This window comes from Pseudoalteromonas sp. R86517, assembly GCF_042466295.1.
Taxonomy (GTDB): domain Bacteria; phylum Pseudomonadota; class Gammaproteobacteria; order Enterobacterales; family Alteromonadaceae; genus Pseudoalteromonas; species Pseudoalteromonas atlantica.
The window spans coordinates 2,754,923-2,812,593 of sequence record NZ_JAXHCB010000001.1 but is presented as its reverse complement, the minus strand read 5'-3'; the positions used below and the strand labels follow the sequence as shown (position 1 = coordinate 2,812,593).

Genomic DNA, 57,671 nt, shown 5'->3' with positions numbered 1-57,671 from the left:
GTAGTTCAATGCTAATTGCAACGCTAAACTTTTATTAACTAAGTAGCGTAACGAGCTAGAAAGTATCAATAGGTTATCGCTTCGCTCTTGAAGAAATAGCGGGTGCTCATCCTGATATTCAATCCATTGATACCCTGTTTGTGCAGAGACTTGCCATTGTTGGCTAAGTAATGCATTTATTTGGTAATAAATTCCGCTAATGCTTCTTGCATTAAACTCACCTTCGTCAATGTTAGCGCTTTCATTTTTAAAGTTTGCGCTAACGCTTTGGTACCACTTTTGAGATAGATAACTTGCACCTATATTAAGAGTGTAAAAGGAGTTATCTAGTTTCTCGTCAAATGTATTATTCATAAGTCCAATTGATAGCGCTCCAAATACACTTAATTGTTTATTAAATTGGTAACTAGCTCCACTTGTTAATGATGTCTCGGTTCTGTATAGCTCGCCATCTAACAGTAAAGGCGTAATACCAGCTTGCAAATACCACAGGGTGTTATCATTTAACTTTTGTTGGTATCGACCTGATATATTGGTATTAATACGGTCGTATTCAGATAGCTCATTAAATTTATACCAATCGGTATTTAGACCTAAAGCAAAAGAGCTTCGCTGGTCAATGGGGTGAAAGTACCGCCCTTTATAATTTAGCTTTATATAATTATCGTCGGTGCTTTTACTTTCTGGTGATAGTAAAAACTCACCCAAATTAGGGATTAAAATTGTATCCTCAGAGGTGCCTGCATTAACGTTACCATCTACACCATATGCAAGCTCAATGCTCTGATCATATGTACGCTCTGTTAAGCGCTGCTTGTGCTGTGATGTTGCTAATAAAGAACGAGCTGCTTTTTTTACACCCTCTGGGGAAGTATCAGTATTAATTAATAAAGTCGCTTGAGCGTTAGCTGCAGGTAAATTATTGGCAGCAATATAAGATTTTACTAAATATAAACGTGCCTCATACCACTGTGGTTTTGCTTCTATTACTCGCTCAAAAGCAAATACCGCCGGAGCAGAAAGACCAGAATTTAGTGCTGAAACCCCAAGCAAGTAGTCAAAATCAGGTTCGCCCAAATATTTATAGTGTTTTTGACTGCTTTTGTATGCTTCATCAAATTGCTTTTGCGAAATTAAATATTGCAGTTCACCAAGTAGCTTTACATAGGAAATATTATTTTGGGCTTTTGCATTCAAACTAGCAAAAGAAAGGTAACCAAGTAATAAAATAAAAATAGCGTGTTTGATCATGCTCGTTAGAATATCCTAAGAAGAAGTGGTGGTTTGCTAATACTAAATGCTATTAAACGATAATAAGGTAGCACTTTCTGTTTATATGTAAAGTATATTGGTGCATTATTGTGCGATTGTAAACAGCAAACTAATTTAGTATCTGATCAAGTAAGGTATTAGGTAAAGTAGGATAGATGAGCAAATTTAAATTTAAAAAACGAACGGGGGATAAAACAGGAACAAAAGGAAAAGAATGGGGCGATTGACGGGGCTTGAACCCGCGACAACCGGAATCACAATCCGGGGCTCTACCAACTGAGCTACAACCGCCACTACACACCTCGTTTGGTGTGGCGCGCATAATACATAATATTATAAATGTTGTGAAGCCTAAAATTAAAAAAAATCAAAAAAAATAAATATTTCATAAAATTGCCTACTATCAGTAAAGGTTCATAAAGAGTGTGTAGCGTAATAGCGCTGACAATAAAAACTATTTTGTAGTTATAATTTACTGTTTAATGAGAATAAAATGTAAATTAATGTATACTCACTTGCGGGAAATTGCTTAATAAAAACTATTTGGAGTTACTATGGATTCAATACTTACTTGGCTAAACGAAAACTCAGGCCTAATTTTACACTACGGTATTCAAGCAGTTATTGCGCTTGTTATCTTTTTACTTGGTAGCCGTATTGCCAAGTTTTGTGCAGGTTTAACAGAAAAAACATTCGATAAAAAGAAAGTTGATAAAGCTGTAGGCTCATTTGTATCGAGTATAGTTTATGCCATCGTATTTGCTGCCACTATTTTAATGGCACTTTCGCAAATCGGTATAGAAACAACCTCGTTTATTGCTATTTTAGGTGCGGCTGGCCTAGCTGTTGGTTTAGCGCTGCAAGGTTCGCTGTCTAACTTTGCATCTGGCGTACTTATTATATTACTTCGTCCATTTAAATCAGGTGAGTTTGTTGAAGCTGGCGGTAAAATGGGCACAGTTAAAAAAATTGAAATATTCTCTACAGAGCTTCGCACCCCAGATAACAAAGTAATTATCGTACCAAATTCACAAATTATGTCTGGTGCTATTACTAACTTCTCGCGTGAGTCTACTCGCCGTATCGATTTAGTAATTGGTGTAGGCTACGATGCTGACTTACGTAAAACAAAAGATGTATTACAGTCAGTACTTGACGCAGAGACTCGTTTACTTAAAGATCCAGCATACACTGTTGCAGTTTCTGAACTTGCAGACTCAAGCGTAAACTTTATTGTGCGTCCTTGGGTAAACTCTGGTGATTACTGGCCAACGTACTGGGCATTATTAGAGAACATTAAAATTGCATTAGATGATGCAGACATTACAATCCCATTTCCACAAATGGATGTACATTTACACAAGCAAGACTAATACAAATCCGCAATAATACTTAATCATTTTGCGGGGTTAAACGTGTCGCTATCTGCGTTAAAAAATTCTCATTTAGAACAACTAAATAGCGAATTTTTGCCTGGCTATCAGCACGTTTTTCCAGCCTCAAAATAGATTACTTAATTAAGCGAATTAGTATAATTTTTAGGATTAAATAGGTTATTTTTAATGAAATTAAAGCTTTTAACACTTTTAGTTGCAGCATCTGCTGCAACTAACGCATTCGCTGAAGACGCAGAGAAAAAAACGTGGGAAGTAACAAGCGAGCTAGGTGCTATTGTCACTAGTGGTAACACTGAAACTACAACGTTAAAAGGCGGTTTAAAGGTATTACACCACCTAGAAAACTGGAATAACGAGTACAAAATCGACGGCATCTATAAAGAAGATGAAGTAGAGGATGACAACGGCGATAAAGACAAACAGCGTACGAACGAAAAGTACTCTGCATCTGCGCAAGGTAATTACAAATTAAATGAAAAGAATTCTCATTTATTCATTTATGGTTCACACGTTTCTGACTACTTTGGCGCGTATAGAACTGAATCTGTAATTTCTGCTGGTTATGGCTTACGTTTAATTGACCAACCAGATATGTGGTTAAATGCAGAGTTTGGTCCGGGTTACAAATTTTTTGAATACTCAGACGACAGCACGCAAGTTGATGATGACGGTAACCTACTTGCAGGGGAAAGCGACAGTGAAGTAATTGCTTTAGGTAAACTTGATTACAACTGGCAGATTTCAGACAGTGCACGTTTTACTCAACTTGTATCAGTTGAGTACGGTGACTCAAACACCAAAACGCGTTCAGAAACTGCATTGCTAGCAAAAATAAATGGCTCGCTGCAAATGAAAGTTGCTTTTAATGTTACCAACAACTCAGATGTTGCTGATGACGAAGAAAGCACAGATACAGAGACGTCATTAACGTTAGTTTACAGTTTTTAACCAAAAACCGTATTTAATGACATTTAAGTGACAAAAGGGACGAAAGTCCCTTTTTTATTTGTTTAGATTTAATGTATTATAGCCACCAATTTTGGTTGTAGACCTAGGGATATACCTACTCGTGAAAGTTTTTACACAATTTTTTAGTGCTTTTATTCTACTTTGTAGTTTTAGTACCATGGCTTTTACGCCAACGGCCTCACAAATTGAGCAATTTAAAAAATTGCCAAAAGCCCAGCAAGAAGCCCTAGCGAAACAATACGGTGTAGATATTTCTACGATCACCGGCGCTAATCAATCAAATGGCGAAAACTCAAATGAGCAGCAGTCAACTATCGGCGAACGCCCAGAAAAAGAACAAGAAGACTTAACTGACGAAGAGCGTTTTAAGCCAAAAACAGAAGAATTAAAGCCTTACGGCTACGAGCTTTTTGCAGGTGAACCCACCACATTTATGCCTAGTGAAAATGCAGCCGTACCTGACACTTATATAGTAGGTCCTGGGGATCAACTAAAAATTAACTTCTACGGTAAAGAAAGCGATAGTTTTGATGTAACTGTTGACCGTGAAGGGCGTATTAGCATTCCCGATTTAAGCCCTGTAGAAGTAGCAGGCTTAACATTTGCCGAAATTAAAGAGCTAATAAAAGTAAAAGTTGAGCAAGAAGTAATCGGTGTAAAAGCCTTTGTATCACTGGGCCAACTGCGTAGTATGCGCATACTTGTATTAGGTGAGGCCTACAAACCAGGCAGCTACAGCGTATCGTCTTTAACAACCGTATCACATGCTTTGTTTGTAAGTGGTGGTGTGTCTGAAATTGCTTCACTGCGTAACATACAAGTAAAACGCGCTGGTAAAACAGTAGCAAATTTCGACCTTTACGATTTACTAATCAATGGAGATAGCAGCAACGATATTGTACTAAAGCCTGGCGATGTTGTTTTTGTACCACCAGTAGGTGCTCAAGTTACTGTGGACGGCTTAGTTAAACGCCCTGCAATATTTGAACTTAAAAAAGGCGAAACGGCTAAGCAGTTACTCACTATGGCAGGGGGCTTAAAGCCGGGTGCTTATGCTAAAAATGCAGTGGTAGAGCGTTTCAATTTTGATCGCAAAGAAGTGCTATCAGTAGACTTTACTAAGCCACAAATTAACTACATCCCGCAAGATGGCGACCGTGTACGCTTTAATTCTGTAAGCTCACAATACCAAAACTCTATTAGCTTAATTGGTGCTGTAGCGCGCCCAGGGAATTATCAATGGTATCAAGGTAAGCGTATTTCTGATGTTTTAAAATCAGTACGTGGTGACTTACTGCCACAAGCCGATTTAAGCTACGGCTTAGTTATTCGCGAAATTAACATAAATGGTGATATAGAAGCGCATCAATTTGATGTAGCACAAGCCATTATTAAAAACCCTGAAAACAATTTAGCATTAAAAGCTAATGACAAAATCATAGTATTTAGCCGCTTTGAAGAAAAAGAAGCTGAAAAATCAGCACTTGCTAATATGGCGTTGAGCCAAGAGCAACAAGAACAACAGCTTAAAGCTGAGCAATGGCATACATATCAGCAAAAAGAGTTTGAAAAATACATCGGTATAAACCAAGAAGAAGAGGAGTTTATTTTTGAAGAAAATAAAGCCCTTACAATAGCCGAAATTTCAAAACGTAAAGCAAAAGAAGAAGCCGAGCTAGAGTTAAAGCCTGAAGATTACGCTTTATTTAGCCGCCATAACCTTTTAGCCCCCATTATTGCCAAATTTAAGCAGCAAGCCTCAGTTGAGCAGGCTATGCAGCTAGTAGAAATTAGCGGCAACGTTACATTCCCTGGTGTTTACCCGTTAATGGTAGGCGGTGATGTACGTGATTTAGTAACCGCTGCAGGTGGCCTGCTAGAATCAGCCTACATAAAACAAGCCGAAATTACGCGTATTGTTGCAAGCGACGCGTCTAAAATAGAACACTTACGTTTAGATCTTGAAAGTGCAATGCGTGGTGATTTACAAAGCAACATTACATTGCAAAGTAAAGACAGCATTAACGTATTCGCTATCCCAAATTGGCAAGAAAACGTAAAAGTAGAGCTTAAAGGTGAACTAAGGTTCCCTGGTACATACACAATACGCCGCGGAGAAACACTCACAGAGCTATTAGAACGTGCAGGCGGCTTCTCTGAGTTTGCTGAACAAAAAGCAGCTGTATTCACCCGTGCCTCAATTAAAGAACAAGAACAACAACAACTAGCTCGCTTATCAACCGAGTTACGTCGTGATATTGCATCAAAAAGCTTTCAAAACTCAGTAAGCAGTAATTCACTTTCTTATGATGAAATGAATAAGTTATTAAATGACCTAGCGAGTATAGAAGCGGTAGGGCGTTTAGTTATCGACTTACCACTTATTGTTGAAAACAAACAAAACTTAGTCCTTCAAGACGGAGATGTTTTATATGTGCCCAGCAAGCGTGACTCGATTAGCGTAATAGGTGAAGTTAATTACTCTACCTCTCATTTATACAAAGCAGGTATAAGTGTTGATGAATACATTGATTTAAGTGGTGGCCTTAAAGATCGCGCTGATGAAGACAGTATTTACATAATTAAAGCAAATGGCTCAGTAAAAATACCAAACACAGGTGGCTGGTTTGCTGCTAATAACTCAGAGCAATTAGAGCCTGGCGATACAATAGTAATACCAATGGATGCAAGCCATATGGACAAACTAACGCTTTGGAGTACTGCAACGCAAATTGTATACCAATTAGGTGTGGCAGTAGCGGCTATAAGCGGTATCTAATATTTATAGAGGCGTCAGGAAGGTTAGGGCTTTATTTACACAGCGCTTTCCCTTCTAGCGCTTCGGTATAGTACTAAGTTTAAAGTAAACCTTCAGACGGTGTATCTGATGTTACTGGTTACGGGCAGCCGGAGAAGTTCTTAACCCTAAAACAATAACTTGACGTGATAATTCATGTTGTACAATTTTGATAGCTGATAGCTGATAGCTGATAGCTGATAGCTGATAGCTGATAGCTGATAGCTGATAGCCTAACTTATGAGATTTAAATGGAAAACGACTCAAATAACCTAAACCTAGCAAGTGGTTCAGTGACTAATAATATTGCCAACGATGAAATAGACCTTCGTGAATTATTTAGCGTTATTTGGCAAGGCAAGTTGACAGTTATTGTTTTAACTACTTTATTCGCTGTGGCATCAGTTTTTTACGCTATTAGCCTTCCGAATGTTTATAAATCTGAAGCATTACTTGCTGCTGCAGAGCAAGAGCAAAGTGGTGGCTTAGGTGCTTTAGCAGGTCAATTCGGTGGTTTAGCTAGCTTAGCTGGAGTTAATTTAGACAGTAGTGGCACTGCTAACAAAACCCAATTAGCGCTTGAGGTTTTAAAGTCTCGCCAATTCACTTTTAACTTTATTAAAAAGCACAATATCTTACCAGACTTAATGGCTGTTAAGTCATGGAATCAAATAGATAATAGTATTGAATACAACGAAGAGATATATAACGAACAAGAAAAAAAATGGTTAAGGGAAGTAAACGCTCCTTTTAAACCAGAGCCATCAATGCAAGAAGCCTTCAAAAAGTTTAGCCAAATTATTACTGCCGATATGAGCAAAGAAAGCGGAATGATAACTATATCAATTGAGCATGTTTCGCCAGTAATTGCGCAGCGGTGGGTTAATTGGTTAATCCAAGATATTAATACTGTAATGAAGTCTAGAGATGTTGAAGAGGCTAATAAAAGCACTAAATTTTTAACTGAACAGTTAGAGCAGACTAAAATTGCAGATATTCGAACTATTTTATATAAATTAATTGAAGAGCAAACAAAAACTATTATGTTTGCAAATGTACGAGACGAATATGTATTTAAAACAATTGATCCAGCATTAGTACCGGAACAAAAGTTTAAGCCGAAGCGTGCATTAATTTGTATATTAGGTTTTCTTTTTGGAGGAATTTTAAGCGTATTAATAGTGCTCGCTAGAAACTTTTTAAAGAAAACGAATGACTGAAAAGCTCTAACTTAATTTATGAATATGCTGCTCTAAGCATTTTGGTATATCAAAGAATAAAGATACATTTTGTATTCGATACATAAAGTATAAAAATATTTAAGGAATTAATATGTTAAACAAAAAAACAGTGTTAATTACAGGTGGCACAGGGTCGTTTGGTAAAAAATTTATAGAAACCATTTTAGCTCGCTACCCTGACGTAAAAAAAATAATCATCTATTCACGTGATGAATTAAAGCAATCGATTATAAAGCAAAAGTATCCTGCTTATGACTACCCACAACTACGCTTTTTTATTGGTGACGTACGCGATAAAGAGCGTTTAACACAGGCGTGTGAAGGGGTTGATGTAATTATCCATGCTGCGGCAATAAAGCAAGTAGATACCGCTGAATACAACCCAACAGAATGTATTCGCACTAATATTGACGGTGCTGAAAATGTAATTCATGCAGCGTTAGCGTGTGGTGTTAAAGATGTTGTTGCCTTATCAACAGATAAAGCGTGTGCACCAATTAATTTATACGGTGCAACAAAACTTGCTTCAGATAAGTTGTTTGCTGCTGCTAACAATATTCGTGGCTCTAAAGATATTAAATTCAGTGTTGTTCGTTACGGCAATGTGATGGGCTCTCGTGGCTCAGTTATTCCTTTCTTTTTAGAAAAACGCAAAGAAGGTGTTTTACCAATAACGCACAATGAAATGACGCGCTTTAATATTTCCCTTCAAGCGGGTGTTGACTTAGTTATGTTTGCACTAGGGCATCACCTAGGTGGTGAGATATTTATTCCTAAAATTCCATCATATAAAATTTTAGACATTGCAGAAGCGGTAGCGCCTGATTGTGAAACACGAGATGTGGGTATTCGCCCGGGTGAAAAACTGCACGAAGAAATGATTACAGATACAGATTCACTCAATACGATTGATTTGGGCCCTTACTACGCTATTTTACCATCGGTTTCATACACATATACTGAAGATGAGTACATTGCACACCACAAAGCTGAAAAAGTACCGTTTGGCTTTAAATATAACTCAGGAACAAATACCGAATGGGAAACAGTAGAAGGGTTGCGTGAACTTATCATTGAGCATGTTGACCCATCATTTGAAGTGCAAGGCTAGTAAAATGATACCGTATGGAAAGCAAGATATAACTCAAGCAGACATTGATTCTGTTGTAAGCGTTTTAAAGTCAAGCTTTTTGACACAGGGGCCACAAGTTCCAGCGTTTGAAAATGCACTTATGAAAGCGACAGGTGCAGACTATGCACTTGCCGTTAATAGCGCTACGTCAGCTTTGCATATTGCTTGCTTAGCGCTTGAGTTGGGGAAAGGTGATATATTATGGACGACACCTATCACGTTTGTAGCTTCAGCTAATTGTGGTTTATATTGTGGTGCCACGGTAGACTTTGTAGATATTGATCCAGCTACTTACAACCTTTGTCCAAAGGCATTAGAGCAAAAATTAGTACAAGCTAAAAAAGAAGGTAAATTACCTAAAGTTTTAGTTGCTGTACATTTATGTGGCCAGCCATGTGATATGAAAGCTATCCATGCGTTATCAATACAGTATGGTTTTAAAATAATTGAAGATGCATCACACGCAATTGGCGGACGCTACTTAGAGCAACCCATAGGCTCATGTGTATACAGTGACATCACCGTGTTTAGCTTTCATCCGGTAAAAATAGTCACCACGGCAGAAGGCGGAGCTGCTTTAACAAATAGTAAAGCGCTTGCTGATAAAATGGCGCTTTATCGCAGCCATGGTATAACACGTGACGAAGCTCTGATGGAAAATGCTTCACATGGTGGTTGGTATTACGAGCAAATTGATTTAGGCTTCAACTACCGCATGACAGAGCTTCAAGCTGCACTTGGTGTTTCGCAGATGAGTCGCTTAGGTGATTTTGTTTCTGCACGCCATCAGTTAGCAAAACGTTATAACGAAAAGCTAGCTGAGCTACCTATAACTTTACCTTATCAATTACCTAATACATATTCAGGCCTACATTTATACGTTATTCGTTTAAACCTAAATGAAATTAGTAAAACGCATAAAGAAGTGTTTGACGCGCTAAGAGAAAATGGTATTGGTGTAAACCTGCATTATATACCAGTACATCTGCAGCCTTATTATCAAAAAATGGGTTTTAAGCAAGGCGACTTCCCTAATGCTGAAAGCTACTATAGTAATGCAATTTCATTACCAATGTTCCACGGTATGACCCAAGAACAACAGGACGAAGTTATTAGTAAACTATCACTCATTTTAGAAGCCTAGTAATGAATATTGCAATAATCCCAGCTCGTGGCGGTAGCAAGCGTATACCTCGAAAAAATATTAAAGCGTTTCATGGTAAACCTATGATTGCTTATTCAATAGAAGCCGCGGTAAATAGTCAGTGCTTTGATAAAATAATTGTCTCTACAGATGACGCCGAAATAGCCGAGGTTGCTATAAAGCATGGAGCTGAAGTGCCTTTTATACGCCCTGACAATATTTCAGACGACTATGCGACGACGCTTGATGTAATTAAGCATGCTATTGAATTTACGGAATCACAAGGCTGGGCCGTTAAAAACGTATGTTGTATTTATGCAACAGCACCCTTTTTAATTCCTGAATTTATTCAAAAAGGGTTGGATGAACTAACATCTGCGAAGATAGATTATGCCTTCAGTGCAACAAGTTTTCCTTTTCCAATTCAAAGGGCTTTAAAGCTTAGTGATGAGCAACGTGTTGAAATGTTTCAGCCAGAACATTTAAATACACGCTCGCAAGATCTCGAAGAGGCATATCATGACGCTGGGCAATTCTACTGGGGTACCAAAAGTGCCTTTTTACAACGCAAACCCTTTTTTTCACCTCAATCGAAAGCTGTTTTGCTACCACGCAAACGCGTTCAAGATATTGATACAAATGAAGATTGGGAGCTAGCAGAGGCACTCTATAAGGCACTTCAATGAGAGTTGTGTTCAGGGTCGACGCATCCCAACATATTGGTAGTGGGCATGTAATGCGTTGCTTAGTTTTAGCTGAGGCTCTTAGGGGTAATGGATATAGTGTTTTATTTGCTACGCGGGCTCAAGTCGCAGACTTAAATGATTTTATCTCAAGCAAGGGGTTTTCGGTAATAGACTTAATGCAACCTAGCTATTGGCAAACACCTACAAGCTCGGCTGATTATGCTGCATGGCTCCAAGTTAGTGAAATAGAAGACTCTCAGGACTTCATATATAAAGTGGAAAATGCGGACCTGGTAATTGTTGACCATTATGGGATTAATATAAAATGGCACAAGCAAGTTAAACAGCATTTATCCTGTACTTTAATGGTTATAGATGACCTTGTAAGGGAGCATGAGGCAGATATTGTGCTTGACCAAACATTGAATCGAGATGCGTTAGAGTATACAAAATTTCGTGATTGCTTAGCACTTACCGGTACCGATTATGCCTTATTAAAACCCGGCTTTAGGTGCTCACGAGAGACTCTACTTCACAAGGGGGAGCCTAATAAACATACTATTTTAATAAGCATGGGGGGAGTTGATCTTCCGAATGCTTCACTAAGCGCATTAGTTGCACTGCAGCACTTAGAAGAGAAGATTCTAACTACGGTTCTACTTAGTAAACGCTCACCAAATTATGAGGTAGTAAAAACCTTTGTTAACACAAATAGTGATTGGGTAAATCACGTCGACTTTGTGGATAATATGCCTGAGTTTATGACTAAGTATAGCATTATGGTAGGGGCGCCAGGGTCAACCTCATGGGAGCGAGCGTGTTTAGGTATACCATCAATAATAGTACCTATTGCCGATAACCAGCAAACTATTGCACTGCAATTAGAATCTGCCAACGCGGTAAAAGTTGTTGAGCTTGAAAATATAAAAAGTGACCTTGTCGCCTCGTTAAAAGAAATACTATCGCAATGGCAAAACTATCGAGCACACAACTTTGCATTGTGTGATGGCTTGGGGTGCGATAGAGCATTAAAGCAATTAAAAAGGTTTATGGAACAATGCTAAAAGTGACTCTACTTTGTTCAGATACAAAACACCCAGTTTTTAAAGCATTGAAGCTGTGGGAAGAAGTTAATCAGCAGCATTACGATATTGAAATACTAACATCAGTAAATGAAATTAAAAGAAACGGTACGCTGCTTTTTTTAATTTCATGCAGCGAAATAGTCAAAAAGCAGCATCGCGATTTTTTTGAGCATACACTGGTACTTCATGCGAGCGACCTACCAAAGGGCAGAGGGTGGAGTCCACATATTTGGGCTATTTTAAATGGCGCTAACGAGCTAACCTTATCGCTACTTGAAGCAGAAGATAAAGTAGATACAGGAGCGATATGGAAAAAGCTACGCATACCACTGGATGGTAATGAGCTCTATGATGAAATTAATGAAAAGCTCTTTGCCGCTGAACTTCAATTAATCACATGGGCGTGTGAAAATGTAGACTCAGTTGCGCCGGTTCTTCAAGATGAGAGCGCAACAAATTATTTGCGCAAGCGCACCCCTGAAGATAGTGAAGTAGATATTAGTCAATCCCTAGAGTCGCAATTTAACTTGCTTAGAGTATGTGATCCTGAGCGATTTCCGGCCTATTTTTATAAAAACGGCTGCAAGTATAAAATTAAAATAGAGAAGTATTAGTATGAATGAGTTTATTACAATTGACGGAAAAAAAATTGGACCTGACTTTACTCCTTATATCATAGCTGAATTATCGGCTAATCATAATGGGGATATAAACAGAGCGTTTGAAATACTAGAGATGGCCAAACGTTGTGGCGCTGATGCTATAAAAATACAGACCTATACTCAAGATACATTAACAATTGATTGTGATAAGCCTGAATTTAAAGTTGAAGGTGGTTTGTGGGATGGTAGAACATTATATGATTTATATACTGAAGCACACATGCCATGGGAGTGGCACAAGCCTCTCTTTGAAAAAGCAAAAGAGTTAGGTATCACAATTTTTAGCTCACCTTTCGACTTTACAGCCGTTGATTTACTTGAAGAGTTAGGCGCACCCGCTTATAAAATAGCATCATTTGAAGCGATTGATTTACCGTTAATTGAATATGTCGCGAAGACAGGTAAACCAATGATTATTTCAACAGGTATGGCAAACGAAGAAGAAATTCGTGAAGCGGTTGAAACTGCAAAAAATGCAGGGTGTAAAGAGCTAGTCGTGCTGCACTGTGTAAGTGGTTACCCTGCACCCGCAAGTGATTACAATTTAGCTACTATACCAGATATGGCAAAACGTTTTGATGTGCTCACAGGCCTTTCAGACCATACAATAGATAATACGACGGCAATTACTTCTGTTGCGCTAGGCGCATGCTTGATTGAAAAGCATGTAACACTTGATAGAAATGGCGGTGGCCCAGATGACAGTTTTTCACTTGAAGAACCAGAGCTAAAGCAGCTATGTGATGATAGTAAAACTGCTTGGGCAGCCACAGGTAAAGTGAATTATGAGCGTAAAGAGAGTGAAAAAGGGAATATGGTATTTAGGCGCTCACTTTATGTAGTAAAAGATGTTGCTGAGGGGGAGTTATTTACGCATGAAAATGTAAGAAGCATTCGTCCAGGTTATGGATTAGCGCCAAAGCATTTATGTGATGTTATAGGCAAAATAGCTAGTTCAAGTATTCCTTCAGGGACAGCTCTTTCGCATGAGCTCGTAAAGTGAAGTATTATTTCTCAGTGTTGTTGAAGTAAAATGAACATAATAAAAACTTTTAAATTGATGAATACTTGTTTAACTAAGGAAGATGAGTGTGTTTTGGCGTATTTTTTTGGAACCAAGCTCGAAAGTTTAGATAGTTATAAAAGGTTGAAGTCTAATCATCCGGGTATAATCCCACAAATATGTTTATATTTTTATTCATTATTAAAATTAGTTCGTTTTAGGAAAGAAAACTTAAATAGTAATCATGAGGTATTAGTATTTGCTGGGACTAATAATCAATATAATAGCCTTTACTCAACCTTAAATGGATTAGATAGGTTGAATATCGCATATAATTTAATTACGTCAAAAGTTGTTAAAGGGAAAAGTAATGACTTATCAATTAATATATTTGATTTTTTAATTAGCGTATGTACTTTTTTTATGAAATCACCGAGGCTTTATTTAAAATTAAAGAAAGCAAATAAAAATTTCGAATTAAATTATTTTTTTTCTGCACTTTGTCAGAGTTATACCTTTTTACCATACTTTATCAGAACGTTAAGTAATCTATCGAGTAAAGGGAATCTAAAGTTAGTCATACTATCTAACGACCATAATAGCGCGAATAGGTGCTTACGCCTTGTATGTGAAATGTTAAATATAAAAACTTTATATATGCAACACGCGTCCGTTTCGAAGTTATTTCCCCCCCTACAGTACGATTATGCCTTACTTGATGGTGAAATAGCTTATGAAACATATAAAATGTGCGCTGATAATCTACCTGGTTTATCTATATTTCCTTCTAACGTTTTTTTAAGTGGCCAAAAAAAGTTAATAAACATAAATAAGGATGTAAATGGTGCTTTTGATTTAGGGATAGCTGTCAACATGTTGGATGATTTCGATTACTTAAAAGTATTGATTGAAAGATTAGTTGACTGCGGAAATAAAATATTAGTAAGAACACACCCATCTCAACCGAGTTCTTTTTTAAAAAAGTTATCGGTTATTATTACTAACACCCAAATTCAGTGGTGCGATCCAACTACAAATAGTTTGAGCTCTTTTTTTAATTCAATAAATTGCTTAGTGTCAGCTAATTCTAGTATTCACCTAGAAGCTGCATTAGCAGGAAAGGCAACCTTATATTATGAATTTTCTTCTGATGCAGATATGTCTGATTATTATGAGTATAAAAAAAACGGCTTAGTATACCCTTTAAATTTAGATAATATTGAACAGTCTATTAAAGAAGGGGTTATTTATTGCTCTTCTAAAAAGCGTAGTCAAGCGGTAAAAAAATATAGCGCAACATATATGACAAAGTGGGAGCATCAAGAGGGAGAGCTTTCTGCTGAGTTAATAAAAAAAATCTTAACCAATGAAAGTTTTAATGATTTGTTCAAACTATCTAAATCAAATTTTTATACACTTTATAACATAAGACAATCATGAGTGGTTTCTTCAAAAGTAGTTCAATCTATGTATTAAGCTCTATAGCAAGTGCCTTGATACCTTTTATATTACTGCCTATTCTAACTCGTTACCTTACACCTGAAGAATACGGCCAAATTGCTATGTTTATCATTTTCACTAGTGCCTTAGCTGCTTTAATTGGTCTAAGTGTACATGGCGCGGCTAATCGCCGTTTCTTTGATGAAAATATTATTCCAGCTGAACTTGCAAGGTTCAATGGTAATTGCTTTTTTATATTATTAGCGAGTACGAGTTTATTTTTAATTGTTTTAGCTTTTATCGATAATTTTTTAGCTGCATATTTAGGCATTCCAACGACTTGGCTTTACTTAGGCATATTAAGTGTTTTTTTTAGTTTTATATTAAATATACGCTTAGGGCAATGGCAAATTAGAGGTAGAGCAAAGTCGTATGGTCTACTTCAAATCACGAATGCACTCGTTGTTTTATTATTTAGTTTATTGTTTGTTATTTTATTTAAATTAGGTTCAGATGGACGTGTTTTCGCAATTGTTATAACAAGTACAATGATTGGCTTTGTATCTTACATAATTCTTCGTAAAGATAAGCTAGTTACATTTGAATATAATATAAATGATATTAAATATGCTTTATCATTTGGTGTGCCACTTATACCGCATGTGCTAGGCGGTTTTTTATTACTCTCTATTGACCGATTAATAATAAATAAAGAGCTAGGTTTGGAGATGACGGGTATTTACATGGTAGCTCTTAGCTTAGGTAATGCTTTAAATATTATTTTCAATAGTATTAACAAAGCTTACTCTCCTTGGTTGTTTGGTCAGCTAAAAGAAAATGACCTTAATAAAAAAATATCGATTGTTAAAAAAACATATATATATTTTGTTTTTTTAATTCTAATGGCGTTACTATCTTTTTTTATTGCTCCTACGATATTGAAACTTATAGTAGGTGAAAAGTTCTACCAAGCTGCTGAAGTATTACCCTTTATTATCGCAGGGCAAATCTTTCTAGGCATGTACTTTATGGTAACGAATTATATCTTTTATATAAAGAAAACCAAATACTTATCATATGTAACTATTTCTTCAGGTGTGATTAATATTGCTTTGTTATTAATTCTAATACCACACTACGGTATAATTGGGGCGGGATTTTCCTTTTTGATTGCAAATGTCTGGCAGTTTATCTGCACATGGATTGTCAGTGCAAAACTATTTCATATGCCATGGGGGCTAAGAGAGTTAAAATGAAAAGTATATTAAACTTAATGCGCAAATTAAAATGCCGTTTCAGAAAAAAATATTACACCAAAAAAGCGCTTAAACAAATTTCTTATTTTAAAGAACTGCCTAATATCAACTATAAAAGCAGCTTCAATGGAAATACATATTTGGGAAGCAATTGTCATTTTAATGGAATGCAAATTTCGGGTGGGGGCAGGGTTACAATAGGTGATAACTTCCACTCGGGGTCGTCGTGCATGATGATAGCTCAAAACCATAATATTAATGGCGGAGCCCTACCTTATGACAATACTTATATTTTAAAGGATATTGAAATAGGCGATAACGTTTGGCTAGGAAACCGAGTTATTATTTTAGGTGGGGTTAAAATTGGTGAAGGGGCTGTAATACAGGCTGGTAGTGTGGTTGTATCTGATATTCCTACACTCGCTATTGCAGGCGGACACCCTGCTGTTGTTTTTAGTCATAGAGATTCTGAGCATTACTTTAGGCTTAAAAACGAAGAGAAGTTTAATTAGAGCATTATTTGGCTTAATTATTTAACCATTGCTAATGAGTATTAAGATATTAAGTATTTTAATAAGCAATACCTTATTATCAAAGGTATATTTGAATTACTAGTCGATTATTCATTATCGTTTTGTAATAAAGCCACGAAATTAATAAAAAGGTATAGATATAGTGTTGGCAGAAATAAGATCATTATGGATCGGTGGATCTTTATCTAGATTAGAGAGAGTGTGTTTAACGTCTTTTTTGCGCGCAGGGCATAAAGTGTACTTGTATACTTATGATGAAGTGCTAAACATACCTGAAGGTGTGGAAGTACTAGACGCTAATTCAATACTCCCTAGAGATAAAATATTCACTTATGGAGCAGTCACTGGCAAGGGAAAGGGAAGTTACGCAGGTTTTGCAAATCACTTTAGATATGAAATGCTTTTAAAGTGTAGCAATACCTATTGGGTTGATATGGACGTTATCTGTTTATCTCCATTTTACATTGAAAACGAGCTCGATTTTGGCTTTGAAAATGATACTTATATAAACAATGCCGTAATTGGAACTCAGGAATCGGGTAATAAGTTATTTTCTAATTTAAGCAACTACTGCAATAATCCATTTCAATTTACAAAATGGGATACTTTTAAGTTCTTAATAAGAAAACTTATAGGAAGGACATGGGGAAGAGGGGATTTTTCATATCTACCATGGGGAATTACCGGCCCAAAAGCACTTACAGGCTTTGTGAAAAAAGGTAGTTTACTTAATTTTGCTGCACCAATCCAAAAATATTATCCAATTCCATCCGCTGATTGGAAGCATATATTTTTTGCTAGTGAAGAGCATATTAACCTGGATGGGGCTCAAGCCGTACATTTATGGAATGAACAATTGAGAAGAGAAGGTTTAGATAAAAATTCAGTTTTTGATAAAGACTCTTTATATGAAAGATTGATCTTAGATTTAAAACTCGATGAATAGTGACTTCTTGTAAATGATTTATATAGTTCTTATTGCTGTTGTTGTTTTGTTTTCATATTCATCTATAGCAAAAAAAGATTATAGTTTTCTAGGGTACTTTCTTGTTCTTGTACTAGCTCTGTTTGCTGGTTTAAGGCATGAGGTTGGTGCGAAGCCTGATTGGGAAGTGTACCATCAGGTGTTTTATGATGCGCCTGAATATCTATCTAACTTATTTAATTACTTTTCAGATAATAGCCGCTTAGAAAAGGGATACTTGACTTATAATTTTATTATTCATTATTTCGTTGAAGACTTTAATTTTTTTCTAGTGGTCACTGCATTATTTACAATTGGATTAACGTACAAAAGTGTATCTATTTATACACCAATGACCATTTTTGCATTACTACTATACATGCGATATGGTTATTTTCAGTTTAATATGATGTTTTTGAGGCAAGGTATTGCTGTAGCAATATTTTTATATTCCATACGGTACATTAAAAGTAGAAACATTTATGGTTACTTTTTATTAAATATAATAGGAATTACATTTCATGTTAGTTTAATTGCTGTATTACCTTTGTACTTTTTTGTACACAAAAAATTTAGTCCCCGCGTATTTTTTTTGATCTTAGCGAGTTCTATATTTTTACAGGCTATCAATATAATTAAATTACTAGCTGACGCCTTGCCAAGTTCGAATATTATTCTTTATGCTTTTAAATCATATGTTTCCTCTGGAGAACCAAAGCCATTTTCTTTCTCATTCATAGAAAAGCCCTTAATGTTCTTTATTTTATTATATTATTACAAAAGGTTAGAAAAAAGGTTTGAATATTACAACTTATTTTTCAATCTGAGTTTTATTGGTCTTATCTTAAGTATTTTGTTTTTACAGTTTGAGGATTTAAGTGATCGATTTGTTATTATTTTCAACATAACGAATATAGTTCTTTTGACTTACTTGATGCGTATATTTAAGGGAGGAGGCAAACTCGTTTATTTGTTTATAGTATCGTTGATTGTTGTTTTTTTTGTTTACAAAATAACAAATGCAGAACAATACATACCTTATAATATATTGGGTAAAATTTATTTTTAATTACAAGGCTTCCATGTTAACAATAGGCATATCAACCGTCGCTTCTTCTTTGAGTGAGTTGATTATATATATACAGGATAATATTAAAAAAATTGATCCTAGTATTGATTTTTTAATTTGTTCTCAAAGAGAACCAGAGAATGTGGCTATAGTTATCTCTGAAAGAATAAAAGTATTAAAAACTAATGAGTCAGGACTAAGCCGCAGTCGAAACACACTACTTAAAGAAAATAAAAATAAATGGTTATGGATTCAAGATGATGACATAAAAATAGAATTTGAAGCTCTACAGAAACTTTTGGAAACTCTTTCAGAATCAAGGAACGATCTTGTTTTTATTAAAGTAAAATCATTAGAAAATAAAAATGAATTTTATAAAAATTATACTTTTCATGAAACTCATCGATTAACCAATTCGTTAAAAATATCTTCAATTGAAATAGTCGTACGGCGAGAATTTGTAAACGATAAAAATATTAAATTTGATACAAATTTGGGCTTGGGTACAGATCTTCCTTGTGGTGAAGAAAATAAGTTTGTATTAAATTTATTTCAGTCCAATGCAAAGGTAAAATATCTAGATTTAGCTACATGTTTTCATACCACAGAACTTGAAGGTAGAGAGATTGATCATAAAGGACGCTTTTCTGCACGCGGTTATTTATTACGTTTTTACCCGTTTTATATTAGCTTCCCTCTAATGATTAGATGGGCTATATACATTCCTGCTGAATTGTCTTTTTATAGAAAGATAATACTAATGTTAAGAACTTATTTTAAAAGGTAATTTTAAGCATTATATAGCCATAATAATTTTTACTAAAGATTATTCCCATGTGTAATTAATCACTTATGTAATTAAGTTCTGGCTTTTATAAAATTAATGTCAAACTTATCAGTACAAATCTATAAACAGGATAACTAATGAAAATCCTATATCTACATCAATACTTTGCTACGCCTGAGTCAAATGCTGGCACGCGATCTTATGAAATGGCCAAGCGACTAGTTAAAAGTGGTCATGATGTTACATTTATTACTAGCTCGGCTTATTTTTCAGAAAACTATAATCTAAACCATGGTTGGAACCTTATAGATATTGAAGGTATAAAACTACACGTTCTACATCTAGCATATTCAAATAAAGATAGTTTTTTTAAGCGAATTTTAAAATTTATTAGGTTTTCAGTAAGCTCAACAGTTAAATCTTTTTCTATCAAAGCCGATGTAGTTTTTGCTACAAGTACACCCTTAACTATTGCAATACCAGGTGTGATTTACTCTAAGTGCAAAAAAAGGCCTCTAGTATTTGAGGTGCGCGATCTTTGGCCTGAATTGCCTGTAGCTGCTGGAGTGATAAAAAATAAATTAATAATAAAATTTGCAACATGGTTAGAAAAATATACCTATAAAAATTCAACCAGGTTGATTGGCCTTTCACCAGGTATGTGTGATGGTATAATAAAGCATGGAATTTCACCTGACAAAGTAACCCTTGCTACAAATAGTTGTGATACTAGTTTGTTTGATGTTAGTGAAGATGTTGGCATCGATTATTTAAAATCTAAGTTAGGTTTTGTTAATGGTAGAAAACTTATTGTATATACGGGTACATTCGGTCTAATTAATAATGTGAGCTATATTGTAGGCTTGGCAAAAGCTGCGCAGAACTCTAATCCAAATTTATGTTTTGTAGCAATTGGTGACGGGATGGAAAAAGGGAAGATAATAAGCGAAGCAAGAGCGCTAGGTGTTTACAATAAAAATCTATACTTTCTTGACCCAGTACCAAAAACAGAAATAGTTCGTTTATTATCTGCCGCAGACTTATCTTTGTCATTATTCGGTCCAGTAAAAGAGATGTGGCATAATTCTGCAAATAAGCTGTTTGATGCACTAGCTTCAAAAACGCCCATCGCAATTAATTACGGTGGTTGGCAAAAAGACTTCATTAAAGAACACAAGTGTGGCTTAGTTTTACAGGCGGATGATTACAAGGCATCCAGTATGCTTATTAGTGAATTTCTTGACAGTAAATCTGATTACGAAGCAGCCGTGAATAGCTGTAAAACACTAGCTTATGAACATTTTTCTAGAGACATTATGGCTACAAGAGTCGAGAAAACGCTACAGGATGCTATTAATGATTAAATATCTTTTTGACTTAACGGTTTCAATAATTGTATTTTTGATTTTACTTCCAGTTATATTACTGGTTGCTGTGTTAATCAGAATCAAATTGGGCTCACCTATTTTGTTTACGCAAGATCGCCCTGGTTTAAACGGTAAAGTGTTTAAAATGATGAAGTTTAGAAGCATGCTCGATGCAAAAGATAAGCACGGTAACTTGCTTCCTGATAACGAAAGAATGACTAAGTTTGGTGCTTTTTTACGTTCTACCAGTTTGGACGAGCTACCTGGCTTGTTTAATGTTATTAAAGGCGACATGAGCCTTGTAGGCCCTAGACCTTTATTAGTTCAGTACTTACCTCTTTATAGTATAGAGCAAGCACGCCGACATAATGTTCGCCCAGGTATAACCGGTTGGGCGCAAGTTAATGGGCGTAATGCAATTAGCTGGGAACAAAAGTTTACACTTGATGTTTGGTATGTTGATAACCAAAGTTTTTGGCTAGATATTAAAATATTACTGTTAACGGTAAAAAAAGTATTTGTGCGTGAAGGAATAAGTGCTGATGGGCACGTAACTATTGAGCCTTTTAAAGGTTCTAGTAATGATTAAGGCAACGGTTAAAACTTTGGCTATTTTAGGGGCTAGTGGCCACGGTAAAGTAATAGCTGATATTGCAGAGCAACTAGGCTTTAGTGTTAGCTTTTATGATGATGCATACCCTAATAAAAAAAACATAGAGCATTGGCCTGTTATAGGTACATTTTCAGATTTACTTAATGTACCTAGCACTAACATAAATGTTGCTGTTGCTATAGGTCACAATAATACGCGAGAAGTAAAAATAAAAACGCTAGCCAAAAATGGCTACATGCTTCCTGTGCTCATTCATCCAACTGCAGTTATAAGTAAATATGCTCAAATAGACTTAGGCTCTGTTATAGCAGCTAACGCTGTTATTAACGCCTTTGCAGTAGTAGGCCGAGGCTGTATAATTAATACTTCAGCTATAATTGAGCATGATTGTAGAATAGGCGACTTCACTCATATTTGTCCGGGCACATCCTTAGCCGGAGGAGTTAGCGTTGGTCGAGCTAGTTGGTTAGGTATTGGCAGTAAAGTAAAACAACTCATCCATATTGGTGATAATACATTAATTGGTGCAGGTAGTTTGGTCGTTAAAGATATATCATCTGATGTAACTGCTTATGGGTCCCCTTGCGTTAAAGTTTCAGAAAACAGTCAAGCCTTTTAAATTTTATAGGAATTCAATGTTAAATACCCCATTTTCTCCATGGCCAAGCTTTACACAAGAAGAGGCTGATGCAGTTAGCCGTGTTATTTTATCTAATAAGGTAAATTATTGGACGGGCACTGAAGGGCGTGAATTTGAGAAAGAATTTGCAACATGGACTGATAGTGAATATGCCATAGCCTTGGGTAACGGCACACTAGCACTCGACATTGCTTTAAAAGCATTAAATGTAGGTGCTGATGATGAAGTAATAACTACTCCGCGTACTTTTTTAGCATCTGCTTCAAGTATTGTTACATCTGGCGCCGCTCCTGTTTTTGCTGATGTTGACTTAAATAGCCAGGCCATTACTGCCGAATCTATAAAAGCAGTGCTTACACCAAAAACAAAAGCAGTTATTGTTGTTCATTTAGCGGGTATGCCAGCCGAAATGGACGAAATAATGGCGCTGAGTAAAAAGCATGGATTTTATGTAATTGAAGACTGTGCACAAGCGCACGGGGCTACGTATAAAGGTCGCTCTGTTGGAAGTATAGGCCACATAGGCGCATGGAGCTTTTGCCAAGATAAAATTATGACCACCGGCGGTGAAGGCGGCATGGTAACGACTAACTCAAAAGAGTTATGGTCAACTATGTGGAGTTATAAAGACCACGGTAAAAGCTTTGATGCTATTTATAACAGAGAGCACCCCCCTGGTTTTAGGTGGCTACATGAGAGTTTTGGCACTAATTGGCGAATGACAGAAATGCAAGCTACTATCGGGCGTATACAATTAAAACGAATGGATAATTGGACTGCTAAACGCCAATCACACGCTGCACAGTTAGACAAAGCAGCAAGTAATTTTAATTGTGTAAGATTAGTTAATATTCCAAAGCACATACAGCACGCTGAATATAAGCATTACATGTTTATAAAACCTGAGTATTTAGCTGATGGTTGGAATCGCGACCGTATAGTAAACGAAATTACTGAACGTGGTGTTCCGTGTTTTCAGGGAAGTTGTTCAGAGGTTTACCTTGAAAAAGCTTTCGATAACACACCTTGGCGGCCGGAAAAGCGCTTACCGAATGCTGTAGAGTTAGGAGAAACGGCTCTTATGTTTCTAGTACATCCAACTTTGTCGAAAAAAGAGATCCAATTAACAGCTAAAGTTATAAAAGAAGTTTTAGAAATCGCCTCACTATAACCAAACTCTCATACACAAATTTACAAAAAGTAACCAAATACATAAAGACTATATAATCTTTTGCATATAGTCTTTAACTATTAAGTGCAATAGTTGTTCATCTTGTAGTAAAATTGTAATCAATAGAATAGCAGTATCACTGCTAGCTTCAGGGAAATGTATTGTGTTTTTAAAATTCTTAGTTAACTTACCTCGCCCCCAAAAAAGAGTTGTATCACTTGTTGTAGATAGCATTTTTATTATTGTTGCTTTTTGGTTAGCCTTTTTACTAAGGTTAGATAGCACGGCTGTTTTAAAAAATATACACACATGGATTCTACTGGCAACAGTATTACCCCTTAGCTTGTTCAGTTTTGTTAAGCTTGGCTTATACCGGGCCGTACTTCGTTATATGAACACCCAAGCTATGTGGGCCATTATTGCAGGTGTTGTACTTTCTACCGTTTACTTAACCGTTTTATCTTTCTTTTTAAGTGCCCCTGTACCACGTACTGTGCCATTTATATACGCAAGCTTTTGTATTTTATTTGTAGGCGGAGCAAGGCTTACCGTTCGAGCAGTTGTTGGGCAAATTACAATGCGCCGTAAAGAAGGGGTCATTATATATGGCGCGGGTTCTGCTGGCCGCCAACTTGCAACTGCCTTAGCTAATGGCCCAGAGTATTCACCTGTTGCCTTTATTGATGATGATCCTAAAAAGCATTTATCGTTAATTCAGGGTATATGTGTGCATGCACCTTCGCAAATAGCCGAACTAGCCAAACAAAAATGTGCCAATAAAATTTTACTTGCCTTGCCAAGCACTTCAAGAAGCCGTCGCAAAGAGGTGCTTAACGCAATAGAAAAGTTCAAGCTACAAGTAATGACCATACCTGGCATGGCTGATATTGTTTCAGGCACGACTAACCTTGACGAAGTTAAAGATGTAGAGATAGACGATTTACTAGGTAGAGACTCTGTACAGCCTCGACAGGATCTAATGTCGGCGAATATAGAAAATAAAGTGGTAATGGTAACAGGGGCGGGTGGCTCAATTGGCTCTGAACTGTGCAGACAAATAGTTAAAAATAAGCCTACAAAAATTGTACTGTTTGAGCTTTCGGAGTTTGCTTTATATGCAATAGAAAAAGAGCTATCGGAGTACTGCAACGCAAATAATTTAAATATAGAAGTGTTGCCAATATTAGGCTCAATACAAAATAAAAAGTTGGTTGAATCAACGTTCTCTACCTTTAACGTGCAAACGGTTTACCATGCAGCCGCCTATAAACATGTGCCATTAGTAGAGCACAACGTAGTTGAAGGTGTTCGCAATAATATTTACGGCACTTACAATGTAGCGACGGCAGCAATAAACGCAAAAGTAGACACGTTTGTTTTAATATCAACCGATAAAGCAGTGCGCCCAACAAATATTATGGGCACTACAAAGCGCATGGCTGAACTTGTGCTGCAAGGGTTGTCTGAGGTTCAAAATACTACACGTTTTACAATGGTACGTTTTGGTAATGTATTAGGGTCATCTGGTTCTGTTGTGCCATTATTCAGAAAACAAATTAAAGCAGGCGGCCCAATAACATTAACTCACCAAGATATTACACGCTACTTTATGACCATACCTGAAGCTGCTCAGCTTGTTATTCAAGCAGGTGCCATGGGTGTAGGCAGTGATGTATTTGTGTTAGACATGGGTGAGCCAGTAAAAATTAAAGATTTAGCAACTAAAATGGTTCACTTATCGGGGCTGGAAGTTAAGCACGAAAAGCGTCCAAATGGTGATATAGAAATAAAATGTACAGGCCTTCGCCCTGGCGAAAAACTTTTTGAAGAGCTATTAATTGGCGACAATGTTACTGGCACCGATCACCCAAGAATCTTAAGTGCACAAGAAATAAAAATGCCGTGGCATGAGCTAGAGCCACTTTTAAGTAAGCTTAAAGCTGCATGTGATGAATCTGATCATATTCAAATACGTAAGCTATTACTTCAAGCGCCTACCGCTTTTTCGCCAACGGATGGTATATGTGACCTAAACTGGCAAGAAAAACAAAATAGCCAAACCAATGTTACCGCTTTACCCAACGTAAGCGGCTCTTAAAATGGCTAGGCTGCAATAGTTTAATAATTTGCAGCCTATTTGTTTGAGCTAACCTAACGCATAAATGTACTTTTACGTTCGGTATATATTTATTGTGTTATAGACACCCTACTTACTGTCATATTAAAAGCACTGCTTTTGCATCATATTAACCAAAATTGCGTGAGCAAGCTTCGCGCCTTGTATCTCTCGTTGATAAATGATTAGCTATCATTTATCACATCGAAGTCAGTGAGCTTGCCTTTGCGCCTAGTATTTAATACTGCTCCGTAGATAAAGCCCTGACTTTCTATTCTCACAAACTGAATGGTATCCAAGCACACTTTTATTTAAGTAGATGCTGTATGTACAAGGGGAGTAAGTAGAGATGATGTTTATCGGCATTGATATTAGTAAAGAGAAAATTGATTTATCGTGGTTGAGAGACCAGCTTACAAACAAGATTAAAACAAAAGTCTTTAAAAACAAGCATCAAGACTTTGTGAAAATAGAAAAATGGCTTTTAAATACAACTAAAAGCGTTGCTAGTGAGCTCGTTATCACCCTCGAACCAACGGGTGTTTATCATGAAGCACTGATGTATTTTTTACATGAGCAAGGCTTTAATATTATTTTAGCGAATACAGGCAAAGCGAAAAAGTATGCTGACGCGTTAAACATAATTCATAAAACAGACAAATCTGATGCAACGATGCTTGCCCACTACGGCTGTGCAAAGCACGTAGTCGTTGATTATTGGCAACCTGAAGCGTTAGAAGTTAGAGAGCTTAAAGCCCTTATCCGTCGTTTAGATGCGCTTGAGAGTAACCGGCAACGAGAAGCTAACCGATTAGAAGCAAGTGAATTCAGCAACGTTTCAGCACGTGTTCGCCAATCGATAAAAGTGACTATCGCATTTTTAGATGACGAAATTAAACAGCTTAAATCTGACATTGATGATCACATAGATAATGAGCCTGGTTTAAAAAGAAACAGGAAACTACTAGAGTCTATACCTGGCATTGGGCCTGTATTATCGAGAGAGCTGACATATTTGTTTGCGGCTAAAAAGTTTAATAAAGCCAAAGAAGCAGCAGCTTATTGTGGATTAATCCCACGGTACAATGAATCGGGTAAATTAAAAGGGCGAACAACAATCAGTAAACTTGGGCCAGCCAGAATTCGCTGTAAACTCTACATGGCAGCCATTGTCGCTGGGCAATGGAATAAAAGAATAAAACGACACAAGTTAACATTAATAAATAACGGTAAAACACCGATGCAAGCTGTGTGTGCGAATATGAGAAAGCTCATTCATATATGTTTTGGTGTAATAAAAAACCAAGAAGCGTTTAAGCTCCAAGAAAGTTAAGTACGACCTTGAAGCTTAAAATGAGAGATGGTATCTACGCGGGTATTTACACATATTTTCGAATAAGCTCTGTGTTTACCCCTTACCTATCTCAATTTTAGCACCTTCCCCCAACACCTCTTTATATTTACTTGCTAATGCGCGCTTTGCGTCTTCATCGCCGTGTACAATTTTTATATGGCTTGGCTTTTTACGCATGCCGGTTACAAATTTAACTAATCCGTTTTGATCGGCATGCGCGCTGTAACCGCTAATGGTATGCACCTGTGCGTTAATTGTAATACGCGTATCGTTTATAAAAACATACCCATTGCGGAGGCCATATTTTTGTATATCGCGGCCAAGCGTCCCTCGGCCTTGGTAGCCAACAAATAATACATCGGTTGATTTGTCAGGTAAAAAGCGCTCAAGGTAATTAACTATTCGCCCGCCACTGCACATACCGCTGGCAGCTAAAATAATGGCAGGTGTTTGTCGCGACGCTAAATAATTAATAATAGCGATATGCTCGCTATGCGTATCAACCGTGGTTAGGTTTTCAAAGTCTAGCGGATGGCGGCCTTTGGCTACTTTGCGCTTAGCTTCTGCATCCCATAAGTGTTTAAACTTACTATATTGCTCTGTAAAATTGGCAGCCATGGGAGAGTCTAAAATCACATGAATACTTCGCCAAGGAGATCCTTTAGCTGATTGATGTATTAGCTGTTCTAACTCGTAAAGTAGCTCTTGTGTGCGGCCAATACTAAATGCCGGCACTAACACTACGCCGTTATCAGCTACTGCGCGTTCAATTACACTTTTTAGTTTTTGAGTGCGCTCTTTTCGGCCTTGATGATTTTTATTACCGTAGGTTGACTCTATAACTAATGTGTCGGCCTTATAAGGAGGTTTTGGAGCCGGTAACAGCGGCGTGTAGGGGGCACCTAAATCGCCCGAAAACACAACTCTATGGCTTTTATTATTCTTTGTATTAATGCCAACATCTATTTCTACATAGGCTGAACCTAATATATGTCCAGCACGCTGAAACCGCGCTTTAGCTATTTGCTGTTTGGCGCAAGGCAGTGTAAACCAAGTATTAAAATTAACCGCTACTATCTGCTTATTTAGCAAGCTAAGGCAGGCATTTATAATTTTTATATCGCGAGTAACACCTACCTTTAACGCATCTTCAATCACTAGTGGCAGCAAACTAGCCGAGGCAGGCGTAGTATAAATGGGCCCCTTAAAACCGGCTGCTAATAAATAAGGAATGCGCCCCACGTGGTCAATGTGGCAATGGGTAACAATAAGCGCGCTAATGTGCGCAATATCAAACTCTATTGATAAATCATCTTTTGCGTCTTCTCCCTGAAAAAGCCCGCAATCTATTAGCACGCTGTTTATACTATTAATAACTAATTCGTGGCACGAGCCAGTCACGCCATTTACCGCTCCGTGGTGAGGTATTTGCATAGGGTATCTATATTTGTTTTTTTTAGGGTAAAGTTAAAGGTAGAGTTAAACAGCGGTTTAAGCAAAATTTGACTGAGTTGCTATTGTAGTCGCCTTGCTTGCTGGCGCATTTAGGATTTATTCCTCGTTAAAACAATAAGTTCAAACGCGAGGTAAACTCGCTGCTACTAGTGAGTTACCTTATATACTTCTCTTTTATTCCTCTATGTGCAAAAAATAAAAACATTAATACACAAAGAGGTTAGGAGGGCGCGGTGTTTTAGACAGGAGCACCGTAACAGCGGCTTTACCCCGCGTTAAAGCAGTATGTCAAACGCGAGCCAAATTCACTGCTACTCACATGTTTTTAAGCTAGACTTAGTCTATATAAACACCAACGGGAACAATAAATTCATTTGCTGCTGTTAACAAAGTAAGTATGCATTTACCTTAAAGGCTATTTACTTAATAAACCTAAACTGTTTATAATTGCGCGCTGTTAAAAATAATGTTGTGTTTGTTGCAATTGTGTATGTAGTAAGGATTGCTATGAAAAGTTGGTATTTAGTTACATGTAAACCTCGCCAAGAAGAGCGAGCAGCCACCAACTTACTTAATCAAGGCATTGAAGTTTTTTATCCAAAATTAACCACAGAAAAACTCATTAAAGGCAGGCGAACTGTTAAACAGTCTGCTCTATTCCCAAGCTACTTATTTATTTGCTTAGAGTCTCAAAACGGTAACTTTTCTGCTGTAAAAAATACGCGCGGAATTAGTGGGTTTGTAACTTATGGCGCTCATTACCAGGTTGTGCCAAAAGGCCTTATAGAACAGCTTAAATGTGAGCGCACAGAATTAGCCGAATCAACAATACCAAAAGCAGGCGACGCTGTAAGCGTACATAACAATACATTTAATAATGTTACAGCAATATACAAAGAGCCTGACGGCGACATGCGCAGTATTTTACTTATTAACTTACTTAATCAAAAAGTTGAAGTAAGTGTCGATAATAAAGATATTAGGCAGTAAAAGTTAAAGGCAAAAGGTTAAAGCGTCGTTGTGCCTTTATACCGCAAAAATTAAGTAAATATCAGTACGTAGGAACTGCAACCTAGGGGCGGAAGCGTGCCCGAAGGGCTTGACAAGCAAAAAGTTTTGCTTTCAAGCTGGAGCGAGAGGAGCTCTGCGACGAACTGGAACGTGCCCGAAGGGCTAGACAAGCAAAAAATTTGTAAGTTGAATTTTTAACTAATTGATAAAAAATAAAACATTATTATCACCACAGAGAATACAAGGAGAAGAGCTAGTAAAGCTAATAACTTCTCGGTGCAGCGCGCAGCGCCTCTGTGCTCTCGGTGGTCAGATTGTTTTGCGGTTGAATTTTTACCTAATTGATAAATAAAGAGAACATTATTATCACTACAGAGAAGGCAAGGGTAAGTACAGGAGGAGATACTATAAAAATAGAATGTTTCCTCAGTGTAGCGCGCAGCGCCTCTGTGCTCTCGGTGGTAATTAATGTGTAACTTAAATAAGCTAGCAAGCAAATGCACAAGTGGCGAACAAAATATGTGCAACTTAAATAATTAGTCTATATTCCAAGGTGACAAATTTGCAAAGGATCGCCATGGAAGACTTACTAACTCAAAAAGTAATTGGTTGCGCCATTGAAGTACATAAAAACCTAGGGCCAGGTTTATTAGAATCAAGCTACGAGAGCTGCCTAATATATGAACTGCAGCAAACAGGTTTATCAACAAAAAGCCAAATAAAATTACCAATCAAATATAAAAATACAACCATAGATGCAGGGTATAGGCTCGATATATTAATTCCAAAGCAATTAATAATAGAAATAAAAACAGTTGATAAACTATTGCCAATTCATACAGCACAGCTAATAACATACTTAAAATTAACCGGTATAAAAACAGGATTGCTCATAAACTTTAACCAAGTAAAGCTAATTGAAGGTATAAAGCGAATAAGCGTTTAATAGAAAAGCTAAAAACCTCAACAAACCGATTCGCGCTTGCGCGTAAACATACCTCATGCTTTAATTACACCGCTAAAAAAATAAGTACTCACCAAGGTTGGTGAGCAAGTGCAATATTTAAAATAATTTTGGGATTCTACAATGGCGTTAAGCTGTAAATCACTCGCAACTTCTCTCGTAATGCTAGCAATATCAGGGTGTACAATAGTACCCGGTAGCCATTTTGAAGGCATAGACTCAGGCGAAAAAACATATAACCTTGAGCAAGATCTCGAAAAAGTAAACATTCAAATTATTGACTCAAAGCTTTTAAACACACAAAAGTTAGAACAGGCCGCCGCTAAGCCTATTTCAAGTAATGCAGGTGTAAACACCAGCAACTACGAATACAAACTAGGTGTTGGCGATGTACTAACAATAGGCGTGTGGGATCACCCCGAGCTTACAATACCTGCTGCAGTACAGCGTACCGCAGAGTTTGATGGCTTTAGGGTACAAAAAGACGGCACAATTACTTACGCGTATGCGCCTAACATACCTGCCGCAGGCCGAACTATTAGCCAAGTGCGTGACGACCTAGTAAAGCGCTTAAGCCGAGTAATAGAAGACCCACAAGTAGATGTAAAAGTAGTGGGCTTTAGAAGTCAAAAAGCATACGTAACAGGTGAGGTTAAGCAGCCAGGCGTTTACCCTGTAACCGAAATACCGCTAACCCTAATTGACGCGCTAAACCAAGCCGGCGGTTTAACCGATTCTGCCGATTGGCGCACCGTTACCTTTACCCGAGGCGATAAAACAGAAGTTATTAAGCTTGATGATTTTTATGCCCATGGCGATATTTCGCAAAACCGTTTATTACAGCACGGCGACATAGTGCATGTAAGCCGTAACGATGCACAAAAAGTATTTGTACTAGGCGATGTAAAAAAAGCAGGTTCAGTAACCCTTAATCGCTATGGCTTAAACTTAGCCGAAGCATTAAGCGATTCGGGCGGCTTAAACGAAGCGACAGCAGATGCAAACGGCGTATTTGTACTGCGTAAAAGTAACGTAGAGCAAACGGGCTATATTGCAAACGTATACCAGCTGCATGCAAAAAATATTGCAGCAATGGTACTAGCAGAGCAGTTTGAGCTTGAGCCAAGCGACATTGTATATGTAACCTCTGCACCGCTTGCACGTTGGAACCGTGTAATAAGTTTACTATTACCATCGGTAGCATCAGTTGATAGCTTAGATGATATTTCATCAAACTAAGGGTTAAAAAATGTTTGATTCAGTTTTAGTAGTTTGTGCGGGTAACATATGCCGCAGTCCTACCGGTGAATATGTATTAAAGCAAAAGCTTGAAGGTAAAAATATTAAAGTATCGTCGGCTGGATTAACCGCACTTGAAGGTAAACCCGCCGATGCCACAGCAAAGCAAATTGCGCAGGCAAACGGTGTAAATATGGATGCCCACCAAGGCCGCCAATTAACATCGGCTTTAGTGGCACAAAACAGTGTTATTTTAGTAATGGAAGAGCGCCATTTAAACGATGTACACGCCCGTTACCCAGAGGCACGCGGTAAAACCTTTTTATTAGGTAAATGGATTAACAACGCCGAAATACCCGATCCATACCGCCAAAGCCAAGAGGCGTTTGAACACGTGTACACATTAATCGATAGCGCATGCAGCGCTTGGCAAAAGTATTTATAAGGAATGGCTAAATTAATGACTGCCCAGCCAAGTAATAAAAGTAAAAATACCACGCAACCAACTCAAGAAATCGACTTAATGGCACTATTAGGTGCATTGCTCGACCGTAAATATTTTATAGCCGGTATAACCGCATTATTTATGTTTGTAGGTGTGGTTTATGCTGTATTAAGTACACCGGTTTACCAAGCCACCGCCATGATCCAAGTAGAAGATGGCGGCGCATCGGTCCCAGGGTTTGACGATATGGCCGGCATGTTCGAAAGTACATCGGCCGCAGTAACCGAAATAGAACTCCTTAAATCGCGTAGCGTTATTGGCGAGGCAGTAGATACATTAAAGCTTGATATAACAGCCGAACCTAAGCTCTTCCCTTTTATTGGTAATCGCGCTTATCGTAAATTTATGCCTATGAGCGAGGGTGACCTAGCCGAGCCAAGCTTTGGAGCAAGCAGCTATGCGTGGGGCGGCGAAAGCATCAATATATTTAGGTTTGATGTACCTCGCACTGCTGTAAACCAAGAGTTCACACTTGTAGCACAAATAAATAATAGCGTAGAACTTTTAAGTAGTGATGGCGAACAAATACTCGCTGGTAAAGTAGGCGAGGAGCTTACCAATGGCAAGTTTAACTTAACAGTGCGTGAGCTTAACGCTCGGCCTGGTACCGAGTTTATACTAACCCGTAAAGATCGCTTAAATACAATACTTGATTTACAAGCAGCCATTGGCGCTAGCGAAAAAGGTAAAGACTCAGGCATCATAAATTTAAGCCTGCAAAGCACAAAACCAAGCTACGCTGAAAAAGTACTTGATAAAGTAGCCGCTATTTATGTACGCCGTAACGTAGAGCGCAACAGTGCAGAGGCACAAAAGTCGCTCGAGTTTTTAGAAGTACAACTACCTGAGATTAAAAAGCAACTTGAATACGCCGAGCAACGCTTTAACGATTACCAAATAAAACGCCAGTCTATAAACATAACGCTTGAGACCCAAGGTGTGCTTGAGCAAGTAGTAAAGCTAGAAACCAAACTACAAGAGCTAAACTTAAAACGCTTAGAACTTGGCCGTAAATTTAAAAAAAATCACCCAGCATACCAAGGTATTATTGAGCAAATACAAGCAGTAGAAAAACAAAAAGACCAACTAATTGGCGAGGTAGGTAGCCTGCCCGAAACCCAACAAGAGCTACTACGCCTAAAGCGCGATGTTGAGGTAAGCAATCAAATATATACATTGCTACTTAGTAAAACCCAAGAGCTCGACATAGTGCGTGCTGGTACTGTGGGTAATGTACGTGTTATTGACTACGCAGAGGTAAACACCACAAAACCAGTTAAGCCTAAAAAGGCATTAATAGTGGTTATGGCGACTATGCTAGGCGGTATGTTGAGTATTGCAATTGTGCTTATACAAAAAGCAATGCATAAAGGAGTAGAAGACCCAAGCGAGATAGAAGCGCTTGGCATACCTGTTTACGCAAGTGTACCGCACTCAGATCATCAAGATAAGCTAACCGGCTTTGCTAAAGCACGCAAAAATAAAACCGCAAAAGCAAAAACCATACTCGCGCTCGATAACCCCGCAGACCTTTCAATAGAAGCGCTACGTAGTTTACGTACAAGCTTACATTTTGCGATGATGGAAGCTAAAAACAACATTATTGCTATCTCGGGTCCAAGCCCTGGCGTTGGTAAATCGTTTATTTCGGTTAACTTAGCCTCAGTACTCGCACAAAGTGGTAAAAAAGTACTTATTATTGACGCCGATATGCGCAAAGGCTATTTGCAAACACAGTTTGGCTTAAAATGGGACGACGGACTAAGTGATTACCTATCGGGGCGTTTAAATCTGGAGCAAGTTACTAAACCGACTAAGGTAGAAGGCCTAAGTGTTATTACCCGCGGGCAAATACCACCCAACCCATCAGAGCTGTTAATGCACAGCAACTTTAGTAAGTTGGTTGAAGAAGTAAGCAACGCTTACGACATAGTAATTATAGATACACCACCAATACTTGCGGTAACCGACCCAGCTATAGTAAGCGCACACACAGGCACTACGTTATTGGTAGCACGCTTTGGCCAAAACCATTTACGCGAAATAGAATTAACGCGAGATCGCTTTGATCAAAACGGAATTGACGTTAAAGGCTTAGTATTTAACGGTGTAGTAAAAAAAGCCAGTAATGCATATGGATATTATGGTTACTACAACTACGAATATAAATCAGATAAATAAAACCAAGAATATTTACGTTTATTTAAATTAATTGGAAGCAACATGTTAAACAAAAAAACAGTGTTAATTACAGGTGGCACAGGGTCGTTTGGTAAAAAATTTATAGAAACCATTTTAGCTCGCTACCCTGATGTAAAAAAAATAATCATCTATTCACGTGATGAATTAAAGCAATCGATTATAAAGCAAAAGTATCCTGCTTATGACTACCCACAACTACGCTTTTTTATTGGTGATGTACGCGATAAAGAGCGTTTAACACAGGCGTGTGAAGGGGTTGATGTAATTATCCATGCTGCGGCAATAAAGCAAGTAGATACCGCTGAATACAACCCAACAGAATGTATTCGCACTAATATTGACGGTGCTGAAAATGTAATTCATGCAGCGTTAGCATGTGGTGTAAAAGATGTTGTTGCCTTATCAACAGATAAAGCGTGTGCACCAATCAATTTATACGGTGCAACAAAACTTGCCTCTGATAAATTATTTGCTGCTGCTAACAATATTCGTGGCTCTAAAGATATTAAATTCAGTGTTGTTCGTTACGGCAATGTGATGGGCTCTCGTGGCTCTGTTATTCCTTTCTTTTTAGAAAAACGCAAAGAAGGTGTTTTACCAATAACGCACAATGAAATGACGCGCTTTAATATTTCCCTTCAAGCGGGTGTTGACTTAGTTATGTTTGCACTAGGGCATCACCTAGGTGGTGAGATATTTATTCCTAAAATTCCATCATATAAAATTTTAGACATTGCAGAAGCGGTAGCGCCTAATTGTGAAACACGTAATGTAGGCATTCGCCCCGGTGAAAAACTGCACGAAGAAATGATTACAGATACAGATTCACTCAATACGATTGATTTGGGCCCTTACTACGCTATTTTACCATCGGTTTCATACACATATACTGAAGATGAGTACATTGCACACCACAAAGCTGAAAAAGTACCGTTTGGCTTTAAATATAACTCAGGAACAAATACCGAATGGGAAACAGTAGAAGGGTTGCGTGAACTTATCATTGAGCATGTTGACCCATCATTTGAAGTGCAAGGCTAGTAAAATGATACTGTATGGAAAGCAAGATATAACTCAAGCAGACATTGATTCTGTTGTAAGCGTTTTAAAGTCAAGCTTTTTGACACAGGGGCCACAAGTTCCAGCGTTTGAAAATGCACTTATGAAAGCGACAGGTGCAGACTATGCACTTGCCGTTAATAGCGCTACGTCAGCTTTGCATATTGCTTGCTTAGCGCTTGAGTTGGGGAAAGGTGATATATTATGGACGACACCTATCACGTTTGTAGCTTCAGCTAATTGTGGTTTATATTGTGGTGCCACGGTAGACTTTGTAGATATTGATCCAGCTACTTACAACCTTTGTCCAAAGGCATTAGAGCAAAAATTAGTACAAGCTAAAAAAGAAGGTAAATTACCTAAAGTTTTAGTTGCTGTACATTTATGTGGCCAGCCATGTGATATGAAAGCTATCCATGCGTTATCAATACAGTATGGTTTTAAAATAATTGAAGATGCATCACACGCAATTGGCGGACGCTACTTAGAGCAACCCATAGGCTCATGTGTATACAGTGACATCACCGTGTTTAGCTTTCATCCGGTAAAAATAGTCACCACGGCAGAAGGCGGAGCTGCTTTAACAAATAGTAAAGCGCTTGCTGATAAAATGGCGCTTTATCGCAGCCATGGTATAACACGTGACGAAGCTCTGATGGAAAATGCTTCACATGGTGGTTGGTATTACGAGCAAATTGATTTAGGCTTCAACTACCGCATGACAGAGCTTCAAGCTGCACTTGGTGTTTCGCAGATGAGTCGCTTAGGTGATTTTGTTTCTGCACGCCATCAGTTAGCAAAACGTTATAACGAAAAGCTAGCTGAGCTACCTATAACTTTACCTTATCAATTACCTAATACATATTCAGGCCTACATTTATACGTTATTCGTTTAAACCTAAATGAAATTAGTAAAACGCATAAAGAAGTGTTTGACGCGCTAAGAGAAAATGGTATTGGTGTAAACCTGCATTATATACCAGTACATCTGCAGCCTTATTATCAAAAAATGGGTTTTAAGCAAGGCGACTTCCCTAATGCTGAAAGCTACTATAGTAATGCAATTTCATTACCAATGTTCCACGGTATGACCCAAGAACAACAGGACGAAGTTATTAGTAAACTATCACTCATTTTAGAAGCCTAGTAATGAATATTGCAATAATCCCAGCTCGTGGCGGTAGCAAGCGTATACCTCGAAAAAATATTAAAGCGTTTCATGGTAAACCTATGATTGCTTATTCAATAGAAGCCGCGGTAAATAGTCAGTGCTTTGATAAAATAATTGTCTCTACAGATGACGCCGAAATAGCCGAGGTTGCTATAAAGCATGGAGCTGAAGTGCCTTTTATACGCCCTGACAATATTTCAGACGACTATGCGACGACGCTTGATGTAATTAAGCATGCTATTGAATTTACGGAATCACAAGGCTGGGCCGTTAAAAACGTATGTTGTATTTATGCAACAGCACCCTTTTTAATTCCTGAATTTATTCAAAAAGGGTTGGATGAACTAACATCTGCGAAGATAGATTATGCCTTCAGTGCAACAAGTTTTCCTTTTCCAATTCAAAGGGCTTTAAAGCTTAGTGATGAGCAACGTGTTGAAATGTTTCAGCCAGAACATTTAAATACACGCTCGCAAGATCTCGAAGAGGCATATCATGACGCTGGGCAATTCTACTGGGGTACCAAAAGTGCCTTTTTACAACGCAAACCCTTTTTTTCACCTCAATCGAAAGCTGTTTTGCTACCACGCAAACGCGTTCAAGATATTGATACAAATGAAGATTGGGAGCTAGCAGAGGCACTCTATAAGGCACTTCAATGAGAGTTGTGTTCAGGGTCGACGCATCCCAACATATTGGTAGTGGGCATGTAATGCGTTGCTTAGTTTTAGCTGAGGCTCTTAGGGGTAATGGATATAGTGTTTTATTTGCTACGCGGGCTCAAGTCGCAGACTTAAATGATTTTATCTCAAGCAAGGGGTTTTCGGTAATAGACTTAATGCAACCTAGCTATTGGCAAACACCTACAAGCTCGGCTGATTATGCTGCATGGCTCCAAGTTAGTGAAATAGAAGACTCTCAGGACTTCATATATAAAGTGGAAAATGCGGACCTGGTAATTGTTGACCATTATGGGATTAATATAAAATGGCACAAGCAAGTTAAACAGCATTTATCCTGTACTTTAATGGTTATAGATGACCTTGTAAGGGAGCATGAGGCAGATATTGTGCTTGACCAAACATTGAATCGAGATGCGTTAGAGTATACAAAATTTCGTGATTGCTTAGCACTTACCGGTACCGATTATGCCTTATTAAAACCCGGCTTTAGGTGCTCACGAGAGACTCTACTTCACAAGGGGGAGCCTAATAAACATACTATTTTAATAAGCATGGGGGGAGTTGATCTTCCGAATGCTTCACTAAGCGCATTAGTTGCACTGCAGCACTTAGAAGAGAAGATTCTAACTACGGTTCTACTTAGTAAACGCTCACCAAATTATGAGGTAGTAAAAACCTTTGTTAACACAAATAGTGATTGGGTAAATCACGTCGACTTTGTGGATAATATGCCTGAGTTTATGACTAAGTATAGCATTATGGTAGGGGCGCCAGGGTCAACCTCATGGGAGCGAGCGTGTTTAGGTATACCATCAATAATAGTACCTATTGCCGATAACCAGCAAACTATTGCACTGCAATTAGAATCTGCCAACGCGGTAAAAGTTGTTGAGCTTGAAAATATAAAAAGTGACCTTGTCGCCTCGTTAAAAGAAATACTATCGCAATGGCAAAACTATCGAGCACACAACTTTGCATTGTGTGATGGCTTGGGGTGCGATAGAGCATTAAAGCAATTAAAAAGGTTTATGGAACAATGCTAAAAGTGACTCTACTTTGTTCAGATACAAAACACCCAGTTTTTAAAGCATTGAAGCTGTGGGAAGAAGTTAATCAGCAGCATTACGATATTGAAATACTAACATCAGTAAATGAAATTAAAAGAAACGGTACGCTGCTTTTTTTAATTTCATGCAGCGAAATAGTCAAAAAGCAGCATCGCGATTTTTTTGAGCATACACTGGTACTTCATGCGAGCGACCTACCAAAGGGCAGAGGGTGGAGTCCACATATTTGGGCTATTTTAAATGGCGCTAACGAGCTAACCTTATCGCTACTTGAAGCAGAAGATAAAGTAGATACAGGAGCGATATGGAAAAAGCTACGCATACCACTGGATGGTAATGAGCTCTATGATGAAATTAATGAAAAGCTCTTTGCCGCTGAACTTCAATTAATCACATGGGCGTGTGAAAATGTAGACTCAGTTGCGCCGGTTCTTCAAGATGAGAGCGCAACAAATTATTTGCGCAAGCGCACCCCTGAAGATAGTGAAGTAGATATTAGTCAATCCCTAGAGTCGCAATTTAACTTGCTTAGAGTATGTGATCCTGAGCGATTTCCGGCCTATTTTTATAAAAACGGCTGCAAGTATAAAATTAAAATAGAGAAGTATTAGTATGAATGAGTTTATTACAATTGACGGAAAAAAAATTGGACCTGACTTTACTCCTTATATCATAGCTGAATTATCGGCTAATCATAATGGGGATATAAACAGAGCGTTTGAAATACTAGAGATGGCCAAACGTTGTGGCGCTGATGCTATAAAAATACAGACCTATACTCAAGATACATTAACAATTGATTGTGATAAGCCTGAATTTAAAGTTGAAGGTGGTTTGTGGGATGGTAGAACATTATATGATTTATATACTGAAGCACACATGCCATGGGAGTGGCACAAGCCTCTCTTTGAAAAAGCAAAAGAGTTAGGTATCACAATTTTTAGCTCACCTTTCGACTTTACAGCCGTTGATTTACTTGAAGAGTTAGGCGCACCCGCTTATAAAATAGCATCATTTGAAGCGATTGATTTACCGTTAATTGAATATGTCGCGAAGACAGGTAAACCAATGATTATTTCAACGGGCATGGCAAACGAAGAAGAAATTCGTGAAGCGGTTGAAACTGCAAAAAATGCAGGGTGTAAAGAGCTAGTCGTGCTGCACTGTGTAAGTGGTTACCCTGCACCCGCAAGTGATTACAATTTAGCTACTATACCAGATATGGCAAAACGTTTTGATGTGCTCACAGGCCTTTCAGACCATACAATAGATAATACGACGGCAATTACTTCTGTTGCGCTAGGCGCATGCTTGATTGAAAAGCATGTAACACTTGATAGAAATGGCGGTGGCCCAGATGACAGTTTTTCACTTGAAGAACCAGAGCTAAAGCAGCTATGTGATGATAGTAAAACTGCTTGGGCAGCCACAGGTAAAGTGAATTATGAGCGTAAAGAGAGTGAAAAAGGGAATATGGTATTTAGGCGCTCACTTTACGTAGTAAAAGATGTTGCTGAGGGGGAGTTATTTACCCATGAGAATGTGCGGAGTATTAGACCTGGTTATGGATTGGCACCTAAACACTTAAAAAATGTTTTAGGTAAAAAATCAAATTCAAATATGAAAAAAGGAACTGCTCTTACCTCGGAAGCGCTTTAAATATGAAAGTTGTCTTTGTAGAAAATAAACATAAAACCAGATTTTGGGAACGTATCGCTCAAGAGTTATCAAATGGTGGCCATGAAATTTCTTGGATTGTTCAAAATAAATTATTTAGCCCAAAAGTGGGCTATGTACATGTAATACCATTACCCAAAAATAAAGATTTACACTACAGTGAAAAATTTAAAACATTAGAAAAAAAAGATAGATATTGTTACATATACGATCAGAAACCTACACATTACTCATACTACTATAAGAGCATAAATAGAGTATTGACAGAAATTGAACCGGACTTTGTGTTTGGTGAATCTACTCTATTTCATGAGCTGCTGACCATTCAATGCTGCAGAGAAAAAAGTATTCTTTATCTAAACCCATCAACTTGTCGCTACCCAACCGGAAGATTCTCATTTTATAAATACGATACACAAGAACCATATTTAGGTTCAAATGATGTATGGTCTAATGAGTTGGTTGATCAGATTATTGAACAAGTAACGTTAAGAGAAAAACAGCCCGATTATATGCAAAAACCTAGCTCACTTAAAAAAGTGAGTTATCGCATAAGGCGAATTAAAGGGCTAGTATGTAGCTTTATGTCTTCAGAATTCTTAGGTGAAACATATAATACACCATCATTAAGACAAAAAAGAAAAGTAGAAAGCTTGAGAAGGTTGTATTATCAAAATTATGAAAGTTTAGCAATTGAAAGCATCGATAAATTTGAAATGAGAAATACCTTGGTTTTTCCACTGCAAATGCAACCAGAATCAAACATTGATGTTTGGGGGTACCCATATAACTCACAAAGTGATTTAGTAAGGCAGTTGTCAAAAAATTTGGGTGAAGGGTGGAATATACTTATTAAACCAAACCCTAAATCTAAGTATGAAATATCAAAAGAGTTGCTAGACTCAATAAAAACAAGCACCAATGTATATGCGTTAAAACACAATGTAGACATGAAAGCTCTTTTTAAAAAGTTTGACTTTTTCTTTTCTGTTACGGGAACTATAAATCATGAAACCATCTTATCAGGTAAGAAAAAGTGTTTTAGCCCAAGCTTACCTATTACTAAAAAATTCTCTCCAACGACAGCTAAACTACCTATTAAGCAAGATCTTCTGGCAGATGAAATAATCAATAAAAATAATTCAAGGCTATTAATCTCATATTTAATTAGCTCTAGTTTTTCTGGCTTAATTGGTGACGATATTCACACACCGCAAGTATTTTCAGCAGAGAATATTAGTTCAGTTTCAAAAGCATTCTCTAGTGTTTTAAGTAGGAAGTAGTATGGGTTATTTAACTGGGATTAAAGATTTCTTTTTTGAACTTATGTCCCCTAAAACATCTATTAGTTTTAAAAAAATGAGGCTATTAGCTAGGTCACCAAAGTTACGCGAGCGGTATGCTAATAAGCTGCCAAAGTGTAAGCCAACTAAAGAGGTCCAACAAAGTAAATGGCTAACTTTAAAAGATGAAAATAAATTAGTACTGGAAAGCTTATATCAAAAAGGTTATGCGGAGGGGATAAATCTGACCCCAGAAGCCATTGAGGAACTTATAATATATTGTGATAACAAAGTATTTACACCTGACAGAGATGTTATGGGTGGTACTGAAGTACAATTTAGTGATAAAAATGCACCAGGAGTTAGCTCTATTTATAGTTTAATGAATCCACACAATGACTCTAAAGTAGTGCAGGATTTAGTTGAGTTGTCACCACTCAAGTCGTTGGCTCAGAGTTATCTTGGGGCAATGCCAGTGTTAATGAATAGTCAAATTTGGTATACGTTTCCAATACAAGGCAAAGCTAACCACCACAATTTCGGTTTTCACTATGATGTAGATGACTATAAGTTTTTAAAGTTTTTCTTTTATTTAGATAAGGTAGATAGTGACACAGGGCCTCACATTATAATCTCAGGAACTCATAATGAAAGTAGCGCTTTTAAATATTTTAATCGTCGTATTAGCAATAATGTCGCACAAAAAAGGTATGCAGATAAAATAGTTGAAATGTTAGGAGGGGCTGGAGCTGGGTTTGCTGAAGATACATTCTGTTATCATAAAGGTTGTTTCCCAAATAAAAGGCGATTGATTTTGCAAATCCAATTTGGAATATCCATTAAATAAAGGCGGGTTAAATGTCGTTTTGTATTCATATAAATACAACCAATTTAAAAGAAATATCTGAGCTTTTGATTCAAGAGGGCTCACAACATATCAAACTTGACAATGGAAGTTGGTTGGTTGGCCAATTACGTCATGAGCAACAGAAAAATATCAGTAACGAAAGTATACAAAGTAAATCTAATGACATTGGAAAACTCAAAACATATTTAGACTCTATTTGCTATCAATACTTTGCGGTGTTTTATTCAGAACCATTAGGGCAGTTGTTTTTACTAAAAGATTTTACTGGATGCGAAGCAGGTTATTATAAGATAACCTCATCAAAAATTATTGTTAGTGATAATGTGAATTCTGTTTTGAATGCAACTGATGACAACCAAATAGATGAAATGGCGGCATTTAATTTTATATATTTTGAAATGCCTTGGAAGCCTCAAAGTTTATTTAAAGATATTTATTCAGCTTTAAACGATACTGTATATTGTTTCGACAAACAGAATAACAGCTTTACATTGCAAGATTATTTTAAAGTACAAAGCACTAAAAACTGTCAAACACTCACACTCAGGGACTCAATAACAGCAGCGCATGAAAAAAGATTGTCAACTGATAATGCAATTTTTTTATCCGGTGGTATTGATTCTCAAGTTATGGCTATAGCTTTGAGAAAAGACTTAGGCACTAAAAACTTATCATCTTATAATTTTTCAATCAAAGGCGCTAAGAACTCTGAGCATGCTGAAGCAAAACAAACTGCTAATAGGTTAGGAATTGATTTTGAGCACGTAGAAGTCGACCCTAAAAAAGAAATTGATTTTGAAAAGCTTTTTTTAGAACAAAACTCCCCTTATGTAGGCTCTATACCTTTAAGTAATATTTTTAGTAAGGTTAACAATAATAGAAATGTTACATTTTTTGGTGGGCAAGATACCCGTTTACATACCCCTTCTCTAACTCAATTAGACCTACTTTATTGGCAATTTAATAGTATTATCGGCTCGGCTTCGAAGTCTATTTTAAATACAGCTGGTAAGTTAGGCGCTTTTACCTTAATGCATGCTAGGCGTAAAGAGCGAACAGAGAAGTTCGATAGGCTAATTCGCTTAGTAAGCAATCTAAGTAAACCACAAAACTTTTTAGCTTATAGACACTTTCATATTCACCAATTCGACTTTATCAATGAGAAGCTAGCTACACACGGTGCTTTAAATGAATTAAAGACAATATTAAGCAATCAAAGCTTTTCAACCCCTCGAGATACATACAATAAAATAGTAGAGCTTAACTGGCGTAAGCAATACATGTTTGATATTGAGTATATGGTTGGGAATTGTAGAGGTTTTGGCTTTGATTGTGTTATGCCGTTTTATGATAAAGAGTTAGCGCAATTTTCTGCGAACATTGATTTTGATTTAGCAACAAAAATAACTAAGGGTAGGGCTGGGCATTCTAACAAACAAGTACGAGTGAATAAATTTGCCTTAAGAGAAGCTTATAAAGGCGAGCTAGACGATAGTTTAATTTATAGAGATAAAGCTGTTTGCCCAACTACTTATATGTTTTTTAATGGAGCATTAAAAGCATCGTTGAATGATTTTATCTATAGCAACCCATTAGTAGGAACAGAGCTTGGTGAAGCAATCTATATTAATGAGTTAATAGCTTTAGCCAAGAAAAAACATCAAAACTGGAAGCCTGAAGATAATGCTATTTTAGTTGTAATATTTAATGCTATTGTTATTTCTCAATATTATAAAAAGATACAAAGTTAAATGGTTGGGATAGCTAAAAGCCTTTTAAGCTTTGTTTTTTTTAAAGGGATTGTTTTTTTCTCAGTGATATTCTTTTCAGTATTAGGCTTTACAGAGGAGTATATCCAACTAGAGAAAAATATTGCTTTAGCGACAATGGTTACACCGTTTTTAGTTTTTGGTTTAACCATGAGCTTTTCTCATTACAACTTAACTAAAAAAACAAACAAATATGACTGGTTTTATTGGAATCATTTGAAGTACAGCACTATTGTTTTAGTTTTGCTGTTCTTATGTTTTAGTTTTTTTCAGTGGCCAAATCAAAATGCTGTATTATTGTTGATTTTGTTTGTATTCGCTCGCTTTTATTCACAATCATTCAAAATTAAAAACAATGTGCATTACTCTTCTTTGATTGATGCTCTACCGTATATTTTTATAAGTGTTTCGTTGGTGTTTTTAATTGCGGGTATTAATCTGAATTCAGTATTTACTCTACTTTTTTTTCCTATTATTTATTTTATATTTCGTCAGTTAAACTTTAAATTATCGACGCTATCTTTTAAAGGTATAAAGCCACATGAGTTTTATGCTTTCGGGGGGAAAGCTTTTTATGTCTCAGCGATAGTAGTTGCTGTAACTATGATACCGCGTGCTTTCGTTGATTATTTTATTGGGGATTCTGATATAGAAAGTTTTTTATTATCTTTGAGGTATGCAACAATTTCTGTATTACTCTATCAATTTTTTTCGATAAAATTTTTCTCTAAAATTTATAGTTTAGAACATGGAAAAATATTACTCTTTGGCAGCCTAACTTTCAGTATTGTCTTCTTATTTACTCTATTATGTCTATATTTAATTGGTTTGTTTGGGTTTATTGATAATTCAAACTTTAATTTCTTATCTGCATTAATAACCTCTATTTGGGTAACTGTATCTTTCTTTGAATATTTTGTGTCTAAATCTGAGCGCCAAAGTGTGTTTTTACTTGCTGTGATTATATTGTTGGCTTTTTCCTTTTTCTTTTTAGCACTAGTTTCAGGATTTGTAAGTAAGCAGTATATGTTAATAGTATGTTTCATTTGTGTGGTGGTATCTCAGTTAGTTGCTATTTTTTATAAGAGCTTTACCCGTATGCTAGGTGAGGTTGCTACCTGCTCAATTTTAATAATAATCTTTGGACTACACCATGTTTAAACTTATTTTCCAAAACTTTGTAACAATATTTTTACCTTCCTTATTAAAGGTCATGATATTGAATTTATTGGGGCATTCTATATCTAGAAAATCAAAAATCGGACCTGTTATTTTAGGTGCTTCCACTAAGTTAAAGTTGCATGAAGGTACATTTATAGGGGGGTTCAATTTATTGTCATGCTCCTCAGTTGAGTTAAAAAAAGATTCATTTATTCGAAGGTTTAACACGTTTGAAGGTGTATTTGCTGTTAAGCTTGATAAGCAAGCATCTATTGGTAACTTTAATCGTTTTGTAAATTCTAACAGCGAATTAGAAGAGTTAAAATCGGAATTGAAATTAGGAGTATACTCAAATTTAACATCAAAGCACTATTTTGATATGACAGCAAGTATAATAATAGGCAGTAATACAGTAATAGGTGGTATTGGGAGTCAATTCTGGACTCATGGGTTTCAGCATTTTAACTTAGGGTCAGTCCGACTTCGAGTTGATGGGGCAATATCTGTGGGGGACGGTGTTTATGTAGGGTCGAGAGTTTTACTCAATCCAAATGTAGTTGTAGGGGACGAGGTATCTATTGGTGCTGGGGCAATTGTGGGGAAAAGCATAAAGTCTTCTGGGTTGTATGTATCGCAGCCTTTAAGGTGTATAAAAGTTACAGAAGAAGCTTTTTTCCAAAAATACCGTAAAGTTGATTCAAATAATCCGAATGCTAAAATATTTAGGAAAGAATAATTTATGCTTAAGTTCTCTTTAGATATAGGACCTGTAAAGCTTTATTTATATCTACTATTACTCTGGCTTATTTTGGCTGCCCTTTCACCAATTGATTTTAATGTAAAGTTAGATGCATTAAATGTAATTGTATTAATTGTTTTGAATGTACTTCTTTTCTTGGGTTTTTTATTTGGACAAAAGCTCCCAATAAAAAGTAGAGGTGCGGGCTTTGTGCTTGCTAATAATAATTTAGTATCAAAGCGCTTATTACCAACAGTGTTTTCTCTGGGGTTAATTGGTTTTATATTAAAAATGTATACTTTGTTTATTATAAAAGGCGTACCTTTAACCCTTAATGTAATTGATATTAGATTACTATTATTGAATGACATAGGAGCAGGAAAAGGAGGCGTGTTGTCTTTGGTCGCTGGAATTTTATTTCCATTTTGTCTTTTATTCATACCGCTATATTTTTCAATTTCAGATAAAAGCACTAAGGAAAAGTTGTTGTTTAAGAGCATGCTCTTATTACTTATTGTAGACTCACTCTTTTCTGGCGGGGGGACAAGTATCGTTATAGTTTTCCTTTATTGCTTATTCTCTACTAAAAATTTTATTATAACAAAATCTCGGTTTATCTTAATAACTTTGGGTGTATTAACTGTATTTGCATTAGCTGGATATCTATGGTTATTAAGATTGGAACAAATGTTCGGAGGGATACAGTCTTATTTACATGAATTTAATGGTCAATGGATAGCAAGTTACCCAACTTCTTTTATAAAAGAAGTTGACGAAGAGTCCTTTCTTTCAGTTGTGAATTATATATTTACTTGGATATCTTATTACTTTATTCACGGGGTTTATGAATTTATTTATTTATTAAATAATTTCAACTCAAGTTTACATACACTAGGGCTTTCTCAAGGCTATCTTTTTTTTAAATTTTTTGGGATTTTGGGAATTGATGTCCCTTCTGTGGCAGCTATAGCTAGTGTAAATGTTATTCTTGGTCATTATCAAACTTTTTGGGGTTTAGCCTATATCGATTTTGGTTATATGTTCTTAGCTGAAGTCTTTTTATTAGGTATAATATGTAGCTTCTTATATAGAAAAAAAGAGGAGGGCTACTACTCCGGTATTATTTTTTACCCCTTTATTCAATCTCAATTAATTTACTCTTTCCTTTCTAATCCGTTGAATGGGCAAATTTCTTATATGATTGTAAGTGGTACTATTTTATTATTTTTAATTAATTATAAGAAGCTTCAGGAACAGGTTTAATGAGAGTTATACAATTTAGTAAATTTTATAAGCCTTACTCGGGCGGCTTAGAGTCGGTTGTATCTGATATATCTGAGGGGGTTAATGGGTGTAAGGTCACTGTACTAGCAGCAGATCCAAATAACTTAAGGAAAAGAGAGGTTATTAACAATGTAGAAATAATTCGTTCGAAAGAATATTTTAACTTAGCTTCAACCTCCCTTGCTCCAAAATATATCGTGGATACCCTTAAATATTCTAACAGCGGAATTTTGCATGTACATTTACCTAACCCTCTAGCTAATATCGCTCTTTTTTTGGCTTTCTTAGCTCGTCGGGATTTATCTACAATAGTTATCCACTGGCACAGTGATATTATAAAGCAAAAATACCTTTTGGCTTTATATAAGCCATTGCAAAGCTGGTTATTAAAAAAAGCTAAAGTCATAATCGTAACAAGCCAGCGTTACTTAGACTCATCAGAGCCTTTAATGCCTTATAGAGATAAATGTATTGTTGTTCCTATTGGGATTGATAGTATTCATCCTAAAGTTAATGAAGATTTAGTCTTAAGCTTAAAAAGTGAATATAGAGGAAAGAAAATTGTATTTTCTTTGGGTAGGCACATCTATTACAAGGGTTTTGAATATTTAATAGAAGCCGCAAGAAAAGTTGAAAACAGCGTTTTTTTAATTGGTGGTAAAGGACCTGACACTCATAAATATATTAGTATGATTAAAGAATATAATCTTGAGGACAAAGTTAAATTAATAGGCCGAGTTGAAGATGAAGAGCTGCCTTCTTATTATGCAGCAGCAGATGTATTTTGTTTTCCATCTATTGAGAAATCTGAAGCATTTGGAGTGGTACAGCTTGAGTCTATGTCGGTTTCGACACCGGTGATTTCAACCGATATAGCTGGAAGCGGCGTTCCCTGGGTTAATAAGCATGGGGAAAGTGGTTTAGTCTGTGAGCCCAAAGATGTTAAATCGCTGGCTGAAGCGCTAAACAGAGTTCTAAATAACAATGAACTACATAAGTCTCTAAGTAAAGGGGCTTATTTACGGTATTTAAAATACTTTACAAAAGATAAAATGATCAATAAAACTGAACAAGTATATAAGGATATAAACCAGCAATGAATCTGCTACCAATTATAATGGCCGGTGGCTCAGGTACACGTTTATGGCCTCTATCCCGCGGTAACTATCCAAAGCAATTTTTAAACTTAAGCGGTGAGTTTACAATGCTGCAAAGCACGTTAAATCGTTTAGATGGGTTAGTCCATTCACCAGCGATGCTCATTTGTAATGAAGAGCACCGGTTTATCGCGGCAGAGCAAGTACGCCAGCTAGGTGTTGAACATAGCGGTATATTTTTAGAGCCAGTAGGGCGCAATACAGCACCCGCTATTGCGCTTTCTGCTTTTAAAGCATTAGAAAATGGTGAAGACCCATTGTTACTCGTACTAGCTGCAGATCATGTTATTAATGATACGAGTGCATTTCAGCAAAGTGTTAACCAAGCAACAGAGCTTGCTAAGCAAGATAAGTTAGTCACATTTGGCATTGTTGGAAATAAACCAGAAACGGGTTATGGGTACATAAAACGGGGTGAGCAATTTCAAACAGGTTATGCTGTCGATAGTTTTGTAGAAAAACCCGATGCGGCTACCGCTGAAAAGTATATTGCAAGTGGCGATTATTATTGGAATAGCGGCATGTTTTTGTTTAAAGCAAGTCGTTACCTAGAAGAGTTAAACGCATTCCGCCCAGATATATATGCTACGTGTAAAAAAGCGATGCAAGTACAAAATGACGATATGGATTTTGTGCGTGTAGATAAAGCAGCATTTGAAGTATGCCCAGACGAATCGATAGATTATGCAGTAATGGAGCACACTAAAGATGCTGTTGTTGTGCCTATGGATGCAGGCTGGAGTGATGTGGGTGGTTTTGCTGCATTGTGGGAAGTATCAGCACAAGATGAAAAGGGTAATGCGTTTAAAGGTGATGTAAAAGCCGTTGATACAAAAAACACCTTAATTTTTGGCGAAGATAAGCTTGTTGCTACCGTTGGCGTTGAAGATTTAGTAATTGTTAATACAAAAGATGCAGTGCTAGTTGCTCATAAAGATAAGTCGCAGCATGTAAAAGCAATAGTACAACAATTAAAAGATGAGCAGCGCTCTGAGGCTAAATTACACAGGGAGGTCTACCGTCCTTGGGGGAAGTATGACTCTGTTGATAATGGCGAGCGCTTTCAAGTTAAACGCATAACGGTAAAACCGGGAGCGAAGTTAAGCGTACAAATGCATCACCACCGTGCAGAGCATTGGATTGTTGTATCAGGTACCGCTAAAGTACAAATTGATGATACAGAGCAGTACGTAACAGAGAACGAGTCGGTTTATATTCCTATCACCGCGGTGCATGCTTTAGAAAACCCAGGTAAGGTTGATTTAGAGTTAATTGAAGTACAGTCAGGCTCTTACCTTGGGGAAGATGACATAGTGCGTTTTGAAGACCGCTATGGGCGCGTAAAGTAAAGCTAGTTTATAGCGTTAGTCCTTAATAATATTAACCACTGTGAGGCTAGTGCTTTTTCAGTGGTTAAAACGTTAAGTAAGGGCTTTTAGCACTTTCAAGTAAATGCATTATCAGCTCATAGCGATGCGCTTATTTTGCAGCATTCATTTTGCTTTGTGTTAGGTATAAAGCGCATCTCAACTTAGATATCATCATATTATAATAATCCGGAAGTTTAATGAATAAATTGATAAGTTCTCAAGTAATCACGCAAAGTGGTATTGCTTTTGGTACCAGTGGTGCACGAGGTTTAGTCAATGACTTTACGCCAGATGTGTGTGCTGCGTTTGCCATCGCGTTTGTAAAATCAATTGATAATGAGTTTAGTTTTAATACTGTTGCACTGGCGATAGATAATCGACCAAGTAGTTATGCGATGGCGCAAGCCTGCGCACAAGGGTTAAAACAACTCAATATTGATACTGTGTATTATGGGGTGATACCTACCCCAGCGCTGGCCTATAAAGCAATGCAAGATGCGATGCCGTGTATAATGATTACAGGCAGCCATATTCCTTTTGACCGCAATGGCTTAAAGTTTTATCGTCCAGATGGTGAAATCACGAAAGACGATGAGCAAGCTATTTTACATAATGATGCGCCTTTTATGCCGCTGAGTGAGTTATTAGTCCTAACTGTGAGTAATTCAGCAGAGCAGGCCTATATAAGCCGTTATGCAGAGCTATTTAGTGCTGATTCGCTTGCGGGTAAAAGGATAGGTATATACGAACACTCAAGCGCGGGGCGTGATATATATAAATCATTATTTGAAAGCCTAGGGGCAGAAGTAACGAGCTTAGAAAGAAGCGATACCTTTGTGCCTATCGACACCGAAGCAGTGTCGGATGAGGATAAACAAAAAGCCCGTGACTGGTCAAGAACGCATGGTTTTGATGCGATATTTTCAACAGATGGTGATGGCGACCGTCCGTTGGTGGCAGATGAGAATGGTGAGTGGCTGCGAGGAGATATTCTGGGTTTGTTATGCAGTCAGTTACTTGGCATAGACGCATTAGCAGTGCCTGTTAGTTGTAATACAGCTATAGAGAAATCAGGGTACTTTAAACATGTTGCGCGCACCAAAATTGGCTCCCCTTATGTAATTGCGGAGTTTTCTGATTTGAATCGTTCATATCAAAACGTAGCAGGGTTTGAAGCGAATGGGGGGTATTTACTGGGCAGTGAGGTAATGTTAAATGGCAAGTTACTAAGCGCGCTCCCTACACGTGATGCACTATTGCCTGCGTTTATGCTATTAAGCCAGCAAGAGCCTATATCAAATCAGTTAAATAAGTTACCAAAGCGATTCACTGCTAGTGATCGATTGCAAAATTTTCCTAAAGAAAAAAGTTTAGAGTTTATTGAACAACTGAAAAATAATGCTAATGACTTTCTTAAAGATATTGCTTATGAACAAAGTTACGAGTTAGATATTACGGACGGCTTACGGATAACACTAGCATGCGGTGATATAGTACATCTAAGACCTTCAGGAAATGCGCCTGAGCTTAGGTGTTACGCTGAATCCGACACATGTGAAAAAGCAAAAAAAATAATATGTGATGTATTTGATAAAGGCTTTAAAAACACTTAGCTTTACTATCCCCCCCAACTTAACAGGATCTAGGGTTATAAAGTAATTTCCAAGTGTTCCCTTAGGCTGAGAATGTAATTTAGTGCCTGAAGTTGTTTTTTATGCACTTAATTTTATTACCAAAGCGTTTGTTTACTACTGTGTAAATAAACGATTTAGGATAAGGAAAACCATGTTTATAGATTTACTGCTTACCTTTTTTATTGCGTTTGCCGTTTTGTTTTTAATGCGCAAAGTAGCGCGGAGTGTAGGGTTGGTAGATAAACCATCCGGCCGCAAAATGCATACAGGCAATATTCCGCTAGTTGGTGGAGTAGCTATTTGTATAACCATAGTAAACTACATTTACACACATCCAAACATGATTAATCATGCCAATCTATACATGATTTGTATAACCGTCCTAACGGCCGTAGGTGCGCTTGATGATCGTTTTGATTTAAGTGTAAAAATACGAATGTTAGTGCAATCAGTTATATCAATTGCCATGATTTACTTTGCTAAAGCCGAATTAGTAACACTGGGAAATATATTAGGGTTTGGTGAAATAGTTTTAAGCTACGGCTATTTAGGTAGTATTGTTACTGTGATTGCTGTTATAGGTTGTATCAATGCATTCAATATGGTTGATGGCATAGATGGTTTATTAGGTGGCTTATCGGTCGTAACATTTAGCGCTATCGGTATTTTACTGTATGGAGAAAATGAGCATAGCCTAAGCTATTTATGTTTACTGTTAGTTGTTTGTATGATCCCATATATAGTAATGAATCTAGGCCTTATTGGGCGAGAGCGTAAAGTTTTTATGGGTGATTCAGGGAGTATGATGATTGGATTTACAGTCATTTGGTTGTTAATTGGCGCCAGTCAAACCCCTGGTAACTCTATAATACGTCCTGTTACTGCATTATGGCTGATTGCACTACCCCTTATGGACATGGCTGCAATAATGATACGCCGTATAAAGCAAGGTAAATCCCCTTTTAAACCAGACCGCGAACATCTACACCATATTTGTCAACGTTTAGGTTGTAGCCCCACGCAAACTCTTATGCTTATTTGCTTTATTGCTGCGTTATTTGCCTCCGTAGGCATTATAGGTGAAGTTTTTGTAATACCTGAATTTTTAATGTTTTATAGCTTCATAATCATGTTTTCAGTCTATTTATTAGTATTAATAAACTACTGCGCCATTATTAACTTTTTTAGAAGAAAATTGGACTTACCTGAAAAGGAATATTCAGCCGGCAAATAATTTTACAACAACCTATTTTAAGTGCAGCTTTATATTTAGCTTTTGCTTGTTTCAATAAACTTCTGGATACAGATTTTTACAGTATGCATTTATTATTTGTACATATACGCATTTATAAAGATTAATTAAGGAATAACCATGTCACGTAAGTATTTTGGTACTGATGGCGTAAGAGGAAAAGTAGGTACTTTTCCTATTACGCCCGACTTTGCAATGAAGCTTGGCTGGGCTGTAGGTACTGTTTTAGGCTCAACGGGTACTAAAGAAATCTTAATCGGTAAAGATACACGTAATAGTGGCTACATGTTTGAATCTGCTATTGAGGCTGGTCTTTCGGCCGCAGGTGTAAATGTGGCTTTTGTTGGCCCAATGCCAACCCCCGCTGTTGCATACTTGGCTTCAACTTTTAGAGCCGATGCCGGTGTAGTTATAAGTGCCTCGCATAATCCGTTTTATGATAACGGCATTAAGTTTTTTAATAATTTTGGCACTAAACTAAATGACGCACAAGAGTTTGAAATTGAGGCTTTACTTGAGCAAGCACTAAATAATAATGCTATGCAGTGTGTAAGCTCTGAGCGTTTAGGTAAGGCAAGGCGTATTAACGATGCTGCCGGCCGCTACATTGAATTTTGCAAAGGTATATTTGCAAAAGATTTAACCCTTGAAGGTTTAAAAATTGTTGTAGATAGCGCCAATGGCGCAGCGTACCACATTGCTCCTAATGTCTATTCAGAGTTAGGTGCTGACGTGATCAGTATTAATGATAAACCAAATGGTTTAAACATTAATGAGCGATGTGGCGCCACTCACTTAGAGAGTTTACAAGCCTCTGTAATTGAAAATAAAGCAGACCTTGGTATTGCTCTTGATGGTGACGCCGACAGGCTTATGCTGGTGGATGACGGCGGGACAGTGATTGACGGGGATCAAATTCTTTATATATTAGCTAAAGCTGCAAAGTTACAGAATAAAATGGAAGGTGGTGTAGTTGGCACGCTCATGTCTAATCTTGGGTTAGAGTTAGCGCTAAAGGAAATGGATATTCCATTTAAGCGCGCTAAAGTGGGCGATCGCTATGTAGTAGAGCAGCTAAAAAGTACTGGCTGGAAACTGGGTGGGGAGGGCTCTGGTCATATTTTACATCTAGATTTCGCAACAACGGGGGACGGCATTGTTGCATCACTCTTAGTTTTAACTGCACTAATCCAACAAAAACAGTCATTGAAAGAATATGTAGCAGGTATGGAAAAATTACCGCAAGTTCTTTTAAATGTACGCTTATCACAAAATAATGCGGATGAAATATTAAATACTAGCTCAGTGAAGCAAGCGGTGAGTGAAGCCGAAATCGTACTTTCTGATTCTGGGCGAGTTTTACTCCGCAAATCGGGCACTGAGCCACTTATTCGTGTAATGGTTGAATCTACAAACTCAGTAGTATCACAACAACAAGCAGAGCATATAGCCGAAGCTATTAAAGCGTTACTGTAAAAGCTCATTTTTGTGATTTTGCATATCGCTAATTTTTGATTGCGCGGCTTTTGTCGCGCGTGATTTCACCTTTCACCTTTCACCTTTTACTTTTAGGTTTGGCATCACCGTGTTGGTACTAGGAGCTCAATATCTAATAGATGATATTGGGCAATTCTGATAAAATTATGCTTATTAATTACCAATGAAAACATTAAGGGAATAACATGAAAATTGCCGTGGTAGGTACAGGCTATGTAGGCCTTTCAAACGCTATGCTTTTGTCGCAACATAACGAAGTGGTTGCGCTTGATATTGACGAGAAAAAAATAGCTCTTTTAAACGATAAGCAGTCACCCATTGTTGATACAGAAATTAGTGAGTTTTTAACGCGTGATGACTTAAATTTTACAGCCACTACTGACAAGGTAGCCGCTTATAAAGACGCTGATTACGTAATTATAGCTACACCCACTGACTACGATGTTGAAAACAACTACTTTAATACTAGCTCTGTTGAAGCCGTAATTAAAGATACTATGGTGCATAACCCTAATGCGGTTATGGTGATTAAGTCGACTATTCCGGTAGGCTTTACGGCTGATATTAAAAAGCAACTTAATGCTGAAAACTTAATATTCTCTCCTGAGTTTTTACGTGAAGGCAAAGCGCTGTACGATAACTTACACCCGTCACGTATTGTTGTAGGTGAGCAAAGCGAGCGCGCAACTATTTTTGCTAACTTACTTAAGCAAGGCGCTATTAAGCAAGATGTTGAAGTGCTATTTACTGACTCAACAGAAGCCGAGGCTATTAAGTTATTTTCTAACACTTACCTTGCCATGCGTGTAGCTTACTTTAATGAGCTTGATAGCTACGCAGAAGCGCATGGCTTAAACTCTAAACAAATTATACAAGGTGTAGGCCTAGACCCTAGAATTGGCAGTCATTATAACAATCCGTCGTTTGGTTACGGTGGCTACTGTTTACCAAAAGATACTAAGCAACTGCGTGCTAACTACCAAGATGTGCCAAACAATATTATTGGCGCTATTGTAGATGCCAATACCACGCGTAAAGACTTTATTGCAGACTCAATTATTAAACGCAGCCCTAAAATTGTCGGTGTGTACCGTTTAGTAATGAAAAGCGGTTCTGATAACTTTAGGGCGTCTTCTATTCAAGGCATTATGAAGCGCATTAAAGCAAAAGGTATTGAGGTTGTTGTATATGAGCCCGTGCTTGAAGAGAATGAGTTTTATCACTCACGCGTAATAAAAGACTTAAACGAATTTAAGCAAATATCTGATGTGGTGGTTTCTAACCGTATGGTAGAAGAACTGAGCGATATTGCAGATAAAGTGTATACACGCGATTTATTTGGTAGCGATTGATTAGCGGTTAATCTTGCTAAACATTTATATACTGCTAAATCTATTTTACCCTCAATGTATCATCCTTGATTCATTGAGGGGTTACAGCTTCAAAAAATATTAATTTAACCAAAAGCTAAAACCTTCCCATTCAGCCCCCATCTACATTTTACCTGTTAACTTAAAAATAATTAATTTACAAATAAAGGACTACCCATGAAAGCTGTTATTCCTGTTGCTGGCCTTGGCACACGCATGTTACCTATGACTAAAGCAATTCCAAAAGAAATGCTACCGATTGTAGATAAACCACTTATTCAATACATAGTGAGTGAGTGTGTAGCTGCCGGTATTAAAGACATTGTACTTGTAACGCATAGCTCTAAAAACGCCATAGAAAACCACTTTGATACCAGCTACGAGCTTGAAGCAACGCTTGAAAAACGTGTTAAACGTGCACTACTTGAAGAAGTACGCTCTATTTGCCCTGCTGATGTAACTGTAATGAGTGTTCGCCAAGGTGAAGCTAAAGGTTTAGGTCACGCTATTTTGTGTGCAAAACCAATTGTAGGCGATGACGATTTTATTGTATTGCTCCCTGATGTAATACTTGATGCTTATACGGCCGATCAAAAAACTGAAAACCTAGCCGCGATGATCAAACGCTTTAACGATACCAATGCCAGCCAAATTATGCTTGAACCAGTAGCACAAGATGATGTAAGCAAATACGGTATTGCTGATATTAACGGTGTACAGCTAACACCAGGTAACAGTGCGGCAATTAAAACAATGGTTGAAAAACCCGATGCCGATAAAGCACCGTCAAACCTTGCTGTTGTTGGTCGTTATGTGTTAAGTAAAAACATTTGGCCGCTTCTTGCTAAAACGCCAGTAGGCGCTGGTGGTGAAATACAATTAACAGACTCTATTGATGCGTTAATGACCCAAGAAACCGTTGAAGCATTTCATATGAGTGGGCGATCGCACGACTGTGGCGATAAGCTAGGTTACTTAAAAGCGATTGTTGAATACGGTATGCGCGATGTAAAACTTGGCGACGACTTTGGTAAATACTTAACTACATTAATTAACGATGAGTCGACTTTGAAATCTGATAATGTTGTAAATTTATAAAATTGTAGAGCGTAACCTATACTATTTGTAAGCGCGGCTATATGCCGCGCTTTTTTGTGGGTGTATGTATTTTGCTAGTGATAAGTCATTATGTTTTGCGTGAGCAAGCTTCACGCCTACAAAAAATTTAAAGGATTAATTCACAAAGAGGTTAAGAGACGCTGCGCTTTAGAAGTTAACGCTGTAGTCGCGGCTTTATGCCGCGTATTGAGTATTAGTGCCAAACGCGAGTTAAACTCGCTGCTACTAAAATATTCAAAGCAAAACTTTAAGGTGCGCTTTTAATAAACGTTAAAATTTTGCAAATACAGCTAAGCGTGAAAATGTTTCCCCGTATACATCTTTACCTTGATAGAGCTCTGCCCCCCAGCTTTGTGCCCCCATTATAGGTTTGCTTAACTTACGTGTATAGGCTGTTTGCAGCTCATAGCCTGTTTTATAGCCGCTGTTTTTATTTTCAAGCGTACGGATAGTGGTATTAAGTGTTTCTATAGAACTTAAATGCCAATGCCAATTTATACTCATTATTTTAGCCGGCGTGTAGTCGGTATAATCATGCTCATCACCCGCCCAATGGCCAATCACACTCCCCGAGTTACGGTTTCCATCAAGGTATAAGTGGTTACCATACCAGCCGGGCTGCCAATTACTGTGTTCAAAACGAAAACTGTGGTTATTGTTAATAAAGGGCAGGAATAGCCCAAAACTGTAGGCGTTATTACGAGTACCTCCTAAGGTATCCTCTAATGCGATTTCACCATAAAATTCAAATGGTAGTGAATAAATGCTATTGTTGTACTCAAATGTAATAGAGCCTAGTTGGTCGCCTAGTTCGTAATCATCCCCCAATTCATTTGCATCAGCCGTTGTTATGTTGTCTTTACTACCTGGGGTAAAAAAACCTTCAGCAAAATCTTTTAGTGTTACGCTACGCGGCCCGCCACCAAACTGCATTAAGCGGCTTAAACCAATGGTTAAATTATCGGTAGCTGCAAAGCTTGTATGTAAACCGAATAAATAGGGCTTGCCCGGCTCGTAAACTCTTTCAACGCCAGTTTGTTTACCTTCTTTTAATATGCCGCTTTGCTCTGTCATTTGGCTAATAAACATGTCGTATCTAATTTTAAAGCTAGTGATTGGCTCTACGTTACTTATTGTTATAGAAGGTGTTGTTTTAGCTTGTGTGCTTAGTAGCATGGCGCTGTCTTCAAAGGGAGAGTACCAATGTTCACGGTAGCCAATATCTAGTTGTGCGTATTTATAACCTAGGTAAACAAAACTTTGTGTTGGAAGTATTTCGTCTTCGTTGGCTATGCCTGCCACACTTACACCAAAGTGCCGGCCAAAGTTAGCGTATGCTCCGCCTTCAACAATTAAGTTGGTTTTTGTGGTTTGCCCGCGCTGGTTTAGCAGTGTTTTGTTTTTAGTACCTGCAGCAATGGTTAACTTTGCAAAAGC

General features: G+C 37.3%; 49 protein-coding genes and 1 tRNA gene (2 of these 50 running past the window's edge). 46 read left to right on the top strand and 4 right to left on the bottom strand.

Annotation, left to right across the window (positions count from 1 at the left end; translation table 11 throughout):
- Positions 1-1,251 carry the 5' portion of a hypothetical protein gene (locus SJY38_RS12825; RefSeq protein WP_377109925.1) on the bottom strand. It extends 78 nt beyond the left edge of the window, so 1,251 of the gene's 1,329 nt are visible here — the first part of the coding sequence; it begins with the start codon at positions 1,249-1,251; its stop codon lies off the left edge, out of view.
- A 236-nt stretch (positions 1,252-1,487) separates the two neighbouring features.
- A tRNA-His gene (locus tag SJY38_RS12820) sits at positions 1,488-1,563 on the bottom strand.
- Positions 1,564-1,826: 263 nt separating this feature from the next.
- On the opposite strand from SJY38_RS12820, the gene SJY38_RS12815 reads away from it, so the two are divergent.
- From SJY38_RS12815 to SJY38_RS12710, 22 genes are all read left to right on the top strand, one after another.
- Positions 1,827-2,645 (top strand): mechanosensitive ion channel family protein, encoded by an 819-nt coding sequence (locus SJY38_RS12815; RefSeq protein WP_377109924.1) that lies wholly within the window; start codon positions 1,827-1,829, stop codon positions 2,643-2,645.
- Between the two features lie 189 nt (positions 2,646-2,834).
- Entirely contained in the window at positions 2,835-3,617 is a 783-nt protein-coding gene (locus SJY38_RS12810) for a YdiY family protein (protein ID WP_029773724.1), read from the top strand.
- A gap of 178 nt (positions 3,618-3,795) precedes the next feature.
- Positions 3,796-6,417: an SLBB domain-containing protein gene (locus tag SJY38_RS12805; RefSeq protein ID WP_377109923.1), complete on the top strand. Its 2,622-nt coding sequence runs from the start codon at positions 3,796-3,798 to the stop codon at positions 6,415-6,417.
- Positions 6,418-6,686: 269 nt separating this feature from the next.
- Complete coding sequence (locus SJY38_RS12800) at positions 6,687-7,655, top strand: Wzz/FepE/Etk N-terminal domain-containing protein (RefSeq protein WP_377109922.1); 969 nt, start codon at positions 6,687-6,689, stop codon at positions 7,653-7,655.
- A 112-nt stretch (positions 7,656-7,767) separates the two neighbouring features.
- A complete protein-coding gene (gene pseB, locus SJY38_RS12795; RefSeq protein ID WP_377109921.1) occupies positions 7,768-8,787 on the top strand; it encodes a UDP-N-acetylglucosamine 4,6-dehydratase (inverting) in 1,020 nt (339 codons plus the stop codon).
- A 4-nt stretch (positions 8,788-8,791) separates the two neighbouring features.
- Positions 8,792-9,952, top strand: a complete 1,161-nt coding sequence (gene pseC, locus SJY38_RS12790; protein ID WP_377109920.1) for a UDP-4-amino-4,6-dideoxy-N-acetyl-beta-L-altrosamine transaminase — start codon at positions 8,792-8,794, stop codon at positions 9,950-9,952.
- Positions 9,953-9,954: 2 nt separating this feature from the next.
- Complete coding sequence (pseF, locus tag SJY38_RS12785) at positions 9,955-10,638, top strand: pseudaminic acid cytidylyltransferase (protein ID WP_256846625.1); 684 nt, start codon at positions 9,955-9,957, stop codon at positions 10,636-10,638.
- On the top strand, positions 10,635-11,702 hold the full coding sequence (gene pseG / locus SJY38_RS12780) for a UDP-2,4-diacetamido-2,4,6-trideoxy-beta-L-altropyranose hydrolase (protein WP_377109909.1): 1,068 nt from the start codon (positions 10,635-10,637) through the stop codon (positions 11,700-11,702). Before pseF (SJY38_RS12785) ends, pseG (SJY38_RS12780) begins: the two co-directional genes overlap by 4 nt.
- Positions 11,696-12,337 (top strand): formyltransferase family protein, encoded by a 642-nt coding sequence (locus SJY38_RS12775; protein ID WP_273001964.1) that lies wholly within the window; start codon positions 11,696-11,698, stop codon positions 12,335-12,337. The genes pseG (SJY38_RS12780) and SJY38_RS12775 overlap by 7 nt, the downstream gene beginning before the upstream one ends.
- A gap of 1 nt (position 12,338) precedes the next feature.
- Positions 12,339-13,388 (top strand): pseudaminic acid synthase, encoded by a 1,050-nt coding sequence (gene pseI / locus SJY38_RS12770; protein ID WP_377109919.1) that lies wholly within the window; start codon positions 12,339-12,341, stop codon positions 13,386-13,388.
- A gap of 30 nt (positions 13,389-13,418) precedes the next feature.
- The gene (locus SJY38_RS12765; protein WP_286741994.1) at positions 13,419-14,828 is read left to right on the top strand and encodes a hypothetical protein; all 1,410 of its coding nucleotides are present in this window, start codon (positions 13,419-13,421) and stop codon (positions 14,826-14,828) included.
- Positions 14,825-16,084, top strand: coding sequence for a lipopolysaccharide biosynthesis protein (locus SJY38_RS12760; protein ID WP_286741992.1), 1,260 nt, complete (start codon positions 14,825-14,827; stop codon positions 16,082-16,084). The genes SJY38_RS12765 and SJY38_RS12760 overlap by 4 nt, the downstream gene beginning before the upstream one ends.
- Positions 16,081-16,596: a DapH/DapD/GlmU-related protein gene (locus SJY38_RS12755; RefSeq protein WP_286741990.1), complete on the top strand. Its 516-nt coding sequence runs from the start codon at positions 16,081-16,083 to the stop codon at positions 16,594-16,596. Before SJY38_RS12760 ends, SJY38_RS12755 begins: the two co-directional genes overlap by 4 nt.
- Before the next feature lie 163 nt (positions 16,597-16,759).
- A complete protein-coding gene (locus SJY38_RS12750) occupies positions 16,760-17,563 on the top strand; it encodes a hypothetical protein (RefSeq protein ID WP_286741988.1) in 804 nt (267 codons plus the stop codon).
- Between the two features lie 13 nt (positions 17,564-17,576).
- Positions 17,577-18,650: an EpsG family protein gene (locus SJY38_RS12745; RefSeq protein WP_286741986.1), complete on the top strand. Its 1,074-nt coding sequence runs from the start codon at positions 17,577-17,579 to the stop codon at positions 18,648-18,650.
- A 13-nt stretch (positions 18,651-18,663) separates the two neighbouring features.
- The gene (locus SJY38_RS12740; protein ID WP_286741985.1) at positions 18,664-19,437 is read left to right on the top strand and encodes a glycosyltransferase; all 774 of its coding nucleotides are present in this window, start codon (positions 18,664-18,666) and stop codon (positions 19,435-19,437) included.
- 137 nt (positions 19,438-19,574) lie between these two features.
- Positions 19,575-20,801, top strand: coding sequence for a glycosyltransferase family 4 protein (locus tag SJY38_RS12735; protein WP_377109918.1), 1,227 nt, complete (start codon positions 19,575-19,577; stop codon positions 20,799-20,801).
- The gene (locus SJY38_RS12730) at positions 20,794-21,393 is read left to right on the top strand and encodes a sugar transferase (RefSeq protein WP_286741983.1); all 600 of its coding nucleotides are present in this window, start codon (positions 20,794-20,796) and stop codon (positions 21,391-21,393) included. The genes SJY38_RS12735 and SJY38_RS12730 overlap by 8 nt, the downstream gene beginning before the upstream one ends.
- Positions 21,386-22,036: an acetyltransferase gene (locus SJY38_RS12725; protein ID WP_377109917.1), complete on the top strand. Its 651-nt coding sequence runs from the start codon at positions 21,386-21,388 to the stop codon at positions 22,034-22,036. Before SJY38_RS12730 ends, SJY38_RS12725 begins: the two co-directional genes overlap by 8 nt.
- Before the next feature lie 16 nt (positions 22,037-22,052).
- A complete protein-coding gene (locus SJY38_RS12720; protein WP_286741979.1) occupies positions 22,053-23,228 on the top strand; it encodes a DegT/DnrJ/EryC1/StrS aminotransferase family protein in 1,176 nt (391 codons plus the stop codon).
- Positions 23,229-23,391: 163 nt separating this feature from the next.
- Entirely contained in the window at positions 23,392-25,326 is a 1,935-nt protein-coding gene (locus tag SJY38_RS12715) for a nucleoside-diphosphate sugar epimerase/dehydratase (RefSeq protein WP_286741977.1), read from the top strand.
- 367 nt (positions 25,327-25,693) lie between these two features.
- Positions 25,694-26,677 (top strand): IS110 family transposase, encoded by a 984-nt coding sequence (locus tag SJY38_RS12710; protein ID WP_377109916.1) that lies wholly within the window; start codon positions 25,694-25,696, stop codon positions 26,675-26,677.
- Positions 26,678-26,752: 75 nt separating this feature from the next.
- Here the strand turns inward: SJY38_RS12710 and SJY38_RS12705 are convergent, their stop codons facing one another.
- Positions 26,753-28,132, bottom strand: coding sequence for an MBL fold metallo-hydrolase RNA specificity domain-containing protein (locus tag SJY38_RS12705; protein WP_377109915.1), 1,380 nt, complete (start codon positions 28,130-28,132; stop codon positions 26,753-26,755).
- 528 nt (positions 28,133-28,660) lie between these two features.
- On the opposite strand from SJY38_RS12705, the gene rfaH reads away from it, so the two are divergent.
- The 24 genes from rfaH to galU all read left to right on the top strand — a co-directional run bounded on the left by rfaH (position 28,661) and on the right by galU (position 56,213).
- Positions 28,661-29,143 carry a transcription/translation regulatory transformer protein RfaH gene (gene rfaH / locus SJY38_RS12700; protein ID WP_377109914.1) on the top strand — a complete coding sequence of 161 codons (483 nt, stop codon included), beginning with the start codon at positions 28,661-28,663 and terminating at the stop codon, positions 29,141-29,143.
- Between the two features lie 598 nt (positions 29,144-29,741).
- Entirely contained in the window at positions 29,742-30,110 is a 369-nt protein-coding gene (locus SJY38_RS12695; protein WP_377109913.1) for a GxxExxY protein, read from the top strand.
- A gap of 141 nt (positions 30,111-30,251) precedes the next feature.
- The gene (locus SJY38_RS12690) at positions 30,252-31,367 is read left to right on the top strand and encodes a polysaccharide export protein (protein ID WP_286744664.1); all 1,116 of its coding nucleotides are present in this window, start codon (positions 30,252-30,254) and stop codon (positions 31,365-31,367) included.
- A gap of 10 nt (positions 31,368-31,377) precedes the next feature.
- On the top strand, positions 31,378-31,812 hold the full coding sequence (locus tag SJY38_RS12685) for a low molecular weight protein-tyrosine-phosphatase (protein WP_138686047.1): 435 nt from the start codon (positions 31,378-31,380) through the stop codon (positions 31,810-31,812).
- Positions 31,813-31,827: 15 nt separating this feature from the next.
- Positions 31,828-34,053: a polysaccharide biosynthesis tyrosine autokinase gene (locus SJY38_RS12680; protein ID WP_377109912.1), complete on the top strand. Its 2,226-nt coding sequence runs from the start codon at positions 31,828-31,830 to the stop codon at positions 34,051-34,053.
- 42 nt (positions 34,054-34,095) lie between these two features.
- Positions 34,096-35,115: a UDP-N-acetylglucosamine 4,6-dehydratase (inverting) gene (gene pseB / locus SJY38_RS12675; protein ID WP_377109911.1), complete on the top strand. Its 1,020-nt coding sequence runs from the start codon at positions 34,096-34,098 to the stop codon at positions 35,113-35,115.
- 4 nt (positions 35,116-35,119) lie between these two features.
- Positions 35,120-36,280 carry a UDP-4-amino-4,6-dideoxy-N-acetyl-beta-L-altrosamine transaminase gene (pseC, locus tag SJY38_RS12670; RefSeq protein ID WP_377109910.1) on the top strand — a complete coding sequence of 387 codons (1,161 nt, stop codon included), beginning with the start codon at positions 35,120-35,122 and terminating at the stop codon, positions 36,278-36,280.
- A 2-nt stretch (positions 36,281-36,282) separates the two neighbouring features.
- On the top strand, positions 36,283-36,966 hold the full coding sequence (gene pseF, locus SJY38_RS12665) for a pseudaminic acid cytidylyltransferase (RefSeq protein WP_256846625.1): 684 nt from the start codon (positions 36,283-36,285) through the stop codon (positions 36,964-36,966).
- Entirely contained in the window at positions 36,963-38,030 is a 1,068-nt protein-coding gene (gene pseG / locus SJY38_RS12660; RefSeq protein WP_377109909.1) for a UDP-2,4-diacetamido-2,4,6-trideoxy-beta-L-altropyranose hydrolase, read from the top strand. The genes pseF (SJY38_RS12665) and pseG (SJY38_RS12660) overlap by 4 nt, the downstream gene beginning before the upstream one ends.
- A complete protein-coding gene (locus SJY38_RS12655; RefSeq protein WP_273001964.1) occupies positions 38,024-38,665 on the top strand; it encodes a formyltransferase family protein in 642 nt (213 codons plus the stop codon). The genes pseG (SJY38_RS12660) and SJY38_RS12655 overlap by 7 nt, the downstream gene beginning before the upstream one ends.
- Before the next feature lies 1 nt (position 38,666).
- Positions 38,667-39,713 (top strand): pseudaminic acid synthase, encoded by a 1,047-nt coding sequence (pseI, locus tag SJY38_RS12650; RefSeq protein ID WP_377109907.1) that lies wholly within the window; start codon positions 38,667-38,669, stop codon positions 39,711-39,713.
- Between the two features lie 2 nt (positions 39,714-39,715).
- Positions 39,716-41,014 carry a hypothetical protein gene (locus tag SJY38_RS12645; protein WP_377109906.1) on the top strand — a complete coding sequence of 433 codons (1,299 nt, stop codon included), beginning with the start codon at positions 39,716-39,718 and terminating at the stop codon, positions 41,012-41,014.
- A gap of 1 nt (position 41,015) precedes the next feature.
- A complete protein-coding gene (locus SJY38_RS12640; protein WP_377109905.1) occupies positions 41,016-41,861 on the top strand; it encodes a hypothetical protein in 846 nt (281 codons plus the stop codon).
- 11 nt (positions 41,862-41,872) lie between these two features.
- Positions 41,873-43,633 carry an asparagine synthase-related protein gene (locus tag SJY38_RS12635; RefSeq protein ID WP_377109904.1) on the top strand — a complete coding sequence of 587 codons (1,761 nt, stop codon included), beginning with the start codon at positions 41,873-41,875 and terminating at the stop codon, positions 43,631-43,633.
- Positions 43,634-44,812 carry a hypothetical protein gene (locus SJY38_RS12630; protein ID WP_377109903.1) on the top strand — a complete coding sequence of 393 codons (1,179 nt, stop codon included), beginning with the start codon at positions 43,634-43,636 and terminating at the stop codon, positions 44,810-44,812. It abuts the gene before it with no gap.
- Complete coding sequence (locus SJY38_RS12625) at positions 44,805-45,548, top strand: acyltransferase (protein ID WP_377109902.1); 744 nt, start codon at positions 44,805-44,807, stop codon at positions 45,546-45,548. The genes SJY38_RS12630 and SJY38_RS12625 overlap by 8 nt, the downstream gene beginning before the upstream one ends.
- Positions 45,549-45,551: 3 nt before the next feature.
- A complete protein-coding gene (locus SJY38_RS12620; protein ID WP_377109901.1) occupies positions 45,552-46,814 on the top strand; it encodes a hypothetical protein in 1,263 nt (420 codons plus the stop codon).
- Positions 46,814-47,935 carry a glycosyltransferase gene (locus SJY38_RS12615; RefSeq protein ID WP_377109900.1) on the top strand — a complete coding sequence of 374 codons (1,122 nt, stop codon included), beginning with the start codon at positions 46,814-46,816 and terminating at the stop codon, positions 47,933-47,935. The genes SJY38_RS12620 and SJY38_RS12615 overlap by 1 nt, the downstream gene beginning before the upstream one ends.
- On the top strand, positions 47,932-49,341 hold the full coding sequence (locus tag SJY38_RS12610; RefSeq protein ID WP_377109899.1) for a mannose-1-phosphate guanylyltransferase/mannose-6-phosphate isomerase: 1,410 nt from the start codon (positions 47,932-47,934) through the stop codon (positions 49,339-49,341). The genes SJY38_RS12615 and SJY38_RS12610 overlap by 4 nt, the downstream gene beginning before the upstream one ends.
- A gap of 218 nt (positions 49,342-49,559) precedes the next feature.
- Positions 49,560-50,975, top strand: a complete 1,416-nt coding sequence (locus SJY38_RS12605) for a phosphomannomutase (RefSeq protein ID WP_377109898.1) — start codon at positions 49,560-49,562, stop codon at positions 50,973-50,975.
- Between the two features lie 172 nt (positions 50,976-51,147).
- On the top strand, positions 51,148-52,230 hold the full coding sequence (wecA, locus tag SJY38_RS12600) for a UDP-N-acetylglucosamine--undecaprenyl-phosphate N-acetylglucosaminephosphotransferase (protein ID WP_377109897.1): 1,083 nt from the start codon (positions 51,148-51,150) through the stop codon (positions 52,228-52,230).
- 138 nt (positions 52,231-52,368) lie between these two features.
- The gene (gene glmM / locus SJY38_RS12595) at positions 52,369-53,724 is read left to right on the top strand and encodes a phosphoglucosamine mutase (protein ID WP_377109896.1); all 1,356 of its coding nucleotides are present in this window, start codon (positions 52,369-52,371) and stop codon (positions 53,722-53,724) included.
- 206 nt (positions 53,725-53,930) lie between these two features.
- Positions 53,931-55,097, top strand: a complete 1,167-nt coding sequence (locus tag SJY38_RS12590) for a nucleotide sugar dehydrogenase (RefSeq protein WP_377109895.1) — start codon at positions 53,931-53,933, stop codon at positions 55,095-55,097.
- Positions 55,098-55,292: 195 nt separating this feature from the next.
- Positions 55,293-56,213, top strand: a complete 921-nt coding sequence (gene galU / locus SJY38_RS12585; protein WP_377109894.1) for a UTP--glucose-1-phosphate uridylyltransferase GalU — start codon at positions 55,293-55,295, stop codon at positions 56,211-56,213.
- A 291-nt stretch (positions 56,214-56,504) separates the two neighbouring features.
- Here the strand turns inward: galU and SJY38_RS12580 are convergent, their stop codons facing one another.
- Positions 56,505-57,671, bottom strand: partial view of a capsule assembly Wzi family protein gene (locus SJY38_RS12580; protein ID WP_377109892.1) — the 3' portion only. It continues 276 nt past the right edge of the window; only the last 1,167 of its 1,443 coding nucleotides appear in the window; the start codon falls outside the window, past its right edge; it ends in the stop codon at positions 56,505-56,507.

What these genes read in the sequence shown, in the direction of transcription:
- SJY38_RS12815 (WP_377109924.1), top strand. Translation starts at nt 1,827, where the DNA reads ATGGATTCAATACTTACTTGGCTAAACGAAAACTCAGGCCTAATTTTA.
- SJY38_RS12810 (WP_029773724.1), top strand. Translation starts at nt 2,835, where the DNA reads ATGAAATTAAAGCTTTTAACACTTTTAGTTGCAGCATCTGCTGCAACT.
- SJY38_RS12805 (WP_377109923.1), top strand. Translation starts at nt 3,796, where the DNA reads ATGGCTTTTACGCCAACGGCCTCACAAATTGAGCAATTTAAAAAATTG.
- SJY38_RS12800 (WP_377109922.1), top strand. Translation starts at nt 6,687, where the DNA reads ATGGAAAACGACTCAAATAACCTAAACCTAGCAAGTGGTTCAGTGACT.
- pseB (WP_377109921.1), top strand. Translation starts at nt 7,768, where the DNA reads ATGTTAAACAAAAAAACAGTGTTAATTACAGGTGGCACAGGGTCGTTT.
- pseC (WP_377109920.1), top strand. Translation starts at nt 8,792, where the DNA reads ATGATACCGTATGGAAAGCAAGATATAACTCAAGCAGACATTGATTCT.
- pseF (WP_256846625.1), top strand. Translation starts at nt 9,955, where the DNA reads ATGAATATTGCAATAATCCCAGCTCGTGGCGGTAGCAAGCGTATACCT.
- pseG (WP_377109909.1), top strand. Translation starts at nt 10,635, where the DNA reads ATGAGAGTTGTGTTCAGGGTCGACGCATCCCAACATATTGGTAGTGGG.
- SJY38_RS12775 (WP_273001964.1), top strand. Translation starts at nt 11,696, where the DNA reads ATGCTAAAAGTGACTCTACTTTGTTCAGATACAAAACACCCAGTTTTT.
- pseI (WP_377109919.1), top strand. Translation starts at nt 12,339, where the DNA reads ATGAATGAGTTTATTACAATTGACGGAAAAAAAATTGGACCTGACTTT.
- SJY38_RS12765 (WP_286741994.1), top strand. Translation starts at nt 13,419, where the DNA reads ATGAACATAATAAAAACTTTTAAATTGATGAATACTTGTTTAACTAAG.
- SJY38_RS12760 (WP_286741992.1), top strand. Translation starts at nt 14,825, where the DNA reads ATGAGTGGTTTCTTCAAAAGTAGTTCAATCTATGTATTAAGCTCTATA.
- SJY38_RS12755 (WP_286741990.1), top strand. Translation starts at nt 16,081, where the DNA reads ATGAAAAGTATATTAAACTTAATGCGCAAATTAAAATGCCGTTTCAGA.
- SJY38_RS12745 (WP_286741986.1), top strand. Translation starts at nt 17,577, where the DNA reads ATGATTTATATAGTTCTTATTGCTGTTGTTGTTTTGTTTTCATATTCA.
- SJY38_RS12740 (WP_286741985.1), top strand. Translation starts at nt 18,664, where the DNA reads ATGTTAACAATAGGCATATCAACCGTCGCTTCTTCTTTGAGTGAGTTG.
- SJY38_RS12735 (WP_377109918.1), top strand. Translation starts at nt 19,575, where the DNA reads ATGAAAATCCTATATCTACATCAATACTTTGCTACGCCTGAGTCAAAT.
- SJY38_RS12730 (WP_286741983.1), top strand. Translation starts at nt 20,794, where the DNA reads ATGATTAAATATCTTTTTGACTTAACGGTTTCAATAATTGTATTTTTG.
- SJY38_RS12725 (WP_377109917.1), top strand. Translation starts at nt 21,386, where the DNA reads ATGATTAAGGCAACGGTTAAAACTTTGGCTATTTTAGGGGCTAGTGGC.
- SJY38_RS12720 (WP_286741979.1), top strand. Translation starts at nt 22,053, where the DNA reads ATGTTAAATACCCCATTTTCTCCATGGCCAAGCTTTACACAAGAAGAG.
- SJY38_RS12710 (WP_377109916.1), top strand. Translation starts at nt 25,694, where the DNA reads ATGATGTTTATCGGCATTGATATTAGTAAAGAGAAAATTGATTTATCG.
- SJY38_RS12705 (WP_377109915.1), bottom strand. Translation starts at nt 28,132, where the DNA reads ATGCAAATACCTCACCACGGAGCGGTAAATGGCGTGACTGGCTCGTGC.
- rfaH (WP_377109914.1), top strand. Translation starts at nt 28,661, where the DNA reads ATGAAAAGTTGGTATTTAGTTACATGTAAACCTCGCCAAGAAGAGCGA.
- SJY38_RS12695 (WP_377109913.1), top strand. Translation starts at nt 29,742, where the DNA reads ATGGAAGACTTACTAACTCAAAAAGTAATTGGTTGCGCCATTGAAGTA.
- SJY38_RS12690 (WP_286744664.1), top strand. Translation starts at nt 30,252, where the DNA reads ATGGCGTTAAGCTGTAAATCACTCGCAACTTCTCTCGTAATGCTAGCA.
- SJY38_RS12685 (WP_138686047.1), top strand. Translation starts at nt 31,378, where the DNA reads ATGTTTGATTCAGTTTTAGTAGTTTGTGCGGGTAACATATGCCGCAGT.
- SJY38_RS12680 (WP_377109912.1), top strand. Translation starts at nt 31,828, where the DNA reads ATGACTGCCCAGCCAAGTAATAAAAGTAAAAATACCACGCAACCAACT.
- pseB (WP_377109911.1), top strand. Translation starts at nt 34,096, where the DNA reads ATGTTAAACAAAAAAACAGTGTTAATTACAGGTGGCACAGGGTCGTTT.
- pseC (WP_377109910.1), top strand. Translation starts at nt 35,120, where the DNA reads ATGATACTGTATGGAAAGCAAGATATAACTCAAGCAGACATTGATTCT.
- pseF (WP_256846625.1), top strand. Translation starts at nt 36,283, where the DNA reads ATGAATATTGCAATAATCCCAGCTCGTGGCGGTAGCAAGCGTATACCT.
- pseG (WP_377109909.1), top strand. Translation starts at nt 36,963, where the DNA reads ATGAGAGTTGTGTTCAGGGTCGACGCATCCCAACATATTGGTAGTGGG.
- SJY38_RS12655 (WP_273001964.1), top strand. Translation starts at nt 38,024, where the DNA reads ATGCTAAAAGTGACTCTACTTTGTTCAGATACAAAACACCCAGTTTTT.
- pseI (WP_377109907.1), top strand. Translation starts at nt 38,667, where the DNA reads ATGAATGAGTTTATTACAATTGACGGAAAAAAAATTGGACCTGACTTT.
- SJY38_RS12645 (WP_377109906.1), top strand. Translation starts at nt 39,716, where the DNA reads ATGAAAGTTGTCTTTGTAGAAAATAAACATAAAACCAGATTTTGGGAA.
- SJY38_RS12640 (WP_377109905.1), top strand. Translation starts at nt 41,016, where the DNA reads ATGGGTTATTTAACTGGGATTAAAGATTTCTTTTTTGAACTTATGTCC.
- SJY38_RS12635 (WP_377109904.1), top strand. Translation starts at nt 41,873, where the DNA reads ATGTCGTTTTGTATTCATATAAATACAACCAATTTAAAAGAAATATCT.
- SJY38_RS12630 (WP_377109903.1), top strand. Translation starts at nt 43,634, where the DNA reads ATGGTTGGGATAGCTAAAAGCCTTTTAAGCTTTGTTTTTTTTAAAGGG.
- SJY38_RS12625 (WP_377109902.1), top strand. Translation starts at nt 44,805, where the DNA reads ATGTTTAAACTTATTTTCCAAAACTTTGTAACAATATTTTTACCTTCC.
- SJY38_RS12620 (WP_377109901.1), top strand. Translation starts at nt 45,552, where the DNA reads ATGCTTAAGTTCTCTTTAGATATAGGACCTGTAAAGCTTTATTTATAT.
- SJY38_RS12615 (WP_377109900.1), top strand. Translation starts at nt 46,814, where the DNA reads ATGAGAGTTATACAATTTAGTAAATTTTATAAGCCTTACTCGGGCGGC.
- SJY38_RS12610 (WP_377109899.1), top strand. Translation starts at nt 47,932, where the DNA reads ATGAATCTGCTACCAATTATAATGGCCGGTGGCTCAGGTACACGTTTA.
- SJY38_RS12605 (WP_377109898.1), top strand. Translation starts at nt 49,560, where the DNA reads ATGAATAAATTGATAAGTTCTCAAGTAATCACGCAAAGTGGTATTGCT.
- wecA (WP_377109897.1), top strand. Translation starts at nt 51,148, where the DNA reads ATGTTTATAGATTTACTGCTTACCTTTTTTATTGCGTTTGCCGTTTTG.
- glmM (WP_377109896.1), top strand. Translation starts at nt 52,369, where the DNA reads ATGTCACGTAAGTATTTTGGTACTGATGGCGTAAGAGGAAAAGTAGGT.
- SJY38_RS12590 (WP_377109895.1), top strand. Translation starts at nt 53,931, where the DNA reads ATGAAAATTGCCGTGGTAGGTACAGGCTATGTAGGCCTTTCAAACGCT.
- galU (WP_377109894.1), top strand. Translation starts at nt 55,293, where the DNA reads ATGAAAGCTGTTATTCCTGTTGCTGGCCTTGGCACACGCATGTTACCT.